Below are 57,671 nucleotides of genomic sequence, written 5' to 3'. Positions count from 1 at the left end.
GAGCATTAAATCTAAAAGAATTAAATCTATTTCACTCTGCTTAAATAGTAGTTTGCCTTCAGTACCTGAATAGGCACTTAGAGTCTGAAATTCATTCAACTCCAACGATTCTTTTAATAGTGAATGAATGGCCATATCGTCTTCAATGATTAATATCGTTGTCAATGTTATCTACCTACTTTAAATCTGTTCGATTAAACAGAAGGATTCCTATAGTTGATGATAACACGATTGTGATTAAACTCACTAATATCATCTCTGGATATTTTGCGATATCTGTTGTTTTTGCGAAATCAGAATAGAACAGGAATGATTCCGTAAACCAGTATGTAACTTGTTTAAAATGCTCGGTTTCCAGAAAAATACCAGCTCCAAAGCCAGTCCCAATTGTATAGAGAAAACTCCAAACAAGTGAAATGCTACTGTTTTTAGTTAAAAAGCTAATCATTACATAGATCGATACATTTGCCAAAATTAATAGATAAAGGGTGATGAAGGTTTTTATGACATACAAAGAGTAATTATCGATTTCAGCAAATTCGCCAAATCCCAGAACGCTCGTAAAGCTTATTACACCAATTGCGGTCATAGCCAACACACCAATTAGTGTAAGTAGTGAAGCAATTACTAATTTTGATAGATAATAATGAGTGCGGCTACGACCCAATGATAATGCATTTCGAATCGTCCCATTTTGAAATTCTTCACCAATAAAAAATCCAATAAATGTACACATCACGAGTAGCACAGTTAATCCATTCTTCTCCATCATCAGAATACCTGTGGCACCATTAATAACTGTATCCTTTGCTTGGATTAGCTCAGTTCCATAATTCACAACCATTTTACTGTTCACTGCTTGGATAATAGGTAGCAGGGATAATATTGCAAGTACAAGTATCAGTTTTTTACTTCGAGCTAATTTAATTCTCTCAGCTGTTAAAAGATTAAGCATGGCTGTTTCCTCCTGTTAATTGTAAGAAATAATCTTCAAGTTTTTGTCGAGTTGTCCCAATTCGTGAAACGTTCACATCAGCTAACACTAAAGAACGGTTGAGTGTAGCGACATCATCTAAGCGTTCATAGATGTTAATGTTAGTTCCATTAATGACTTCATAATCACGAATTCCTAATTCATCTAGTACAACAATTGCTTTTTGTACCTCAGCAGTTTCTAGTTCAATGTATTGACGAGTTTCATTTGCCAGCTGCTCTTTTGATAGCTCTTTAATGAGTTTTCCATCATGTAAAATCCCATAATGTGTTGCGATTTGTGAAAGCTCATCAAGTAAATGACTTGAGAGTAAGACAGTGATTCCTCGTTCTGTTACCAAACGATGAATGATTTCACGCATCTCAACAATTCCTGAAGGGTCAAGCCCGTTTGTTGGCTCATCTAAAATTAAGAACTCAGGATGGGAAATTAGGGTAGAGGCAATCGCTAAGCGTTGGCGCATTCCTAGAGAGAAGTTTTTTGCTTTCTTTTTCCCAGTATGCTCGAGGCTCATTAAACGAAGTAAATCATCTATCTCTCGTTCGCTCATACCGCCGTTTGCTGCTTGTACTCTAAGATTGTCGCGAGCAGTTAGTTCAGGATAAAGTGCAGGAGTTTCAATGGATTGTCCCATTTTTCTTCTTGCTTGCTGCAGACCCTTCGCACCAATTTCTCCAAATAGCTCGATATTACCCTCATCGGTTGTGATCAACCCCATAATAGTACGCATAAAGGTAGATTTACCGGCACCGTTTTCCCCGATAAGTCCGTATATCATCCCTCTTTTAATTTCTATTGTTACTTTATCAAGTGCTTTATGCTTGCCATAGATTTTTGTAATATTAGTTGCTTTTAGAATTGTTTCTGACAATATAATCATCCTTTCGATGTTGTTGTATTTAGAATAAGCCGTAGATATAAATAAATTGACTAGGAAAGTATAAAGAAAGTGTAAAGAAATAAAAACGATTCGAATATTGAAGTTAAGTGCGAGGTTCATGTTAATTAAAGATAAATGATTTCATGAAATAAAATATCCTATCAATACATACTTTCCAGCATATTTCCCTCATTTCGGGTTAATCTAAGATTGGCTTTAACTGTGATACTTGTTGTCGATTGTCCGTCTTGGATTTTGACAACTGAGTATTAGAGTAGCCAAAAATAATGCTTATACGGAGGGGAAATTTATGGTTAAGAATTCACGTCCTGATAGTAAGAGAAAGATTAAGGAACAGCCTAAAATTCCAGATGAGCAAAGACGAAACAAAGGGTCATCTACTGCTCGTCATAAAAACTAACCTTCATAAAAGTAATGAGACAGGGTAGGAGTACCCTGTCTCAAAATTTTATCCCTTTAAATCCCTTCGTTTATAGCCGATAAAACCAATCACGGTAATAACTGTGGCAATTGCAGTTAATATAATTATTGGTGTCCAACTCATTTCTTCAATCGGAAGTTTTGGGATATGGCCAAATGGTGAAAGGTTTCCGTACACTTCAGATAATTGGAATAGGCCACCCATATATAAAACGATGAACGTATAAAGTACATATAGCCAGATGAAACCAGTAAATTTCGGTTGAAAGCCTATTAACAGAATAGCAATACTGATTATCACGAGAAGTGCTGGATAATAAACAAGACCCATTCCATAAACGGTGCTAAAGGCTAGTGGTTCATCCAGAACAGATACACTTGCTGCCCACATTCCGATAGCTGCAAATGAGAGCATTACAAAACCATTTAAAACAGAAATGACTAAAAAGCTTCCCATAAGCTTTATTCGAGAAACAGCCCTAACGAGTAAATGTTCAATTCGCCCCTTTTTCTCCTCGCCATATAATTTGTTCATGGACATGACGGCTGGGATAGCTGATATGATTGCTGAAATCATCATAATCATGGACATAAATTGTTCTGTAATAGTGTAACCTTGTGCAGATGCAAGCATTTGCTGCATTAAATCGTTACCTTCAAAAAATGAATCTAAATCACCTAATACTGAGCCGTACGAGACACCTATTAAAAACATTCCCACTGCCCAAGAAATGATACCAGTACGCTGTAATCGAAGTCCTAATCCAAATGGACTTTGCAGTAACCCAGAAGCATGTTTTCTACCAGGTTTTGCTGGCAATAATCCTGACTCTAAATCTCGCCTAGTATTTAAATAATTTGCAATGATAAAAAGAATGAGGGATGCACCTACCATTAAAACGATAGGCCACCAATTATTTGAACCATAAACTTCTGCTTTAGATATCCATCCAAGTGGGGAAATCCAGCTCAATGTTTCATTACTCACGTCTCCAATGCCACGTACTATATAAGCAATCAAAAGAATTGCAATGGAAAATCCAATCGTCCCCCGGGAGCTTTCGCAGGCTTGAGCGAAAAAGGCAGTTACTCCTGCAAAAAATAATCCAGTTGCCCCTAATACGGCTCCAAATAATAAAGAGCCCTCTAAATTCATACTTTCAATGTTTAGTGCAAATAGTCCAAATCCTATTAGAAGTGCTAAAGCAATATAAACACCTGTGTAGACAAATAAAGTTGCATTTAAATTCGAAAGTCGACCAACAGGTAAGGAACGAATCAATTCTACACGACCGTTTTCTTCATCTTCCCGTGTATGGCGGGTTACTAGTAAAATACTCATTAACCCCACAACAACGGCAGTCATGAGTAACATTTGGTGAGCGGTCATGACTCCAAGCGTATAGTTACTTAAATCGTGAGTTCCAACCATTGCAATCATAGCTGGATTTTCCATTGTTTGTGCCATAACATCCCGTTGTTCTTGTGTATTATAAAGACTTGTAAACGCAATTGGCACAACAAATGTGAAGAAACCGATACCAATCAACCATAGTGGAATACGATATCGATCTCGTCTTAGGATTAGTAGTGAAAGTAGTCCTGTCCCTTTGAAAATCATATCAATCACTAGGATCTCCCTCCTTGGATTTGATCTGATTGTCCTTTCTTTTCATAATGACGCATAAACAAATCCTCCAATGTCAGTGGGGTACTTTCCAATTTTATAATCCCAAATGGACTAACGTGTTTGATTACTGTATCAAGTTGCTCAGTGTCTACCTGGAAGGAAAGTATTCCGTTCTTCTCCTTAACATCGTGAATTCCTTTTAGCTCATACAATTGGGTAATCGGTTCTTTGGTTTCTAATATAAGATTCATACGAGTTAAATGTCGTAGCTCACTTAAAGAACCTGTTTCAATCATCTCGCCTTGGCGTATAATCCCAACACGGTCACAGAGTTGCTCCACTTCTGATAAAATATGGCTGGATAAAAGAATGCTTTTTCCTGCTTCTTTTGCTTCTAGTACACATTGTTGAAAAATCTGTTCCATTAATGGATCTAAACCAGATGTCGGCTCATCTAAAATATAGAGGTCAGCATCAGAGGAAAAGGCTGAAACAAGAGCTACCTTTTGTCGATTTCCTTTTGAATAAGTTCTGCATTTTTTATATGGATCTAAATCAAAGCGTTGAATAAGTTCTTCACGTCTGCTTTGATGATTTCCGCCTCGAAGTTTTACAAATAGGTCAATTACTTCGCCACCGGTTAAATTTGGCCATAAGTTCACATCCCCTGGAACATAGGCGATTCGTTTATGGAGTTCAACGGCATCTGACCAAGCATCCTTTCCAAAAATCTTCACTTCACCTTTAGTTGCTTTTAAAATACCAAGTAAAATCCGAATAGTCGTAGATTTACCGGCACCATTTGGGCCAATAAAACCAAAGACCTCACCTTCGTTTACCTCGAGATTAACCCCATTTAGCGCGGTGAACTTACCAAACATTTTTGTTAAATCCTTTATTTGCAGAACGCTCATTCTTGCTCCTCCTCTTTTTTATAATAGAGTGTTTTAAGGATATCTAGTAATTCATAAAACTCTTCCCAATAGGTGTCATAATTGATCATCGTTAGGTTTTGATTTTTTAAATGGGCAATTAGTTCATTCTGATAGCCATCAATTGACCATTTAATCAGCTTAAAAGCTTTTTCCGTATCGATATCCTTCCGGAATAAGTTTGTATCAATACCTTCATACAAAAGAGAGATACGACTATTCATCATCTCTTGGTAGCGTTTTTTGAAGTGTACTGGTATTTCCAAAGTACCCGTAAGAAAGAGATTCCCTAAAAAATTTAAAACGTTTGGATGATTTAGGTGAAACTCGGTTTTTGATTGGGCGATTTGTTTTAATCGTTCAATAAAATCAGGTTCTTTCTTATCAACTTGCTCTAATAATTTAGTATTTGCAAGGTTTAAACTGTAATTAATCAGATAGTAAAAGAGCTCCTCCTTATTTTGAAAGTAGTAAAAGAGCATGCCTTTGCCAATTTTTGCGGTTTTTACAATTCGATTAGTAGAGGCTTTTTCAAATCCATTTTCTGCAAACTCCTGTAGCGCAGCATTAATAATTCGATTCTGTTTTTCGTAATCGAGATTTTGAAAAGTTTGGTTCATAAAAAATCGCCTCCTTAAAATAGTATATTTTTGTATTTTTACAATTAGACCACATTGGTCGAATTTAGCGTTATATAAGGTAATCCTTATTTTAGAAGGAAGATAGACAAATTTGAGCAAAAAAAAGAGCTGCGAATAGCAGCTCGTTATTACAAATTAATTATTCTGTTTGTGCATTTCCACTATTACTACTATTGCCAGAGCCACTACTGCTACTAGTTTTTTTATTGTTATTTGAGCCAGTTCCATGTTCAACATTTTCTTTGTTTTTAGTTTCTAGCTTCTTTTTCATAAATGATCCTAAAATCAATAACAGCAATGTAATAAAAATAGCGATTGATAAGGATACATATACCCAAGCAGTTTCTAAAAGTTCCATTGCTCTATGGTGGTCATAAACAATCCAGAACCCAAAACCACTTAAAATAAGGGCGACAGGCAGAATCATTCGTCGGTAATCTTTTAGACCGAATATTTTAGATGCAACGGTCGATGCACAGAGGAAGCACATCATGATTTGAGTAAGTATCGATATTGCGAAAAAGGCAATCATGATCATTTCGTAACGATGAATAAACTGACCAATCTTAGCACTTCTAGCCATTTGCATACAAGAGACAATATATTGACCTGTAACTTCTGAGCTTAAGACCCCAACCTCTAAAATAGGCCACATGACAATGAAAGCACCACCAAATAGGAAGCCAGCAGTACTAGAACGTGTCCATTCCTGTGGATTACGAACATAAGGTAAAATAACAGCAACTGTCATTGCCACCATTGCCCAATCAGCGACATGATGTCTACTTGCCCAAATGGTGCTAGTTATACCGTCTTGGAAGGTAGGGAGTAATTCATAGACATCAAATTTAGATAGTGATCCTAACATAAGAAGAATATTTAAAGCTAAAACTGAAAACACACCGATTAGTGCCATTCTTCCAATTACTTCTATACCAAAGTAAGCGCCATAGCAACCTACTATAAAGGCAATGATAATAAAAATATAAGCAGGGGCTTCTGGTAAAAAATAATCCATTAAATGATATACATAAGTAATCATAATGACTCCATACGAGCAAAGGAAAAAGAAAAATAAGAGTAGGCTAATGAATTTACTAAACCATCCACCTAGTAAGACCTTACTTTGATCCATAATATCCCCAGATGGAAATCGCTTAATAATTACAACAATTGACCAAATAAGGAGAACACTTAGTAATGTCGCGATTATTGTAGAAATCCAAATATCATTTCCAATTTCTCGAGCCATTGTACCCTGTGTTAACCCAATCGCTTTTGCGTAAACAGCATTAATAATAATTGCCATAAACATTCCATTTGTAATTTGAACCTTCATCGATGAACCTCTTCTTCATTTCTAGGCTTAGTTGGTAGATATAAAAGAGCAGCACTAGTAAGTTTAACCTCAACCTTTGAGTTCAAAGTAGCTTGTGTAAACTCATCCTCCCAATTCGCAACTATTTTTTTCCATTCACCAGGATAACGATTTTTAAAGGTTTCCCCTAGCTCTAAAAAATCAGATTTATATTCTTTTTGAGCTAATTCTACAATTTTTTCAATTTTCCCTTTAAGGTTCTCCTCAATCTGTTTCTCAATCTGTTTAACTTGTTTTTCATCAGAGATAGAAAAAGGGCAACCTGCTTCTACTAGTTGCACGACTGCTTTTAGCTTTGTATCAAAGCCGACCTGATTGTTGTTGTAGGTAGGTGTAACTTGAAAATTTGCAGTTTTCAATTCAACAGACATGGATTGTTCTGGGTTATCTGGACAAGGAGTTACTACGGCTGCTGACTTTGCATTTTCGAGAAAAAATAACAGTCCTATTGTATCTTCAGGTTTAACTGTTCCCACGAGCTTATCATTTTTGAAAACACCAGCTCCGGCCAATTCAATTTGCTTTATGGTTGGCTCTGAAGTAGGTTCTTTGTTTGATATTCCATGTGTATTAAGTGATAGCCTCGCCAGTACAGGCTGCGAGCTCTCATTTAAGTAAGTTTTTTGTAAATCGATTATTTCTGATTGTGGCGCAGCTGCAGTTAAGCTGTTGAATAAAAACAAATCATTGATAGCCTGGCCTGGGATTACCTCTATACCAGTCATGGTAGAAACGACTTCACTTGCAGGATCTGGTGTAACTGCAACTAAGGTTTGCATTCTTAGCTGATGGTTTCTAGTGAAAAAATCTATAATATCTGAAATACCCTCTTTCGCTAAATCTTCATTTATCACTACTGCAAAATTATGTGCCCAGTAAATTCTTCTTGAAGAGTGTCTGCCAAGATGGCGCATTGCTTCAAAAATGGAATCGCCCGATGCAGTTATTGACCAAATCGGTTCACCAGTTTGTCCAGAGGGAGCGCCGGTAGAACCCCTGGCATCTGCTGGACGTACGATTTGTGCGGTTACTTTTATAGAACCTTCCTCTTCACCTTTATCTAGCCCAACTGCCATAACGATTCCTAAATCATTTATTTCTGTTTTTCCTAAACAACCAGATAATAAGGTAACGAGAACAGAAAGAATAAGAATAAATTTAACTTTTTTTCTCATTTTCCAGAGCTCCCCTTATCTTCATTTTTACTCTTGGAAGTCTGAGTTGATTTAGGGCTTTGTTCAGGTGGCTTTGGCATTAAGTTATCACTCTCACGTTTTTCAGTACCTTCAGCTAATTTAGGCTGCTTGTCCATTTTCCACCAAGGAGCTCTAAAGACAATATCCTTTTGGTCGGTTGGTTGAAAAGGCGTAGCTGGAGCAAGGTAGGGCTCTCCAAAGGAACGAATTGAAAGGGCGTGCACCGCTAAAATTGTAAATACAGCTGAAAAACCCAATAATCCTAATGTGCCAGAAGCGATTAATAAAGGAAATCGGATTAGTCGAATAGAGAAGGAGGCTGAGTAGTTTGGAATTGCAAATGACGCAATCCCAGTTAGGGCTACGAGAATCACCATAAATGGTGAAACGATCCCTGCTTGAACAGCTGCTTGTCCGATTACTAAAGAACCTACGATACTTACTGCCTGTCCAACAGGCTTTGGCATTCGTAGTCCCGCTTCTCGCATCAACTCAAAGGCAATTTCCATTACTAATGCCTCCAGTAAAACGGGAAATGGAATTACTTCTCTCCCAGAAGCAATTGAAAGTGCTAATTCTGTTGGTATCATCTCTTGGTGAAAGCTTACAAGCATTACATAAATAGATGGCAAAGTAAGACTAATCATAAAGGCAATATAACGAATAGCACGGAAGAAAGAGCCTGCCAAAAATCCAGAATAATAATCATCGCTTGCTTGGAAAAATTCCCAGAAATAAGAAGGGGCTAATAAAACAAAGGGTGTATTATCAACAAAAATGGCAACTCTACCTTCTAAAATGCCTGACGCAACCTTATCCGGACGTTCTGTACTTTGCATTGTTGTAAAAGGTGACATCGGACTATCTTTTATAAGTTCTTCGATATAGCCACTTTCAAGCACTGCGTCGATTTTGATTTTCTGTAGACGCTCTTTGACTTCTTCAACAAGTCCTTCCTTTACAGTGCCTTCTAAGTAAACGATATTAATATCGGTTTTACTCTTTTTACCAATCTGCATGCCTTCAACACAAAGGAGTGGATCCCGAATTCTTCTACGAACAAGTGCCGTATTAGTTCGAATGTTTTCTGTAAATCCATCACGTGGACCTCGAACTACCTGCTCAGTTTGCGGTTCATCGACACTTCTAGCATCCCATCCTCTAGTAGGGAGAAGAAATCCTCGATTATAACCCTCTATTAGCAATACGGTATCCCCAACTAATATCCCATTAATTGCCTTTTCGTAATTATAAATAATTTCGACAGAGGAATTCATCAGTACGTTCTTTTTAATTTCTTCAATCGTTAATTCACTTGAATTTGGATTTTCCTGATTAGAGTCAGAGTTCTTATGTCCCTCGTAGATCGTTAATGCTTTAACCGTAGATTCGACTGCTTGTGTATTAACAAGTCCATCTGCATAAAAAACTACAGCTGGAATATTTTTATCTTCATGAAAGGAAAAGTCCCGTTTAATTACATCTATATCTTTCTTGAAAATTTTCTCTATTACTTTTTTATTTTCATCTACATTCGTAGTTAATGGCTTGTTAAGCTCTTCTTGTAAGGATGACATCATAAAGCCCCCTTTGCTGTCCAAAAATTCTGCATAATTCTTGTATTTCCATTAAATAACTTGATTATTCAAAGTTATCGTCAATTTATTTATAGGCTAAATCGAAGTTTTAGATAGAAGTTTATAGGCAAAAATGATAACCAACGCCTATAAATAGGGAGGATTACGCAAAGTGGATCTTTATAATTCTTGGATATATGTAAACATGCTAAACGCAAAATGGTTTATTTGGACTATCGTCATTTTTGTATTTACCTTCAATATTTTGGCACCTATGCTAGTTTGGACTGTTATCAACGGAAAAGGAGTTCCGTTTGTTCATCAGAAGGAAAAGGGAGATAAGAAAGGGAAACAGGGGAATAAGAAACAAAAGAAGAGCAAGAAGACTGAGAATAAGAAAAACAGCGGAAGCAATGATAATGAAGAGAAGACAGAAGATAAGGAAAGTAAGGGAAACAAGGAAGAGACACAACAGGATAGTGGGCAGGATAAAGAAAAGAATTCTTCTCAAGATGAGAACTAAGCCATGGAAAAGTGCTTATAACGATATATCTTACATGAATGTGCCAGTGTAATAAGCTAACATTGGCACAATTTTTATTTTCGATTTTCCCGATGTATTAATCCATCTCCAAGCAGATTGGTTGCTATTAGAAATTCCATATTTTATTATTTAACAAGACTTATTATATTAAAAGGTATAAAAAGAGTGGTTTATAAATAACTCAGTTTATTTCATAAAACAATAAAAATTAGGTGGAATGATTTTACTCATACTATCTAGAGTGAAAATAGTTGTTAAATATAAAAACTACAAAAGGTTGGTTTATCATATGGAAAAATATCGAATTGATAAGAGCAAAGGTCTTGAATTTGGAATTTTTACGCTAGGTGATCATATTCCAAATCCAAACACTGGTGAGCGGATTTCAGCTAAGCAACGGCTGAACGAAATTGTTGAATTAGCAAAGCTTTCAGATCAGGCAGGAATAGATTTCTTTGGTGTTGGGGAAAGTCACCAAGAATATTTTGCTACACAGGCACATTCTGTTATATTGTCTGCCATTGCACAGGCAACAGAAAATATTAAAATCGGAAGTACATCAACAATTATCAGTACATCAGATCCAGTGCGGGTATATGAGGATTTTGCAACAGTCGATCTGATTTCTGATGGACGTGCTGAAATTATTTGTGGTCGTGCATCACGTGTTGGTCTCTATGAATTATTAGGATATAACCTGCGTGATTATGAAGCATTATTTGAAGAAAGATTTGATTTATTGTTGAAAATAAATGAAGAAGAAGTAGTGAATTGGAGCGGAGAATACCGAGAGCCATTAAAAAATGCAAAAATTCTTCCAAGACCCAAAAATGAATCCCTACCAATTTGGCGAGCTGTTGGAGGTACACCTGCAAGTGCTATGAAGGCGGGGTATGCTGGAGTGCCTATGATGCTTGCTACATTAGGTGGTCCAGTAAGTGCTTTTAAAAACACGATTGATGCCTACAGAGAAGTTGCTGAGCGTAGCGGCTTTGATCCTGCCACTTTACCTGTTGGCACAACGAGCTTCTTCTTTGCAGCAGAAAGTACACAAGAAGCGATGAGAGAGATGTACCCATATATTAATGAAGGCATGAAGCTGACAAACGGACAAGGCTTCCCTAAGCAAGCATTTGCACATGGTGCTGATCCGCGCAGTGTTATCAATGTGGGTAGTCCACAGGAAATCATCGAGAAAATTCTGTATCAGCATGAAATGTATGGACATCAACGATATCTCGCACAAATGGATTTTGGTGGAGTTCCGTTTGATAAACTAATGAAGAACGTTGAAATTATCGGTAATGAAATATTACCAGCTATTCGAAAATATACTGCTAACAAATAGGAGGTAATCAGCATGAAAATCGTAGGCATATCCGGCTCAATTGTCGGTTCTAAAACAAAAACTACCATGAATTATGTAGCAGAGGAAATTACAAAGAAATATCCAGATGCTGATTTTACGCTTCTAGACCTTGCCGATTATCAAATTCAATTTAGTGATGGACGAAATTATTTGGAGTATGCAGGCGATACGGGCTATGTAACGAAAACAATCATGGAAGCAGATGCTATTGTAATTGGTACGCCAATTTTCCAAGCATCAATACCAGCTACATTGAAAAATATTTTTGATTTGCTGCCTGTTAATGCCTTTCGAGATAAGGTGATTAGTATGTTTGTAACAGCAGGCTCTGCAAAGCATTATTTAGTTATTGAACAACAATTAAAGCCAATCATATCTTACATGAAGGGGCAAATTGTACAAAGCTATGTATTTATAGAGGAAAAGGATTTTCATCAAAAGAAAATTGTAAATGATGATGTTTTCTTTAGAATAGAACGTCTAGTAGAAGATACGATAGTATTAACAGAGACCTACACAAAAATTAGAGAAGCAAAAGAAGATAAGTACGATTTTTAAACTGTGAGTAGTGAATCTTTCTATAAACGGAGGGATATGGGATGGATATTTTTGAAGCGATTAAAACTAGAAGAAGTATTGGTTTAGTTTCAGAGGAACCAGTTTCAAAGGAATTAATAGAGAAAATTATAGAAGCTGGCACTTGGGCTCCTAGCCATTATCGTACAGAGCCATGGAAGTTTTTCGTATTAACAGGTGATAGCCGAATTCGACTAGGTAAAACTCTTGCTACAATCGAAGCTAGGCAAATGGAAGACCCAACAAGCGAATCCAGCCAAAAGAAATTATCTAAAATTGAGGAAAAACCTTTTCGGGCACCACTTATTATTACAGTAGCAGTGGAGCCAAGCGATAATCCTCGAGCACTAATTCAGGAAGAGCATGGAGCAGTATATGCAGCAATTCAAAATATGCTGTTAGCAGCACATGCTTTAGGCTTGGCGGGCTATTGGAGAACTGGGAAACCGGCATATACTCCCGAAATGAAGAAACTATTTAACCTATCTGAAAACGGAGAAATCTTAGGCTTCCTATATTTCGGCCACCCAAAAAGACCAGTTCCACCAGGAAAACGAAAGCAATTCGATGAAGCCACTACATGGCTAACAAGTGAAAGTGATTTTGATAATTTATAGAATAATAGATTTCGGAAGCACAAATGCTAGTGACCATGCATTTGTGCTTTTTTGATGAGTTTTGAAGAGGGAAATTCGCCTGGGATGCAGTTCATATGAGGAATGAACTGCATGGGAGCAGGAAATCGTCGTGTGATGCAGTTCAAAAGGGAGATGAAGTGCATCGGAAGAAGAAATTCACCACAAGATGCGTTCATAAAATTGTTAAACTGCATCCAAGTACATAAATCTGCCAGAATAAATTCCCCGTGAAGAAACAGACTTGAAACGCACACGCCCTACAGCCCCCACACCAACATTCACAAAAAAATGACCTTCCAACCAAAGCTGATGAAGGTCATTCCAATTTTATTCAAACTTCAATTTAAATTTACAGTGATGATCTCCCTCAGTTTTACAGCTCACTCGGCGGACATGCTCGGTTTCTAGGACGTTCTTGAACATTTCCGTTTCACAGCGACATGCCGTCTTAAATTCTTGGGCAACCGAATAGATGGGACAATTATATTCAATAAGTTCAAAAGTACTATCATCGAGCTTACTTGCACTCGCCATATAGCCTTTTTCGTTTTGTATTTTGACAATCTCTTCAATTTTTTCAGAGGCTGTTTTTTCGTTCATGCGATTTTTATATTCTTGGGTAAGACGGTTTTCTCTTTTCTCAAATAGAAGCTGTATAGATTCTTCACCATGAATTTCTTGAATATCTCTTAAAAATTCAACAGTTATTCCTTCATAGTTTTTCGGGAAAATATGCTCCCCTTTTTCCGTCAACGAATATACCTGAAGTGGTCGACCCATAGGTTGTTTAATTTCTGTCGATGTAATGAGCCCGTCATTTTCTAATATGGCAAGATGCTTCCTAACTGCCATATGCGTGATAGCTAACCGTTCAGTTAGTGCTACAACCGATAAGGAAGCTTCTTTTTTAAGTAGCTCTAAAATACGGTCTCTCGTGTTAGTTTTTGTTTTAATCATACAACCCACCTCAATGTAAGGTAAAACTTTGGTATAAATAATTCTATTATTACCCTAAAAGGAAATTATACTATAAAGTATATTATGTGAAAAGAAACGAGATTTCCTTTAAATAAAGTAATAAATAGATAGATTTAAAATAAACTATAATATGCTGATATTTAATAGATTTAGGAGGGGATTAAATGAAGGTGGTTACAGAAGGGGCATTGTTATGGGAGCCGTCAAAAGAACAAATCGAAAACTCGAGTATTACTCAATTTAAAAATTGGGTTAATGAAGAGAGGGACCTTTCCATTCAAAATCCAGCTGAACTATGGAAGTGGTCTGTTGATGAGCTTGAACAATTTTGGGAAAGTGTTTGGAAATACTGTAAAGTGAAATCCCACACTCCATATGAACAAGTATTAGAAAAAAGAACAATGCCAGGTGCAAAGTGGTTTTCTGGGGCAACGGTAAACTATGCTGAGCATGTATTCCGAAATAGTAGAGCAGATCGACCAGCGTTAATTTTTAAATCGGAAACGGTTTCAAATCGAGAGGTAAGCTGGCAAGAGCTTCAGGAAAAAACAGCGATGGTAAGACAATATTTGATCAGCTTAGGTGTGAAAAAAGGGGACCGTGTTGTTGCCTATATGCCTAATATCCCAGAGACGGTTATTGCCTTTTTAGCCTGTGCAAGTATGGGAGTTATTTGGTCAGTTTGTTCCCCTGATTTTGGAACAGGTAGTGTAATTGATCGCTTCAAACAGATTGAGCCTACTGTCTTATTTGCAGTAGATGGATACTCCTATAATGGCGTAATTCATCACAAGCTAGATAGCGTAGGTGAGCTGCAAGCCGAATTACCGACGTTAACTAAGACAATTTTATTCCCTTATATTCAAAGTGAGAATACGATTGCAAATGATAAAACTATCTACTGGGATGATATGCTACAAGAAAAGGTGGAGCTCGAATTTGATGCTGTGCCATTTGATCACCCATTATGGATTTTATTTTCTTCTGGAACAACAGGATTGCCAAAGCCGATTGTGCAAGGGCAGGGCGGCATTATTATCGAGCATTTAAAAACCTTGGCCATTGAACAGGGGATTGACCAGGATGATGTATTCTTTTGGTTTACCACAACCGGATGGATGATGTGGAATCTCTTGATGGCGGGCCTGCTTACTGGTGGAACAGTTGTCCTTTACGATGGCAGTCCAGCTTACCCAAATATAAACGTTTTATGGGACTTTGCTGATGAAGCCGGGATTACTTTCTTTGGTACAAGCGCGGCCTTCTTAAATATCTGCATGAAAACAGGTGTGAGACCAAATGAAAACAATAGCTTTTCAAAGCTTAAAGCTGTTTATTCCACAGGATCGCCACTTTCAGTAGAAGGCTTTTCTTGGGGCTATGAAAATGTGAAGAAGGATTTGTGGTTTGTTTCAGCTAGTGGGGGAACTGATATATGTGCTGCTTTTGTTGGTGGTTGTCCAGTGTTACCAGTATACGCTGGAGAAATTCAAGCTCGAGCTTTGGGGGCAAACGTACAATCCTTTACTGATGAAGGACAGGCTGTATTAAACGAGGTTGGGGAACTAGTAATTACAGATCCGATGCCATCGATGCCTCTGTATTTTTGGAATGACCAAGATAACGAACGTTACTTAGAAAGCTATTTTGAAATGTTCCCAGGGGTTTGGCGACATGGGGATTGGATTAAGATCGATGAAAAAGGGAGCAGTATCATTTTTGGTCGCTCCGATTCAACTATCAACCGTCAAGGTGTTCGATTAGGGACGAGTGAAATCTATCGTGTGGTCGAGGCGTTGGATGAAGTAATAGAAGGATTAGTAGTTGATTTGGAATACCTTGAAAGAAGTTCCTATTTAGCTTTATTTATCGTCTTAAAGCCAAACACTATTCTGAGTGATAGCCTAAAAGAAATGATAAAGTCTGAAATAAAACAGAAAGTCTCCCCAAGATTTGTACCAAATGAAATATTCGAGATAAAAGAAATACCTAAAACCTTCAGTGGTAAAAAACTAGAAGTTCCAATTCGTAAAATTCTATTAGGGCAGCCAGTTGAAAAAGTAGTAAATCGAGGATCTGTTACAAATCCAGACTCGCTTAATTACTTTATCGAGCTGTCCAAAGAGATCAATAAATAGGTTATCAGCCAAAATAAAGAACCTAGTCACTTTAATAGTGTGCTAGGTTCTTTTCATTTGTAATATTTTGCTAGATTAAAAGAGTTATTTAGCTACTATTAACAAAAGTTTTTGAAAATTTACAAAATATTAAAATACCTATGTAATTTTTTTCACAATAAGTTATTAATATAGAGAAGGTAATTGAGTAGTAAAATATTCCAATAAAAAGGGGCTAAATTATGTCGAAGAAACGAAATAATAAATACTTTATAGCTACTCTAGCAGGTACTATAGTTGCGAGTTCAGTAGTTTCTACACCAAATCTTACAGAAGCTGCCGGAAAAACTTTTCCGGATGTAAAAGTAGATGATTATTTTGCTGATGCAGTAGCTGATCTAGTTGATCGTGGGTTAGTAAAGGGATTTCCTGATGGAAATTTTAAACCATATAATAGTTTGACACGTGGACAAGCTGCAGTTATTTTAGCTGGGGCACTTAAACTAGAAACGAAGAATGTAAAAAATCCAAACTTTAAAGATGTTTCAACAGCTCATCCATATTATGGTGCAATCGCAGCGTTAGCAAATGCAGGATATATAAACGGTTTTGAAGACGGCACTTATGGTTCGGGCAAGCCTATCACCAGGAATCATATGGCGATAATCCTTACCAAAGCCTTTGAATTAAAAGCATCCTCAGAAGCAGTTACTCCATTTACTGATATTTATCCAGACTACAAGCAATACATCACAGCATTATTTGAAAACGGAATTACAGTTGGTAATACAAAAACGACATTTGGCGGTTCTACTAATGTAACGCGTGGTCAATTTGCACAATTCTTATTGCGTGCTGAGAATGCATCTAAAGCCGTTTCGTTTACAATTGAAGATCTATCAAATTCTAGCCTTCAAACTACTGAAGGGAAGTTAACTTTTGATGCAGCATTAAAATCAATTTTCAGTACAAAAAATGCCGATGCATTAAAAGGGGCTGAAATGACTGCAACAGTTCAAAATGGCAAAATTACTGGCATTACAGCATTAACATTAAATGCTGAAGGAAAAGCTGGTGCATCTGTTGTATTTGATGGTGGAAATGCAACAATAGCAGGTGATGTGACAGTTAATGGAGATTATATTGCAGTAAATAACCTTAAAGTAAAAGGCGATTTAATTTTAACAAATAAAGTATCAAAAGACTTTTCATCTAATGTTTTAGTTACAGATGGCCAGTTAATTATTAGTGATGCAGCATCTAGCCCTGTAGCGGCATTATTCTCCTTTGTTGCCAACACGAATGAAGGACCAAAAGTTAACTTAACAAATTCATCAGTTAAAGGTGTTCAAGTTGAACGAAATAATGTTCAGCTGACATCTGATAAAAAAATACCAGAAGTAAAGGTTTCAGCAAAAGTTTCAGTGGTAGAAGTAAATGCAGATGTAGAAAAAGTAACTATTAATGTGACAGTAAAGCTTGAAATAAATGGTACTGGCTCAATTGACCAAGTCCAGGTTGAAAAAGCAGTAGAACTGGCATTGAAACTAGCAGGTAAGGTAAAGGAATTTGTCATTGCTAACAAGGATACAAAGGTCGAGGTTGGCGTAAATGTACAAATTGATAGATTAGTAGTTCCGAAAAACTCTAAAGTTGAGGATGTTGTATCAAACTATTCCTCTATTAAAGATAAGATTAAGGACATAAAAGACGAGACAGGTGCAACGGTTACTCCTCAGCCTCCAAGCTCAGGTGGTTCAACAGGTGGCAATAATTCAGCTCAAATAAAGCAAGCATTAATTAATACTGCAAATCAAAAAATTGCAGCAATCCCAGCAGTAGATGCTATCACTGGAGAGAATAAAGCTACTGTCAAAGCAGCTATTGAAGCTGCTCAGCTCGCAATCTCAGCTGCCAAGAATGCAGGAGCACGAGATACTGATTTTGTTGGATTAGTAAAAGTTCAGGCTGCACTTGATAAAATCCAAGAAATTGACTCAAAATACGAGCTTTCAATAATGCACACGAATGATACACATGGTCGTACGGATGTGGCGCCAAAACGTGCAACTGCAGTTAAGCAAGTAAGAGCAGAAAAACCAAACTCACTGCTTATCGATGCTGGAGACGTATTTAGCGGAACACTTTACTTTAACGAATTTAAAGGTGAAGCAGACTTAAAGCTAATGAATTATATCGGCTATGATGTAATGACTTTTGGTAACCATGAATTCGACCTGGGTTCAAGTCCAGAAGGGCATCAGGCATTGGCTGATTTCGTTAAAAGAGCGGAGTTCTCATTTGTATCGTCAAATGTTGATTTCACACCGGATGAGAAATTTACTGGCTTATTTAGTGATTTAATCTCAAGTGAACCGGAAAACGGTAAAATCTATAACGGAATTGTGAAAGAAATTAACGGTGAAAAAGTTGGGATATTTGGTCTAACAACTGAGGAGACGAAAGGGATTTCCTCGCCAGGCAGTATTGCCTTTAAAAATTATATCGCGGAAGCAGAAAAAGCTGTTAAAGCCTTCGAAGATATGGATGTAGATAAAATTATCGCTGTAACTCATATTGGTTACGATGATAATGCATCCATTGATAATGATTTAATTTTAGCACAATCAGTACCTGGTATTGATGTAATTGTTGGGGGACATAGCCATACTCAACTTGATGATGCTGTAGTAATTGATAAAAATTTAGCTGGGGAAGAAAAGGATCCAACAGTTATTGTACAAGCATTTCAATATAGTGATTTCCTAGGGACTTTGGATGTAACATTCGATGAGAACGGAATTGTAAAAGAGTATGAAAATGAGCTGTTAGAGGTTTCTAAATTTGAAGAAGATGCAGAAGCTGTAGAAATTTTAAAGCCTTATAAAGAAAAAGTTCAAGAACTAAATGAGACTGAAATTGGCGTTACGCTTACAGAACCACTGACAAATCCTCGCGCCGAAGCCTCAAATCCTGAGGGACTAAGTGTACGTAAAAATGAAACAATATTAGGTAATTTAATCACTGATGGGATGCTTTCTAAAGCGAAAGAATACGATGAAAATGTTGTAATGGCATTTACAAATGGTGGTGGAATTCGTTCAAGCATTAATGCAGGTCCAATTACAATTGGTGAAGTAATTTCAGTACTACCATTTGGTAATACTCTTGCATTAATGGATGTGACGGGAGCAGAACTAAAAGCTGCCTTTGAGTTAAGCATAAGCCAATATCCAAACGAACTTGGTGGATTCTTACATGTAGCTGGTGCAAAAATTGAATTTGATTCGTCCAAACCAGCAAGAACTACGAAGGATGGCGTTGTAACTGAAGAAGGCAAACGTATCATCTCAATTTCTTATAAGACTGCAGATGGCTCATATACAGAAATTAAAGATGGTGAAACATACACAGTTGCAACAAATGCCTTTACTGCCAAAGGTGGCGATAATTATGACATGCTTGGTGAGGCATACAAAGAAGGTCGTGTAACGGACTTAGGCTTATCTGACTGGGAGAACTTCAGAGACCACTTAAAATCTCTAGAAACAATTCCAACAGAAATTGAAGGAAGAATTGTTGATGTAAAAGAAACTGAACCAGTTCCAGAGCAAGAATCAGATTTAATTATTTCTCAATATATTGAGGGCGGAAGTTACAATAAAGCATTAGAGTTATATAACAATTCAAATGAGACACTTGATTTAACACAATACTCTTTAGAACTATATTCTGATGGGAAAGCAGATAATCCGAAATCACTCACTTTAACGGGTACTCTAGAAGCTGGTAAAACACTAATTTTATATCATAATCAAGCTAGTGATGAAATTAAGACTTTAGCAGGTGTAGGTGGTATAGGAAATTCAACAGTTATTAATCATAATGGTAACGATCCATTTGTTCTTAAGAAAAATGGAGAAATTATAGATTCTATAGGTCAAATTGGTTCATCGGCAGACTTTGCAAAAGATGTTACCCTCGTACGTAAAGAATCTATAATATCTGGAGATAAAAATCCTAATGATGCATTTTCATTTGAAACAGAATGGATAAACTTAGGTAAAGATGTTTTTGATAACTTAGGTGCACATCCGTATATTCCTGAACAATTAGAAACAATTTCAATGGCGGATGCTCGTGCATTAGGAACTGGTGAAGTGCAAATTCAAGGTGTTGTTACAGGGAAGTTGAAAAATACAATTCATATCCAAGATGAAACGGGAGCAATCGCATTATATGGCTTGGCTGAAAATGTTAATGTTGGTGATGAAATTGTTGTTAAGGGTAAATTGACTGAATATAACGGTTTGTTACAATTACAAAGTCCAGCATTAGTTGAGAGTGTTGGAAGTAAAGAAGTTGCACCAATAGAGTACACTGGTGCTGATTTAAAAGAGGAAAATGAATCAAAGTTAGCCATTGTTAAAAATGTGAAAATAATAAAAGATAATGGCTCAGGTAATTTTGCTGCAGAAGACGAAGCGGGTACTTCGTTTATCGTACGTGATGAAAATACTGTGCTTGGTCTTGAAGCAGGGAAAACCTATAATCTAATCACTGGTATTATCCAAGAATACAATGGAGCGTTCCAAATTATTCCACGTGGTGTAGAAGATGTAGTTGAGGATGCTTCAAAAGTAAGAAGTGTTGTGGCTTCTACAACATCTACTTCTATCCCAACTGGCACTGAAGTTAAGTTAACTACTTTAACTGAAGGGGCGAAAATATACTACACTACTGATGGCTCAGAACCAACTGTAGATAAAGGGACTGAATATACTGCACCAATTGTAATTGAAGAAAAAACGACTTTGAAAGCAATAGCGGTGAAGGATGGCTTCTCTAATAGTGATACTTTTACTATCACATATGATGTATATGATGGTAATCTCTCTATCAGCGATATCCAGGGTCTCGGTCATACTTCACCGATGAATGGTATGGCAGTTGAAGGTATTGAAGGAATCATTACTTCAATGTATGAACTAAATGGGCAACAATACTTCCATATGCAAACACCGGATTCAGAGGTAGATAACGACCCTAATACTTCAGAAGGTATTGTTGTTTTTGCTGGAAGTGCAGCTACCAGCTATCCGTTTAAGGTTGGTAATTTAGTCAGCATCACAGGTGTAGTAGATGAGTATCGCATTGATGGTTATGCTGATGCTTATACAGATTTAACTGTTACTGAATTAAATGCAACAAAGGGTTCAATTAAAATTATAGAAGAAAATGCAGAATTACCAAAACCAATCATTATTACTTCTGATGACATTCCTGCAGAAATTGATACTAATGGTTTTGATACCTATACTCCAGCAACAGATGCAATTGATTATTGGGAAAGCTTAGAGGGGATGCGTGTACAGATTGGCGCGGATACAGCATCGAAACTACGTGTGGTTTCTCCAGAAGAGTATGGTGAAATTATTACTGTATTTGATGAAGTAAAAGCCACAACATTAAACGGTGGTTTATTACTTGGTGAGAATGACGCGAATGCTGAACGTATCCAATTTAAACTGTTTAATGGTGAAAAAGAAGTTAGCAATGGTGGCAATATTAATACGGGAGATTCTGTAGATGCCCCTGTAATTGGTTTTGTAAACTATGGATATTCAAACTTTAAGGTTTACGTAGATCAATCTTCATTTAAAACGACAGCAGGTAATATTCAAAAAGAAACGACTTCTATAGTAGAAGCTGATGGTAAATTAACAATTGCATCTTATAATTTAGAAAACTTTTCTGCGAATTCAAATGCAACTAAAGTTAGGAATATTGCTGAAGCATTTGTAAATGGATTAAATTCACCGGATATTATTGGAGTAACAGAAATGCAAGATAATGATGGGGCAACTGCATCAGGATCTTCTGCTGCAGACGAAAGCTATCAAAAACTAATTGATGCCATTATAGCAGCTGGCGGTCCAACTTATAAATATGTGAATATTGATCCTGAATACAATCAAGATGGTGGGGCTCCAGGAGGAAATATCCGAGTTGGATTCTTATACAATCCAGAGAGAGTTTCATTACCAGCTAATGCGGTTTCTGGTACGGCTAATCAGTCAACAGCTTATGAAGATGGACAATTAACATTAAATCCAGGACGAATTGATCCTACTAGTTCTGCATTTAATAGTAGCCGCAAGCCACTTGCAGCAGAGTTCACTTTTAATGGTGAACAGGTCATTGTAATTGTAAACCACTGGAATTCAAAGGGTGGAGATTCACCGTTATTTGGTACGCAACAACCGGCGGTATTAGGAAGTGAAGCCCAGCGTAAAGATATTGCACAAGTTGTGCGTGGCTTCGTAGAAACAATTCAAACAGCGAATCCAAATGCTAATATTGTTGCTGTTGGTGATTTCAATGACTTCCAATGGACACCTGCACTGCAAATCTTTGAAGGCGAAAATGAATCAATGTTTAATATGATTAATACTTTGAATGAAAATGATCGTTATTCTTATACGTACCAAGGTAATTCACAGGCACTTGACCACATTTTTGTATCAGATAATTTAAGAGCGAAGTCAATTCTTGATATTTTACACGTCAATGCTGACTTTACTGAAGAAGCTGGCCGTGCAAGTGACCATGATCCACTAATGGTACAAATCGACTTTACTAAATAAATAACATTTTCAGCTGAAAAGAAGAATTCCATTGGGATTCTTCTTTTTATGTATTATGAGTGGGCAACTAATATTATTATGGATTGTCTTGTAGACGTTATTTTATATAAATGGTACTTTTCCTACATACTATCTCCATTTCTCGAACACTTTCCAATTCCATGTTAAAATAATCTAAAACCACTCTAGAAAGGGGCAGTCTACATGGATATCCAATTAAATTTAAAAACCATTAAAGATATGTGTGGTGCCTTCTCCTTTAAAAGAGGGGACTCTTTTTATCGTGCGGGAAAAGTTAAAATAAGCAACCATTCCTCGGAGGTTTGCGAGGCTACAGTCAAAGGAACAGAGGACTTTCATGTCAAGGTTGAAAAAGCCAGAAATGGTGGATTTCAAGCCTCTTGTAGTTGTCCAACCCTACCGAATTTTAGGCACAGCTGTCAGCATATTGCAGCAGTACTAATCTCTCTTTATGAAATGAAGAAACAAGGGATTGCTCCTAGTAATTTACATATAGACCGCTCAAAAGAACATGAGCTAACAGATGATTTCATGACACTTTTTACTCAGGAAAAGAGTCGGAAAAGTGGACATCAGCGTCATTTTGAGAAGCGAGAAATGATAGAAGCGCGTTTTAATATAAAGCCATTATTAATTCATAAAGAAGAGTATTTATTTGGAATTGAACTAGATATTGCTTCAGTAAAGGTCCAAGATATCCGACAGTTTTTAAGGGATGTTCGTAATGGGAAGAATAGTTATATCTCACCATCAGTGAAATATAATCCAGACTTACAATGCTTTGCAACTGAAGTAGATGCACTGATTCATCAGTTAATTCATGTTGCCCATGATGAAAGCGTCTATTTAGAGACAAAATCAGATGTGAGCGGGTTCACAGTGAGTCAAGAAATTTTACTGATCCCTCCATCTGCATGGACCAAGCTAAAGCCAATACTATTAAACGTACCATTTGTAACATTGGAGCAGGAGGACTTTTCTTATACCAGCCTAAAATTTCAGGATGATCCTCCTCCGATAAGCTTTTATTTGGTGGAGGATCAGCAAAATTTTCAGCTCCATATGAAGGGGTTTAATAAATTAATAATTATTGATGCTTATAATGTCGTCCTCAGTGAGGGCAAAATCTATCAATTAGACGGACAGGACTGTGATCGATTAGTTCAGCTAAAGAAGATGGTGGTAGCCCCATCAGCCAACGTCATACCGATAAATAAAGATCAAATTGATTTTTTTATGAAAAAAGTGGTGCCAGGCTTGAAAAAAGTCGGAAATGTACAGCTATCTAGAGGCGTAACAGAACGTTTTATGAAAACTCCTCTTGTTGTTAAGGTTTACCTGGACCGTTTAAAAAATAGACTACTTGCAGGTCTAGAATTCCATTATGAAAACATGATCATTCAGCCATTAGAAAGCCGTGAAACCCCTATTGGTCCACTGATAGTTCGCGATCTTGCTAAAGAAGATGAAATCTTAGAGCTAATGGTGGACAGTGGATTTACGATTACTGAAGGCGGCTATTATATGCAAAATGAGGAGTTGGAGTATGAATTTCTTTATCACACTGTTCCAAAGCTTCAAAAGCTTGCACAAGTTTATGCAACTACTGCTGTACGGGTTCGTATTGTTCGAGAAAATGCCTTTCCGAAAATAAGAGTGAAGGTTCCAAAAGATAGAACGGATTGGTTAGAGTTTAAGTTCGAGATGGACGGTATAGCAGATAAGCACATTAAGGAAATGCTTAAAGCCCTAAAAATCAAACAGAAATATTACCGTCTACCGAGTGGCTCATTGCTGTCGCTAGAATCCAAGGAAATGGAAGAGGTGCGCCGTTTTTTATCGGCAGTTCCAGCTCAGGAGGATGGTTTTGAGTCTAGTTTAGATATGCCGATTATAGAGGGACTGAAATTTTTTGATTTAATAGATCAAAGTGAAGTTTTCTCGCCTGAACAATCCTTCCGACAATTCGTTGATCAATTATTGCAGCCAGAAAGCTTGGATTTTGATGTCCCAGAAAGTTTAAATGCGATACTAAGGGATTATCAAAAGCAAGGATTTAAATGGATGAAGGCACTTGCAAGCTACGGTTTTGGAGGGATTCTAGCAGATGATATGGGGCTTGGAAAGACGGTGCAAAGCATTACGTTCATTGTCTCTGAGCTTGCTAATATCCGCGAACAAAAGCTTCCGGTACTTATCGTTTGTCCTTCGTCTTTAACCTATAACTGGCTCCATGAAATCGGTACATTTGCGCCAGAGCTTGAGGCCATAATTATAGATGGAAAAAAGACGGAGAGAGAAAAGCTATTGCAGGAAGTGGATGTGGTGGATGTCATCATTACATCCTATCCATTGCTGCGAAAAGATAGTAATTGGTATGAAAAGCAAGCGTTCCATACTGTGTTTTTTGATGAGGCTCAAAGCTTTAAAAATCCATATACTCAAACAGCTCGAACAGTGAAAAAAATAAAGGCCAAAAATAGATTTGGTTTAACAGGAACGCCAATTGAAAATTCACTTGAAGAGCTATGGTCACTCTATCATGTTGTATTCCCACAGCTTTTCCAGGGGCTTGAGGAATACAGTCATCTAGCAAGAAAATCGATTGCTCGCAGGGTACGACCATTCCTGCTTCGACGTGTTAAATCGGATGTATTACCAGAGCTACCAGAAAAGTATGAACAGCTTGATATCTCCGAGCTGCTTCCTGAGCAGAAAAAACTCTATACGGCTCTTTTAGCTAAGCTAAGAAATGATGCATTAAAGCATCTCGATAAAGAGACCTTCCAGAAGAATCGAATTCGAATCTTAGCTGGACTTACAAGACTGCGCCAAATTTGCTGTCATCCAGCTTTGTTTGTTGAAGGCTATAAGGGAGGATCTGCCAAGTTTGAACAGCTCCTACAAATTCTTGAGGAGTCTAGAGCATCTGGTAGAAGGGTTTTGATTTTTTCCCAATTTACTAAAATGCTAGAGCTTATTGGGAGAGAGCTCACGATTCGTGGGGAAACGTATTTCTATCTGGATGGACAAACCCCCTCTGAAGAACGAGTGGATTTATGTAATCGATTTAATGATGGGGAAGAAAATCTCTTTTTAATTTCCTTAAAAGCTGGTGGTACTGGTTTGAACCTCACTGGTGCAGATACCGTAATTTTGTATGATCTATGGTGGAATCCAGCTGTAGAAGATCAAGCAGCAGATCGTGCTTATCGAATGGGGCAGAAAAATGATGTTCAGGTTATTAAGATGGTAGCAAAAGGGACCATTGAAGAGAAGATGAATGTGCTCCAAGGAAAAAAGAGAGATCTTATTTCTGAGGTTGTTGAGACAGATGCGAAAGTCTCACCAACTCTAACAGAAGAGGATATAAGAGACATATTGATGATTTAAAAAGGTTCTACTATTTCAGAAATGAGATAGTAGAACCTTTTTTTATTGATAGTTTACACTTTATCCTGCCATATTGTTGTTTGGTTTCTTCCATTAGCTTTTGATTGGTACAAAGCTTTGTCAGCAAATAAAAACAAATCATCTAACGAATTGGTATGGGATGGAAACTCTGAAATTCCAATAGAGATAGTAATTGGTTTTCCCACTGGACTTATTGTATTAGAAGTTTAGTACGAAGCTCTTCCACAAGGTAATATGCCTCAGAGGTACTAGTATCTGGAAGAATTAGTAAAAACTCCTCTCCACCATAACGGAAAAATCTATCCTTCATTATATATATGGATTGTATGATTTTAACAAAAAACTTTAAAACCTCATCTCCTAATTGATGTCCATACGTATCGTTGATCTCTTTAAAATGATCAAGATCTATTAGAACTAAAGAAAACAATTGTCCATTATTTGCTAAATTCGTAATCACTTTATTTAGTTTCTTTCGATTAGGCAAACCGGTCAGAGTATCCGCCATAGACTGTTCTAATAGTAGACTATTATTGTTTTCAACCGCATGTATAGCGATAATTAGACTCTTAGTTAAAAGATCTGCTTCCCGATTCCAATGTGATTCGAAAGTGGGAGGCCGGATTTGCTTATCGTTACCAAATTGATTCACAACGTCTGCTAATTCAATAAATGGTTTAGCCAACTTTCTAGCAAAACCAAGCGAGATTATTAGTAATAGAGAAAAGGGAAAAAGAATTATTATAAGTAAATTTTGAATATGTTTTTTTAAAAGTGCATCGACATATGAAGCCGGTGTTTGTTGTATTACACCCCAATCAATCTCTGGTATATAACTATATGCAGCAAACATGGGTATGCCTTCTGAATTTTTCACGAACTGCATACCGCTTTGTCCCTGTAAAAGCTTCAAAATAATAGGGTTTTCTATTACACTTTCCCCAATACGTTTTATATCGGGATGAAATAGTAGCTTTCCTTCTGGTCCAACTACATAGTAAAAAGAACCGCTATTATCGATTATTGTATCATTGCCTAAAATTTCATTAAGAACATTTTGTTCTTGTAAATAAACAGAACCTCCAATTATGCCTCTGTAATTACCTTCATTATCATAAAATGGTTCACTCATTAAAACAATCATTCGACCAGTAGGTGCTTTAAATGGTGATGTTAGCATCGGTTTTCTTGCATTTACTACATCTTTTGTAACTTCTGATGAATAATCGCCTTTTACACCCTTTATCATAGGTGTAACATTACGAACAAGACCAGTTTCGTCTATCCATAATAAGGAATTGAAGTATTGGCTGGTATTCCTCACCAGCTCTAGATTCTTTTGGATTTCATCATCTGTCATCGATGGATCTAAAAATTCGCTAGTTTCTTGTAAACTCATTCGCATTAGTTTGAATAAGGAGTTTACCGAACTACTTAATTTTTCTGCCTTTGAGAAATTAAGGGATAAATATGAATCAGATAATGATTTCTTCTCAGATTGATAAGATGCGAATAATAATATAAAAGTAGTAAAAAGTACTGATAAACTAATTAGAGTCATTAATAATGTTGTAAGTTTAATTTTTTGTTTCGATTGAATTATTTTCATAAAATACCAATCCTATAGAAATTTATTAATCTTGGAAAACATACTAAGTTTATCATATAAAATTTAATTGTATTCGATTATATTAAAAAGATACTGCCCTTTATTTTCCTCTATTGGATTATTAAACTATCGTGTTGATTATCTATATAATATTGGGAAATATTTAATCTAGTATTTTTATATTAAATAACTTATATTTAGATTAAATGATGCGAACGGTGATTAAGTTCCTCATTTGTAAAAGGCAAATCTATTGAAAGATAGATACGCAAAGTCACAGATCTACGGGAAACTATGATGGCTGGACTACCAAATGAAGAATACGAATCATATAGGGTGATTCTAATTTCTTCCAAAAAATGGAGGGACTTTAATGTCTAATTTTAAATTGAAAAATATTTTCACTACAGGTGTTGTAGCGGCTACTTTAGTAATAGGATCTACACAGGCTTTTGCCGATGAGGAAGCTGTCGAGGAAGTACAAGAGGTTGTCCAACAGGAAGCAACAGAAGAGGTAACACCTGTTTCAACTGAAGAAGTAAATGAAGAAGTAGAAACAGATGCAACAGCTAATGAAGGGGAAACTTCTGAAACAGAAACGACAGGTGAAGAACCGGTAGAAGAAGAGACAGTTGTAGAGGAACCGTCTTTACTGCCAGGGGATTTCCTTTATTTCTTAAAAGAGTTTACTGAAAGCATTAAGCTAGCAATAACTTTTGATGAAGAAAAGGAAGCAGATATATTATTAGCTTTAACAGAGGAGCGTATTGCTGAAGCAAAGGCTTTATTTGAGGCTGGAGAAGAGGATTTAGCAAAGGAAGCTTTAGAAAAAGCCTTGGAACAACAGGAATCAGCGCTTGATTTATTAGAGGATGCAGAGACATCGGTTGAAGATTCTTCTTTAGAAGAGGGAGTAACTGAAGAGACACTTCAAGAAGAAACAACAGAGGAAACTGCTGGTAATGAAGAAGTCACAACAGAAGAAGACTCAGATCGTGTAGCTTTGATAGCAAAGTTTTCAGCGAATATTGTAGCACTACAAGCAGTACTTGAAAAAGTAAGCAACCCAAAAGCAAAAGAAGCCATTGCTAAAAATATCGAAAAAGCCCAAGAAAAGCTAGAAAAGAAGGTAACGAAAAAGCTAACTCAACAAGAGAAAAAGCAGCAAAAGGCACAAGTGGAGACAGCAGAAAACCCAACAAATACTGAAGCTGTAAATACTACAGAAGATGCTTCTAGCGAAAATCCTGAAGCAGAAGAATCAGTTAAAGCTAAAACATCAAAAGCACCAGCAGCTGTTGAGGCTAAATCTGTTGAGAAGGAAGAGAAATCTTCTTTATCAACTGTGAAAACAACAGAAGTAAAACAAGCTCAAACTCCAGTAGCTAAACCGGTTGAAAAAATGAATAAGAGTGAAGAGAAAAAGACAGAAACAGTCGAAAAGCAACAAGTGAAGTTAGAAGGAAAGCAAGCACAGGCGGAGCAAAAGCAAGCTGAAGCACAGGAACACCGTGTGGAAAAGCAACAGCAGCAGACTGAAAAACAAGCAGTAAAACAAGAGCAAAAAAATGAGGCTAATAAAGCGCAAAACGGTCAAAATAAATCGCAAGAAAAAGAAAACAAAGGCAAAGGGAACGACAAATAAGTTTCTTTGAACTTAATAGATTTCTACAGAAAGCTGAACCACTTCTCCAGATTTTTTGGAAGAAGTGGTTTTTATTTATAAGTTATAGGGAAATAGCATAAAAGTGAAAGCTAGTAATCTAATTGTAATGTACATTTAATTACGATTTCTAAAAGCATTTTTGTATAATAAAAGGATATGAATAAATTGGAAAAATAGAGATAGATAAAAGATATATTTGTATTACTAAGAGAGATTAAATGCTTTGAACCAAAAAAAACTGGAATAGGGGAAATAAAAGTGACAATTCTTCTAGTCGATGATAATAAAGTGAATTTATTTGTTATTGAAAAGATTCTAAATAATGTGGGCTATAATGACTGTGTTTCATTAACCTCTGCTCATGAGCTTTTTGACTATCTACAATTTGATGCACCTGCTTCATCTACTAAGCATGTAGATTTAATATTGCTCGATATTATGATGCCTGAAATCGATGGAATTGAAGCATGTAAAATGCTTAAAGCAAATGAGCGCTATAAGGATATTCCGATTATTTTTGTCACAGCATTAGACGATAAAAATAAATTAGCACAAGCCCTGGATTTAGGTGGTATCGATTATATAACTAAGCCTATTGATAAGGTTGAGCTACTTGCGCGTATTCGAGTGGCTTTGCGCTTGAAGGCAGAGTTAGACTGGCATACTCAGCATGAAAAGAAAATCCAATATGAACTAGACCTTGCAACAAATGTACAGAGGAGTCTACTAAGCCCACCTCTGAAAGAGAGTAAATTACAGGTGGAGGTATCCTATCTACCATCATTTAATTTAGCAGGTGACATGTACTATTGGTACAAGATTAATGATCATCGCTACGCTGTTATTCTTTTAGATATGATGGGGCATGGGATTTCAGCATCACTGCTATGCATGTTTATATCCTCTGTATTAAGAGAAGCTATCAAACAGATAGTTGACCCAGCAGAGGTAGTAAAAGAGCTTAATCGTTATATGGCACAATTACATAATGAAAAGGAATCCATTCCATATTACTTTACGGCAATCTATTTAGTTATAGATACTGAAGCTAAGTCTATTGAGTATGTTAACGCTGGACATCCTCATGGGTATGTCAATATTGATGACAATCGAATTATCCCACTAGATCAAGGAAGCTGCGCCATTGGTTTTTTTGATGATATAAAAGTGGAAAAACAAATCCTTCATTATGAAAAAGAGGCTCAGATTGTCTTATTTACTGATGGCTTACTAGAGGCGATAAATCCTGATGAGTTTGAAGCTGAGGATCGAGTTAAAAAGCTTACACAGCAAAAGTGGAGCGGATCTCAAATGCTATTAGACGAACTTTTGCCAAAGGAAAAACAAACTAACCAACCAGATGATATGTGTCTTGTTCTATTAAATATTCAATCTTAATAAAAAACGGATACCCCTTTAAAATGGAGTATCCGTTTTTTTAATATACTATTTTATTTTTTGGTAAATGCGTTCGGTGCCATTTACTTCTTTGTAATTAGACATGATATCTATAAAACGTAGGGTTTCCTTGTCGCCCAAACCAAGGAATCCATCAGCCATCAAGCTTTCATAAAATAAACTGTGAACTTGATTTTGCAGTAGCTGTGTAAAGTAGATAAGCACATTACGGCAAATGATAATATGAAATTCATTAAATGATTGATCGGTTACTAAATTATGCTGGGCAAAGCTGATATTCTTTAATAATGAATTATGAAAGTAAGCATTTTGTCTATCTGTTTTATAGTACTTGGAAAAAGATTCTTTCCCTCCTGCAAGCTGATAATTTTTTGTATAGGCCTGCATTTTGTGGATAGGAAAGACCCCGTTTTTTGCTTTTTCTAAGACATCCTCATTCATATCAGTTGCGTAAATCGTCGTTTTCTCCATTAACCCTTCTTCTTCCATTAAAATGGCCATGGAAAATACCTCTTCACCAGATGCACAGCCTGCATGCCATATACGAATTTCTGGATAGTCACGCAGCTTCGGAATCACTTCATTTCTAAAGGCTTTAAAGAAGGATGGATTCCGAAACATTTCCGTAACGTTTATCGAAAAATCATTTAAAATTTGTTCCAAATAGCTTGGGTCGTGGATAATTTTATTTGTTAGCTCAGTAACCGTAGAAAGGTTACTAACCCTCATTCGATTATGGATTCTGCGTGTAATGGAAGAACGATTGTATAATCGAAAATCATATCCGGATAACCTAAAGAGTGCTTTAAGCAATAAATCGACTTCAAGGTCTGTAAATTCAGTGTTTAGATTACTATGTGATTCAAAATCAGATAGATTACTCATCGTTCTTCATGCTCCCTTGTGAAACTAACCATACACGTAAAACTGAGAATAATTGTTCTAAGTTAATTGGCTTACTGATATAATCCGATGCGCCGGCCTCGATACATTTATCGCGGTCAGTCTTCATGGCTTTCGCAGTAATCGCTATAATTGGAAGCTCCGTTAGCTGTAAGTCCTGGCGAATACGGGTCATTGTTTCATAGCCGTCCATTATTGGCATCATAATATCCATTAATACTAAGTCGATATCATTATTGGATTTCATAATCTCCAAGCATTCTACGCCGTGTTTAGCTACTAAAATATTAATACCATTGTGTTCAAGAGCCGTTTTAAGCGCGTAAATATTACGGTTATCGTCATCCACAATTAGGACGTTTTTCCCTTCAAAAATATCAGTTTCCGTAACGAGTGAAGGGAAGTGTGGGATTGCTGCAGGCTCAAGGACTTCCTCTGGTTTTATGAGTTCACCCTCAATGGCGATATCTTCAATTACTTCTGCAGCAGCAACCTCGTCATGTGTCATTTTAGAGAGGTCTTTGTTAATCTCTTCTAAACACTCATTACTTAAACCATCTTGTAAGCTTGGTAGAACTAAAGTGAAGGTACTTCCTTTGCCTTCCTCACTTTGCAGGTCAATCCAGCCACCAAGAAGTTTTGAAAATTCCTTACTGATGGATAAGCCAAGCCCTGTACCACCATATTTACGAACAGTTGCACCATCTGCCTGCTGGAAGGATTCGAAAATAAGCTGATGCTTTTCTTTCGAGATCCCAATTCCAGTATCGACGATGGCTATTTCAAGCCATTCAGGACTTAATTGTTTCATATCGGTTGAAATCTGTTGTTCATTTAGCTTATTTATCGCTAATGTAACAGATCCTTGCTCTGTAAATTTAAATGCATTAGATAGTAGATTTTTCAATATTTGATTGAATCGTTTTTCATCTGTATGGAAAATATCATCCACATCTTCTGATTTGATAATATTAAACTCAAGATCTTTTTGTTTCGCAACAGGGGAGAAGGTTTGCTCCAATAAGTGTGGAAGCTCATCCATATTGACTTCTCCAAATAATATATCTAATTTACCAGCTTCAACCTTTGATAAATCTAAAATATCATTTATCAACGACAATAAATCTTGACCAGATGAGTTAATGACTTTAGCAAATTCTGCCTGTTCTTCTGTTAAGTTGTTATTTCCATTTTCACCAAGCATCTCAGAAAGAATAAGAATACTGTTCAGCGGTGTGCGTAATTCATGGGACATATTCGCAAGGAATTCTGATTTATAATTAGAGCTTAAAATAAGCTGTCCTGCAGTAGCTTCAAGCTCCTTCTTAGCTATTTCAAGTTCCTTCGATTTTGCTTCTGCATCTTTTGTTCTTTCTTCAAGCTGTTCGTTAATAATAGTTAACTCTTCTGTTTGCATTTGCAATTCTTCAGATTGAGATTGTAATTCTTCTGACTGTGTTTGCAATTCTTCTGATTGAGCTTGAAGTTCTTCTGTCATTGCTCTAGATTCGTTTAATAGACGAACAATTTCCATTCGATCAATAATACTATTAACAGTTAAGCCAAATGATTCTAGGATATTTTCAACCAGTTCAATTTCTAATGATTCAAAATCCTCTAAAGAAGCAAGTTCAATGACTGCAATGGTTTTATCCTCGAATTTAACTGGAACAATTAAGATGCTTTTCGGAGGTATTTCACCGATGCCCGTATTGATAAGGCGGTAATCCTTTGGCAGGCTATTCGAATGGAATACTTGCTGACGTACTGCAACCTGACCTATTAATCCCTCACCGAGCTTAAAGGATTCTCTTCCGATATCTTCACCTGTACCAGAAAATGATGCTGTTTTTATATATTCTGTGGAGTCCAGGTTTTTATTTGCTACATAAAAAGCTCCATAAAGTGCTCCGGTGATGTTCGTTATTTCTGATAAAAAGATTTCCGATAGTTTATTTATTGAAGAAACCCCTTGGTACTTGGTCAATAGAGCTGCGAGGTTCGTTTGTAACCATTCTCGATTTTCCATGTTATCAAGTAATTCGTTTGTAGCAATGGCTAGGTCTTTAATTTCATCATTTGTGGTTACTTGTATACGTTCTCCATAATCGCCCTTAGAATCAGTAATCCTATGTATTGAATCTTTTACATTTTGTACTGTCTTGATGATAGAGTTTGAAACAGTTGTCGCAATAGTAATCGCTGCTAGCGTAACAATGATAAGAAAGACAGTTAGTGCAATGCTAATTCTCGAATTTCGAGAATCTAATTCAGATGTAAGTGCAGTAATAGACTCGTTTTCAGCAATTCTAAATTCTTCAAATTGCTGTTCCATTAACTCGAGATCAGAGCTTCCTTCATCTTCAGTAAAATGCTGAGTAAGCTCTTCTGTTTGTCCATTACGCTTCATATCGATAACTGGATCTCCGGCAGTACTAATCCAGTGATTAATAGTCGCCTTGATAAGTGAAAGCTTTTCTAGCTGCTCAGGACTATTGTTTAATAAGGAATATAATGTTGTATAATCCTTCTCCCAATTTTCTCCTGCTTCATAATAGCTTTCGAGATAGCTATCATCACCTGTGATAATATATCCACGTTTTCCAGCCTGCATTTCTAATATATTTCTTTCAATGTTATTAGAAAGCTTTAATACCTGGGAGTCATACTGTATAACCTGGTTGCGTTCATTCTGTAATGAGCGCATCTGGGTATTCAAAAATAACGCAGACACTATTAAGGCAAGAACGATAATTACATATCCAAAGGTAATTTTCGAACGTATGCCTAAGTTTAATTTACTTTTCATTCCGTTTCCTACCTTTTCCAATGATTTCTTTAAGTTTATTATAAATACTGCATAAATTAAATAGATTACGTTTAAAAACTAGTATTTTATTATACATTTAGAACCAAAATACTAGCATCCCTGACTATTACCCGTATTTTTTAACTATAAACCTTTATTTTAAAACTTTTTTAATTTTTTTAAGGGCAAAATATATGGGAGCTCTAATTTACATATGATTGGCGAGTTTGGAGAGATAGTATTATAGTTTAACTAAATGAATAATAACTTGGGTAGGAGAAGGATTAATGAAAATTAGACCACAAAGATTATCAGTAGGTGATACAGTCGGAGTTGTAGCATTAAGTGGACCACTTGCGATGGAGTATTTACCTGAAAAAATAGCCTTACTAGAAGGACTCGGGTTGAGAGTTAAAATAGGTGAGTCTGTTGGACTTACAGGCAAATATTTAGCAGGTAAGGATGAGGAACGTTTAAATGACCTACATAAAATGATTCAAGACCCTGAAGTAAAGGGTATCTTCTGCTTAAAAGGGGGATATGGGGCAGCTCGGATTGCCGACCGAATTGACTACCAATCATTAACTGAAAATCCAAAAATCTTTTGGGGCTTTTCAGATGTTACCTATCTCCATACAGCTTTTCAGGAGTACTCCAATATCGTAACCTTTCATGGTCCAATGCTTTCATCTGGAGGCGCTAATGAATTTTCAGAGCTTTCGAAGAGAATGTTCCAGCAGTTATTTTCACCGTTTGAAATTCAATACGATGAAAATCTAACGCCATTACAAACACTAGTTCAAGGAAATGCGCGTGGGGAGTTAACTGGAGGAAATCTAAATCGTTTGGTGAGTACGTTAGGCACGAAATTTGAAATTGATACAAAAGGGAAAATCGTATTACTCGAGGATATCGGTGAGTCGATTGAAAATATTGATAGCATGCTAAATCAGCTTCGTCTTGCACGTAAACTAGAGGAAGCAGCTGGATTTGTTATTGGAAACTTTACTGCAATCCCTGACGGAATATTAGAGGATGTGTGGTCGCTTCTGGAGGAATATCTAAAACCACTTGCAAAACCTACAGTAGCAGGCTTTATGATAGGGCACTGTGAACCAAATATCGGAATCCCGCTAGGTGTTGAGGTAATTTTAGATGCTGATTTAAAAATGCTGAGAATTCTCCCTGGAGTTGAATAATTAATGTAGAAAAAGAAAAACCACGATTAAACGCTAAATTAGCCGTAATCGTGGTTTTCTAACGTAAGTACCGTCAATATAAGATTACACTGAGTTTTTGAGCCTTCACTATAGTTGGTTATTAGTTAACGGTCACAAAGTAACAGGTAACAGGTAATCGGTATGCAGACTATTTGAAAGTTGTTGACAGTACATACGCCTCGGGTTGGAGTCTCACCGCACCGAGTTAGATATAAGCAGAATCATCAAATTCAATTTCAACCTGATAGTTCTTAGCGTTGATGAGATTCGATAATCGGTGTGCTTCTTTTTCTATTTCTATTGAACGTTTTCGGTATTCTTCAGGGTCATACAATGCCACATTATAGAAAATAACTGATTCACTTGCAGTATAGAATTGTTCTTTTTCCGAGTGGCTAAGCTGCTTATATAGACCGGCTTCAGCTCGTAATTGGGAAGCAAGTTCAATCGCCTCTACAATAGGAAGCTCTTCGCCCTTAAAAGAAACCAGATTATCTACATTAGCTCGATATATAAGCTTATCTAGTAAACGAGAATCCTTGCGAACCTGTGCGAGCTCGGCTTCTACTTCTAGGATTGGTCGACCAGACGATTTTGGTTGTTGTCCCTTTTCGACAACGGCATGTGAAACCTGATGTATTTCATGTATCAGCTCTTGGATTTTTTTCGTTAAAATACTTTTTAGCTTAACGCCTTCTGCTAACGGTATCTTTTTCATAGCAATCACCCCTCTATTGATATATGTAGATTATTGTTATCTAGTAAGTAGCTCTTGAAGTCACCGCCATTTACTTGTGTGAACATTTTTCCAGCAGTGGCCAATAGTTGCTGGCACTCTGATTCATCTATGGATGGTCTTAGATAGAAAATTTGAATGGCTTCAGTAGTTTCTTCTGTAACCGCTGTTCTTTTTGAATCAACAAAAGGGCTACCAAAGGCTCCTACTTGATCTTTACTATATAGGATTTTATTTAATGAATTATAGCGACCGTTTAATCCCTCATATCCTGTTTCTTCATGACCTAAAGATATTTCAATATCGCCAACTAGCTTTTCCATATCATAGATACCAATCGGAATTTCATATAGAAGGGAGAAAAAGTTATTAAGATCAACTGCAGAGTGGAATGGCGTTAAATAGTTCTGTTTTGAAATTCGGCGCATTAAGCTCTCGGCAGAGTGTCGATAACGGTTCGGATCAGCTCCAAATGACTTCCAGACAGCACGCCATTCAGCAATTCCTTCTCGTTGTGTAACTGGATTTTCTTGCAGCTCCAAATACAGGTTTTCCTGGTAAAGCTGTGTGCGGCCTTTTATCATTTGAGGAGATTCTGACACGACAATTTTGGTATAATGGATAATGCCGATTTTAAATTGGTCGTTTGTTTGAAAAAGTGCTTTGTCTAATGAGATGTTCAAGCAAATCACCTACAATTTTTTAATTTCACCGTAATTAGCGGATATTATATATTTTACCAAATAAAGGAGATGAATGCGAAAATGAAAATCGACCAATTGCAAAAAGATTTAATAGATTACGCAAAGTCTATTGGTGTAGACAAAATCGGTTTTACGCATGCCTCTCCCTTTCATGAAATGAAAAATCGATTGAAGCGTCAGCAGCAGTTGGGCTATCAATCGGGTTTTGAAGAATCCGATATCGAAAAAAGAACAGAGCCCAAGCTTTTGTTAGAAAGTGCAGAAAGCATTATTGCCATTGCTCTTGCGTATCCCTCTAAAATGCAGGATGCTCCTACAGGTAAAAAGGGAGCACGTCGTGGTATTTTTGCAAGGGCTTCATGGGGAGTGGATTACCATGTTGCTGTAAGGGAGCGTTTGAACCTAATTGAAGAGTGGCTGAAAGAGCGTATTCCTAATGTTCAAACGAAATCGATGGTTGATACGGGGGAGCTTGTGGATCGAGCAGTTGCTGAACGTGCTGGCATTGGCTGGAGCGGCAAGAATTGCTCTATTATCACCCCGGAGTTCGGATCGTACGTATACTTAGGAGAAATGATTACCAATATTCCTTTTAAACCTGATATACCAATTGAGGATGAATGTGGCGATTGCCGACTTTGCCTAGATGTCTGTCCTACAGGTGCTTTGGTCGAAGGTGGTCAGCTAAATTCACAGCGTTGCGTAGCCTTCCTAACGCAAACGAAGGATTTTTTACCTGACGAGTTTCGGAAAGAGCTAGGAAATCGGATATATGGCTGCGATACATGCCAAACAGTTTGCCCGAAAAATAAAGGGAAAAGCAACTGGATTCATGAGGAATTCAAGCCGGACCCAGAGTTAGTAAAGCCCTTATTACAACCAATACTTCAAATGTCAAATAAAGAATTCAAATCTCGCTTTGGCTACATGTCAGGCTCCTGGAGAGGAAAGAAGCCAATTCAGCGTAACGCAATTATTGCCCTAGCACACTTTAAAGAAGAATCAGCGGTGCCGGATTTAATCGCCATTATGAATAAAGATGAGCGCCCAGTCATGCGAGGCACAGCCGCATGGGCAATCGGGAAAATTGGTGGTGCTGATGCAGAAGAAGCACTAAAGAAGGCGCTTGTTGTAGAGCAGGATGAGGAAGTTCTTAGTGAGATTGAGAAGGGGCTAAAGTTATTGGCTACTTGAGGGGAGTAATAATGCTTTCGCTGGAAATGGAAAGAAGCAACGTGGGTGCCGGATTACTTGTGTAATCAGAAACGGTTTTATGTGATCATAACCGGAGCTAAGTGATCACAACCAGTCAAGTGCTTATAAACGATTTTAAGTGATCAGAATAGGTTCCATGTGATCAAAAAGAAGTTTAAGTGACCACAAACCAAGCTTATCCGCGCACAAATTCGTTTAAATGATCATAAAAGTGCAGTAGAAATTTAGTTATAAAGGGAAGTGTCATGATTTGCCATTGCATATCGTCTTATATCAACCAGAAATCCCAGCCAATACGGGAAATATTGCCCGTACTTGTGCAGGAACAAATACATCCTTACATTTAATCCGCCCACTTGGCTTTTCAACGGATGACAAAATGCTGAAACGTGCCGGATTAGATTATTGGCATTCAGTCAATATTGTTTATCACAATAGTTTAGAAGACTTTATGGAGTATTCGAAAAGTGGTGAGGTATTCCTAATTGAAACTTACAGTGATGAACCATATTCGAACCACGACTTTAGCGATAAAGAAAAAGATATTTATTTCATGTTTGGGAAAGAGACAACAGGTCTGCCGAAGGATTTTGCCTATGAACGTCGCGATAAATGCTTGAGAATCCCGCAAAGTGATCATGTGCGCTCGTTAAATTTATCAAACACAGCAGCCATCATCATTTACGAAGCATTACGTCAGCAAAGTTTCCCAGGATTAAAATAGAGAAAAGCTCCATTAGTGTAATTCGGTTACACAATGGAGCTTTATTTTATATTCCGTTTGTATTCATCAGGACAATACGCCATCCATCGGGGTCTTCTATGGTAACCCCTTTTTCTTCCCAATATCCATTTTCAGGAGCGACCTCTGGATACCCCATATTCATTAGCCGCTTTGCAATTGCATCAATTGAATTTTGATTCGGCATATAAAATACAAGTAGATTATCTTTGCTCGGTGCAGGACAAGGGCTACCATCATCATGCTGTGTAAATTCCAGATGGTAACTTGAATCAGGCATACCTATTAATAAACCCCTATATCCTCGATGCCCAGTAAAGGAACCGATTTTCTCTAATCCAACTCCATCACAATAAAACTTTTCCAGCTCTTCAATTTGGTCTGTGGGCCTTGCAACACGTACCTGTACTACTGGCAATTCTGTTGGCCAATGAGTGCTCATAAAAACTCCCCCTTTTTTTCTATTTTAATTGGTACAAGGAAGAGAATATATTCGCCATTTGGCTGAATTGGAATAGCCTGTCACTGCATGAATAGGGGAAAGCGTTTGTTTAGGGGAAGAGAGTGTGCATGGCTCAGTGTCCGAAAGCCGAAGAAACGCTGGTTTAAGGGACAGAGAGTGCGGCTCGTTGTTCGAAAGCAGAAGATTCTCTTGTTTAGGGGAAGAGAGAGTGCAGATCATTGCTCGAAAACCGAAGAAACGCTGGTTTAGGGGAAGGGAGGAAGCAGATCATTGCCCGAAAGCCGAGGAAACACTGGTTTAGGGGAACAGAGAGAGCAGCTCATTGCTCGAAATCCGAAGAAACGCTGGTTTAGGGGAACAGAGAGAGCAGCTCATTGCTCGAAAGCCGAGGAAACGCTGGTTTAAGGGAACAGAGGAAGCAGCTCATTGCTCGAAATCCGAAGAAACGCTGGTTTAGGGGAACAGAGAGTGCGGCTCATTGCCCGAAAGCCGAGGAAACGCTGGTTTAAGGGAACAGAGGAAGCAGCTCATTGCCCGAAAGCCGAGGAAACGCTGGTTTAGGGGAACATAGAGAGTAGCTCAGTTCCCGAAAGCCAAGGAAACGCTGGTTTAAGGGAAACAGAGAGAGCAGCTCATTACCCGAAAGCCAAAGATTCCCGTGTTTAGGGGAAGAGAGAGCAACACACATTTCCCAAAAACAACAAAGCGCCACTACAAATAAAAAAAGGTAACCCAATCTAAAGACTTAACAATGAAAGTCTTTAATGAGTCACCTTTATGAATCAAGTTTCATCCAAAGTAAAAACAATACGTATCCCAGATGGATCAAGGGTTGAGAAGGCTTGAGCCCCGCCAAACTTTGACGCTCCTTCAAACGCTTCAACTCTAGCACCCAATGACTTCAAGTTTTCCTTGATTTTATCTGCTTCAGCTTCGTTACTGAGCACAATTGTGAATGATTTAAGTCCGACACTGTTTTCGGGAGCTGGAGAGCCGTTTAAGCTTTCCCATGTATTTAAACCGATGTGATGATGATATTTGCCAGTAGATAGGAATAATGCTTGGTTTCCGTAACGGGTTACAATATCGTAGCCTAAAGCCTGTGTGTAAAATTTTTCGCTATCGGTTAAGTTGGCTGCTGATAAATGGATGTGACCCATAACTGTACCTGCTGGCAGGCCATTCCATTTACCGTCTGCGTCACTTAGAACGGATTGAACATTAACCTGTTCAGTTGTCATGTAAACCATACCATCCTCATGCCATAACCAATCCTGCTCAGGTCTATCAGAATATACTTCAATACCATTGCCATCTGGATCGTTTAAGTAAAAGGCTTCACTTACATGATGATCACCAGCGCCAACACGCTCATTTTTCTGAATGATTTGCTGAATGAAGTTACCAAGATCCTTACGAGTAGGGAGTAATAGAGCAAAGTGATAAAGTCCTGTCACGCCACGGCGCAATGGAAGGGCAGCTGGTACTTCCTCTAAGGATAGTATGCTTGTCGTGCCGTCAAAGGTTAAAACAGCAGACATCTTTGTTTGCTCTAAAACATTAAATCCTATGATGTTTTTATAATAATCAAGTGAACGTTCTAGGTTTGATACCTTTAACTGAATATGAGAAACATACATATTAGGCTTTTTATGAAAATGAGTGGGCATAAATCATGTCTCCTTTAAATTACTTTATGTGACTTAGTGCTTGTAAATTTATCATGCCAATAGCTTATCCGAAATGAAAAACGATATAAAAAGAAGCCTGGATAACTCGAGTTACCCAGGCTTCTTAGATTGAGATTACTTGTTTGATGTGTAATCGCCTTCATAACCAGCTGTAAAGATAGCGATTAAGAATGCTACTGTGACACCAAGAATTAATACTAAACCCATGGAAGTATCCTCCTTGTGTATATAAAATCTCTCTATTTAGTATAGCTCAAATAAAAAAACTTTACTACTTTAATTTCTCATAATGAATAAGGTTCAATTCAATTTAATTGGGAACAATATAGAAAGGAGGCTGATAATTGTGGGACAAGAAAACGATAAATCAATTTTAAGTGGAACAATGGCAAATAATATGGAAGACTTAATTTTTCTTGGAAAACAGATGGAACGGATGCGTGATGGAGCACAATTAGAGGAAGATGAACGTTTCCCAGACCCTATACAATTTGATGAGCTCGACAACGATAATGATGAAAAAGAGAGTCTTACGCGAAAAAATTAAAAGTATTTAGGGGTGTCCCCAATAGGAGATACCCCTTTTTGTTAAGCGTTCACTTGATAATCTTTTAACTCATCTCTTAGCTTAGCTTTTAAGAATTTACCAACAGATGTTTTTGGAATTTCGCTCAAGAAAACAATATCATCTGGTAGCCACCATTTTGCGAATTGTCCATCGAGATAATTGATTAATTCTTCTTTAGTCACTTCTTTTCCTTCCTTCAAAACAACGCAGGCTAATGGGCGTTCTAGCCATTTTTCGTGAGGAATGGCAATAACAGCTGCTTCGAAAATTGCTTCATGTGTCATTAAAGCATTTTCTAATTCAACTGATGAAATCCATTCACCACCACTTTTGATAAGATCCTTCGTACGATCTGTAATTTTAATGTATCCTTCTGGAGTTACAACGGCAATATCACCAGTGTAAAGCCATCCGTCCTTAAATGCGTCAGCGGAACGTTCGTCTTTATAGTATTCATTTGCTATCCAAGGGCCGCGTATACGAAGCTCGCCCATTGTTTGCCCATCCCACGGCACTACACCACTCTCATTCACTATCTCAGTATCAAGTAAAGGTACCGTTAACCCCTGAGAAGCTCGAATATCTAATTTTTCCTCTGCCGTCCAGTCGTCCATAGCAGATGTGTAATTTGATAGTGAAACAATCGGAGAAGTTTCAGTCATTCCGTAGCCTACGATATATGGAACTTTAAATTGCTCTTCAAACGTTTTGATTAATCCTTTTGGTGAAGCAGAGCCTCCACAAACTACAGCTCGTAACGATGAAATATCTCGAGGATTTTTCTGTTGTTCGTGTGCTGTACCTAACCAAATCGTTGGGACACCTGCAGTTAAGGTCACCTTTTCTTGCTCGACTAAGTCAAGAATCAAGGCTGGTGTGAAGGCTGGACCTGGCAATACCTGAGTTGAACCATAAGCAACACCTGCAAATGGTAATCCCCAAGCATTCGCATGGAACATTGGAACAATTGGTAATAGCACATCCTGTTCACGAACGCCCATACTGTCAGCAAGCCCAAGTGCTAGAGTGTGGAGAACGATTCCTCTGTGAGAATAAACTACCCCCTTTGGCATCCCCGTAGTGGCACTTGTATAACACATTCCTGCAGGAGTATTTTCATCTAAATCCTTAGGGAAATCAAATGTATCTTCACTTTCAGCAAGTAATTTTTCATAGGAATGAATATTAGGGAAGCTTGATGGTGGAATATCCATATTATCCTGCATTACGACAATATGCTTCACCGTTTTAAGATAAGGAATTGCTTTTTCAAATAAAGGGAGTAGATCACCATCGATTAATAAAATTTCATCCTCAGCATGATTAATCACATAAATAATGTGCTCAGGTGATAAACGGATATTAATCATATGCAAAATGGCGCCAGCACAAGGTACTGCAAAATAAGCTTCCAGATGGCGATGGTGATTCCATGCGAAAGAGCCGACCTTTGTTCCTTTTTTCATACCTAGCTTTGTTAAAGCGCTTGCAAGTTTTCGTGTGCGCTTCACATATTCCTTATAAGTAATGCGATGAGTGGTATCTGTACTAGTTCTTGAAATGATTAATTTCTCGGGATAATATTTTTCCACCCGTTCTAAAAAGCTTGTTAACAATAACGGTGTATCCATCATAAATATCAGCCTCCCTAAATTTACATAACAAACGGACGTAAGAATAAGAAAATAGTCCTTTATTATTTATATTTAAATAAATTAATAGTTAGAACGAGAAAATATACAAAAATACTAGAAAAATATAACGTTTATGAGAGTCGAGAATAGATAGTTTCTAGAAATGAATAATAATAGTGGCAAATATTAATGCGATTGTTTTAGTATGTTTGTAATTCATCATATAATGGTGATAGAAAAGATAGGAGTGAGTTAAAGTGACAGTAGTGATTCCATCAAAAACATTGGCTAATGGAGTAAATATGCCATATTTAGGCTTAGGCGTTTACAAAATGACGGACAAAGAAGAAGCAATTCAAGCAATGAGTAAAGCCCTTGTAATGGGATATCGTGCAATTGATACAGCTGCGCTTTATTACAATGAGGAAGAGGTTGGGGAAGCGATTAGCTCTTCTGGCATCCCGCGCGAGGATATTTTTGTTACAACGAAAGTATGGAATACCGATCAGGGCTATGATCAAACATTACGTGCCTTTGAAACATCACTGAAAAAACTAGGTCTTGAATATATAGATTTGTATTTAACGCATTGGCCAGTAGAAGGTAAATTTGTGGAGACTTATCGTGCAATTGAACGCCTGTACGAGGAAAAGTTAATTCGCGTGCCAGGTGTATCGAATCACCATATACATCATCTTCAAATGCTATTTGCAGAAGCTAATACAAAGCCAATGGTAAATCAAGTAGAATTACACCCGTATTTATCTCAGGAGCATTTAAGAGCTTTTTGTACTGAAAATAATATAGCGGTTACTGCTTGGTCGCCATTAGGTCGCGGTGGTATTCTTCAGGATGAAACTATTATGAAAATTGCGCGAGATGTAGGGAAGTCCACAGCACAGGTAATCCTGCGTTGGCATTATCAGCAGGATATCATTTCCATTCCAAAATCAGTAACACCGAGCCGTATCGAAGAAAATGCACAGGTTTTTGATTTTGAATTGTCTACTGAGCAAATGGCAGAGTTAGATAAATTGAACAGAAATCAACGTTTCGGCCAAAACCCAGACAGCTTTAAGTTTGATTTTTAATTCTAGAAAAATGGGCAGCCTGTTATTGAGCAGTGGTTGCTCTTTTGGAATGAGAAGAATGGAAGAACCGACTAAATAATATAGGAAAAGCGTGGAGCTGCATTTTGGAAAGCTGGAGGTAGCCATGCTAATTTCTATATTTAGATAAACGAACAAATCCTTAAGCGGAAAATTTTCGGTTAATGCATATAGTGAAGGCTTAATTAGCAGATATAAGCGAAGAAATTTCGGTTAACGGTCTTAAATTAGACAAAATACAAGGATTTGAGCAATATAGAAGGAAAATTTTCTTTTATTTAATGAAAAAAATTGCATATTTTTTGATTTAAGCGGAAATTTTTCCTTTATTTCAACACACTTTAACCCAACCAGTATAGGAGATCCTGAAACATAAATTCAACGATAAAAAATAGAGTGTAAAATCACAGTGATTTTACACTCTATTTCTTAATTTATTGATCCTTCACAACTATCCGCTTATTCAAGAACGGATGGTCAAATTCTAATTGGATGGCGTGTAATTCATAATCGCCAGAGGCCGTTTGTCGCGCGTCATACATCGTGTCCCCAACAATTGGATGGCCGATATGTGCCAAGTGAACACGAATCTGATGAGTACGCCCCGTTTCAAGCACTAAATTAACTAGACATGTACCCTTAAAGCGTTTTACCACTTCAAAATGGGTAATTGCTTGCTGACCAGTTGGTGAAACGACACGACGAGTTGCATGGTGACGGTCTTTTCCGATTGCTTCATTAATCGTCCCACTATCCTGACGAATGTTTCCTTGTACTTCCGCCTCGTAGGTTCTCACAATCGATTTTTCTTCAATCATACGGTCGAAAATAGATTTTGCAATTTGATGCTTGGCTACTAATAATAAACCTTTCGTTCCAAGGTCAAGTCGGTGAACATGCTCAGCATAATGGCCACCATTTTCTTGGATATGGGCAATTACGTGATTCATGCATGTATCTACATCCCACTCGTCATTTGGATGGGTTGCCATTCCTTTTGGCTTGGACACAATGAGGCAGTGCTCATCCTCGTATTGAATTGTCAGCTCACACTCATCTGTTGGTCTGTAATTTGAAGAGGGAACTTCAAATTTAAATTCCAGAATAGTTCCTGTTTTCAGAGGATCCTTCCATAATACAGGAGTTCCGTCGGATAACGTCACCGCTTTTGCCATACGTAGCTCATGCACAATTTTTTTCCCAAGGCGCCATTTCTCACGCAGTAATTCTTCTACAGTTAAACCATCTTGTACGATTTCATATTGGAACATATTTTTACCTCCAAAATAAGAATAATCGTGTCCAAAAATGAACACGATTATTCATCACTTCTCTTAAATTTTATCTTGCATTATGATTTAGTTTGCTCTAAAAAATCATAAATTACATCTGGATTTTTAGAATAGTCGCCAATAATACGATTTACTTCCTTACCATCTTTGAAGTAAATTAAAGTTGGTGTCGACTCAATGTTGTATTGGTTCCAGCCTTGATCATATTCTAAAAGATTATATTGATCAATGTGTACGTCAACTTCATCGGCGATTGGCATAAGAGCAGGAGTCATTGCCTGACAGTGAATACACGTTGGGCTGAACATATAAGCAACTACAGGTTCACCTGAGTCAATTTTTTCTTCTAGCTCTTCAGGTAAAATGATATTTTGATAATTTTCATTATCAAGTAAATCAATTGTTGCTTGATCTAAGCTATCGGTATCATAAGGATTGTCCTTTAACTTATCTTGATTTGCTAAGTTTGTTAGAATAATGATAGCTGCAAAAAGTACTACGACAACTGCGCCTAGAATTCCCAATTTTTTCATTGTTTTTCTCCCTTCATAACTTTTATCATATAGAAGCTAGTAATAGCGATTAAGATAAACGCAACGCCAGCTAAGAATGGTATGGTAATAAAGCCGAACATATTAATGTATTGTCCTGTACATGGAACTCGTCCACATGCGGGAGCTGATTCTGATAAGAAGTCGAGCTTTTGAATACCATAATGATAAAGAGAGATGGCACCACCAATGCATGAGAAGACTGCAGTTGTGACCGCAATCCGTGCATTTTTTTGTATGTAAGCTACGGTTGTCATAAGCAAAATTGGATACATAAGAATTCGTTGATACCAGCATAACTCACAAGGCTCGTAGCTGCGTATTTCAGAAAAATATAAGGAGCCGAGTGTTGCTACTAATGACGTTAGCCATATAAATAGCAAACTATTTTCTAGTTTTTTATTCATTTAGCATCTCCTGAAAATCATGTTCTATTGAAGATAAGTAAGTTTAAAGCCTTATTATCCACATAAGTACAACTAAGCCAAATCCTAAAAAGCAATTAGCCAAGTTTACTAACAGTTTTGATTATAATTTGTTCGCAAATAGAAGTAAATTATTTTGAATTAAAAATAAATACACATAGGAGTGAATTTGACAATAATATGAATCTGCTTTCATGGTTATTAAAAAATACTAGAGTAGCGTAGCATATATTTCAGGTCCATCTCTAGGTGTTTACGCATTAATTCGGAGGCTGATTCACCATTTTTTGAGGCGATTGCTTGATAGATTTCTTCATGCTCCTCATATAATAAGGGTCTTTTGTTTTTTATAAGTAAACGGCGATATAAATAGAAAACCGTATTCAATTTTTGAATTTCCTCTAGCATCACAGGATTATTACATTCTGCAAGTATTAGATCGTGGAATTTCTTGTTTGCGCTTACAATTTCATCGATACTACCATTTTTGGATTCCTTCAAGATTTGCTTTAATTGGCTTAATTTTTCTTTTGTCATGTTTTCGGCCGCTTTTTTGGCCGCGTGACTTTCGATTAATGTGATTAACTCTGATGAGTAGATTAAGTCTTCCTTTGTGGGTTTATAAACACGTTTGTTTTTGATTAAACCTTCTTGTTCGAGATGTCGAATTGCTTCTCTTATAGGTGTTCTACTAACCCCGATTTTTTCAGCTAACCGTTCCTCCACAAGCTTTATACCACCTATTAACTCACCGCTTAATATCAAATTTCGAATTGACTCATAGGCTAAACGATAGGCATTTGTGGTACTTGGATTTACTACCTGCATTCTAACTCCCCCTTGTTACACATAATACGTCTCTATTATACACCGAAAGTCACACAATATTAGTAAAATTCATAAATTTTAATAATGAAATTAGAGTGAGATTTATCAATTATTCTAAGGGGAAAATAGCAGCTTTTTCTCTATGTTGGACAAGTTATTTATCCAACCCAAAAAAATTCATCCAAAAGTATGAGGGCCATACAAATGCGGTAGGGTGTTATTCAATGATATGATTAGTTAATAAAAAACCTATGAAGGCTTGTTCGAAAAATAGATTACAAATGCGCACAGGGTGATATTGTGAGGTGTACAAAGCTTGTCTGTAAATGATCATTCCAATATAACGATTCTAAAAGAAATTGCAGAGTTACTAAATGAAGAAACTGATTTGATTCCGATGTTAAAGGGTGCTTTAAGCAAGTTTTTAAGAGGAACAAATTTTGAAACCGGCTGGATTTTCTTTATCAATGAAAAAGGGAAGAATGAGTTAATTGCTCATGAAAATTTACCCGAGGCACTAGAGTTTAATAATTGTCATCATTTACAAAAGGGTGGCTGCTGGTGTGTTTCTCGATATCGAAAAAATGAACTGAAAAAGGCTTCCAATATCATTGAGTGTCAACGAATCGAAGCGGCTATCGAATCAAAAACAGGGGATAATGCCGACATTACGCATCATGCGACAGTACCACTGCAATCAGGTGATGAGCGGTTTGGTATTTTAAATGTTGCTTCTCCTAAAACAAATAAGTTTTCAGAAGAGGAATTAGAGCTACTAGAATCTGTAGCCTTTCAAATGGGTTCAGCCATTAAACGTATCAATTTAACGAAGCAGGAGCAGGAAATTGCTTTAGTCCGAGAAAGAAATCGGTTGGCACGAGATCTACATGACTCTGTAAATCAATTACTGTTCTCCGTAACGCTAACAGCACGAGCAGGAATTGAAATGAGTGAAGCCACAGAAATCAAGGATACATTCAAAGAAATTCAACAGCTAACACAGTCAGCCTTAACTGAAATGAGGGCACTTATTTGGCAATTGCGTCCAAAGGGCTTAGAAAGTGGGCTACTAGAGGCGATCAAAGCTTACGCAGAAATGTTAAATATAAATTTGACAGTCAATGTCTCAGGGGTCATCCAATTTCCATCACGGGTGGAAGAAACATTATTTCGTATTACACAGGAAGCCTTAAATAATATACGTAAGCATGCAGGGGTACAAGAGGCAATCATTTATATTACCGTAACGCCAACGGATATATTGCTCGTCATTAAGGATGAGGGAAGAGGATTTGTGATTGATCCAGAAAAGAGTCTTCCTTCTATCGGTTTACAATCCATACAGGACCGTTCAGCAGCACTTGGAGGCTCCGCCGATTGGGTGAGCCAAATTGGGAAGGGAACGGAGCTATTAATCCGTTTACCATATTAGGGGGGATATAATGATTCGAGTTTTAATAGCAGATGACCATCATGTTGTACGACGTGGTTTACTATTTTTCTTAAAGACACAAAAGGATATTGAAGTAATTGGCGAAGCAAAAAATGGGGTAGAGGCTGTTGAGCTTGTTGAATCTCTGCAACCTGATATCGTATTAATGGATCTTGTCATGCCTGAAATGGATGGTATACAGGCAACAAAAAAGATCAAAGCCAAATGGCCACAGGTTCATATCCTAATGCTAACAAGCTTTTCCGATAAAGATCATGTTTTGCCTGCGATTCAAGCAGGAGCTGCTGGCTATCAATTAAAGGATATTGAACCAGATGAATTAGTGAACTCTATCCGGCAAATTATCCTGGGTGAGAATATTATTCATCCAGCTGCAACGACGCAATTGGAAGAAACTCTTCGTGAGGAAGAAAATTTACCTCATGTTAAAAATACGTTGACTCCAAGGGAACGAGACGTTTTAGCCGAGCTAACAAAAGGGAAAAGTAATCGCGAAATTGCCTCGTCTTTATTTGTTACAGAAAAAACAGTAAAGACGCATATTTCCAACATTTTTACAAAGCTAGATGTTCAAGACCGTACGCAAGCAGCGCTTTACGCCGTCAAGCATGGACTGACAGAGGGTAGCGAAATTCAATAGGTGACGTTATTTAAATGGCTTGATCTCTCTTTTAGGAGGAGATTGAGCTTTTTTTTGTTTTTTATAAAGTGGCTAGATTATCATTGAAAGTGGCTAGATTCCCCAAACCCTCAACCTCAACCTGATCCCCAACAAAAAAACAGCCTACAATACTGTAAGCTGCACACTTTAATATTAACTTAGAAATGATAATCCTCATCGGTGGCTGTTGGCAGCTCATGTGGCTCGATATGGACAAATACCATACAATAGGGATTAAACTTTTTCACTGTTGACTCAATTTTTTCAGTAATTTCATGGCTTTGCCGGACATCTAAATGGGGGTTTACAGTTACAGTAACATCTATAAAGCTGACATTTCCATGAGACCTACCTTTAACGTCGACTAGATCTATCACACCAGCAACATTATTTATTAATACTGATAATGTTTCGGCTTCCTCTATGTTGAAGCTGTCTGATAATGTTTGAACAGCCTCCCAGAAGATTTCAATAGCTGTTTTTATGATAATGATGGCCACGACTACTGCTGTTATTGTATCGATAATCGAAAATCCAATGATTGCCCCGAATATCCCGATGGCTGTACCGATACTTACCAGTGCATCGGATCGATTATCGTAGGCTGCTGCTTTTACTGCGGAGCTATTGATTCTTTTTGAAAGGGCCAAATTGTAACGATAAACACCATACATGACTATTGCACTCCCTAATGCTACATAGGCAGTTAAAGAGGAGGGTGTTTCCCGAATAGGGTTCCATAAATTCATGAGTGAACTAAGGAGAACCTGTAAACCTACCATCATCATGATAAAAGATGCAATTAAGGAAGCGATTGTTTCTGCACGTAGATGTCCATATGGGTGATTGGAATCCGGTGGTCGTTGAGAAATTCGTAAACCAATTAGGACGGCAATCGAAGCAATAATGTCTGTTGTATTATTTAGTCCGTCTGCTTTTAATGCGTCTGAGTGTCCAAAATATCCGATTGTTAGTTTTATGGAGCTCAGGATTAAATAGGTACCAATAGATAGCCAAGCACCTTTTTCCCCAGCTCGTAAATTTGTATATAGCTCCACAATGTTTCCTCCTGGCAAAACTTTAGAACAAGACAAAACAGAGCCGTCTCTTTTGAAATGAGACGGCTCCGTTTTTTGCAACCCAAGCTTTAGTTAGTTACAAAAATCAGTTCTCAATGCTTTCATAAAAAGTAATGTCCCAAAAGTTGAATGATTAAACTTTTGAGACATACTCATTATTTTGGCATTAATTATTCTTCTGATTCTTCTACTTGATCAGATTCTTCTGACTCAGGTAGTTTTGTTATTTCAATGTAAAGAATATGATGGCCGTCTGATTCTTTAATTTTGAATTCATAGCCTTCGAAATCGAAGCTATCGCCTTCGACAGCATCGAATCGTTTCGTTAAGAACCAACCACCAATGGTATCAACATCTTCATCATCAATCGTAATACCTAACATATCATTTACTTCGTCAACTAACAATTTAGCATCTAAGATGTAATGGTTATCACTAATTTCTTGTATTTCTGGTATTTCATCCTCGTCAAATTCATCTTGAATATCACCAACAATTTCTTCGATAATGTCTTCAATTGTAACTAGACCAGATGTTCCACCATATTCATCCATTAGGATCGCCATATGAATTCGTTCACTTTGTATTTTCAGTAATAAATCACTAATTGGAACTGTCTCAAACACACGGATGACTGGCTGCATATAATCAACTACAGGCTTGTTACCGTTTGCAGGATTTTTTATATAGGCAGTAAGTAAATGCTTAAGATTTACTAAGCCGATGACGTGGTCCTTGTCTCCATCAGTGATAGGGTAACGAGTATATTGTTCTACCCCCATTACTTCAAATACTTCTTTTACTGTTAAGTCTTTTTCAAGACTAACAATTTCAGTTCGAGGTACCATAATTTCCTTCGCTGTACGGTCAGAGAATTCGAAAATACTATTTACATATTCGTATTCAGAATGATTAATCTCTCCGCCTTTATAACTATCTGTTAGGATAATACGAAGTTCTTCTTCAGAATGAGCTACATCAGATTCAGATGCCAATTTAAGGCCAAATAGACCTGTTAATGCACGTGCAGAGCCATTTAGAGTACGGATAAATGGATACATTACCTTGTAAAATACCATTATTGGTCCTGCTAGGTTCAAGGTAAGCTCTTCTGATTTTACAATGGCAAACGTTTTTGGTGTTAACTCTCCTACGACAACGTGTAAATACGTAACAAACATAAACGCAATAATGAATGAAAGCAGTGAAGATAGCGTTGCGTCTAAATTCATCAGTTCAAATAAAGGATGTAAAATCAGCTCAAATGTAGGTTCACCTAACCAACCTAAACCTAGGGCTGTAATGGTAATACCTAACTGGCAGGCAGATAGATACTCATCTAAATTTGATACAACCTTTTTAGCTTTCATTGCTTTTTTGTTGCCCTCTGCAACTAATTGATCGATACGAGTAGTTCTTACTTTTACGATTGCAAACTCAGTTGCAACAAAAAATGCCGTAGCAGCAATTAACAAGAAAAATGCTGCCAACTTAATGGTTAACTCTACTATGTCTACGTCCAAATACTATCTTTGTTCCTCGCCCGAATGAGGGGTGCGAACAAAGAGTACACCTCCTATAATAAAAAATGATTGAATAATACAATGATAAAATATTTATGAGGAAAATACAAATAGTGACTACAAATTTGTCTTAAAGAATATTTTAATATTTTATGACATTTTTGCTTTACTAAAATCATAGAATAGACACGTTGATTGTAAAGCTATGTTAAAATATTTCTATTTTCTAAAAATTGTTGACTTTCAAAAAATGGATATGCTACGATTTATATGTAAATTATAAATATTAGAAAAGGAGGTTAGGATTATGAAAATTAAAAACATTTTGCCGCCAGCAATTAAATACGATAATCCAAGCCTACCTCAAGCTTTCTTATATTTATAAAGGACGCGCATAAAAGTAATGAGGGGATACAGGTATTGGATACTTGTATCCTTTTTCTATGAGCACCTATCTCACAGGAGGATAGGTGTATTTTTTTTGTGCGCGGCTAGAAAATTATGGAAAAGGAGAGAGTATTATGAAAAGTCGTTTCACTAGAAAGTTGTTAAAAAGAGAGTGTACAGATAGTGGATAGTGAAGTTGAATAGTAAATTAGGAGAAGGTGCTTAAATGTTTGAAGTAATGTTTAAATTAAAGTGGTTTTTTAAAGCTTATTGGAAAAGGTATTTGATCGCAGTTGTTTTATTAACAGTTGCTAATGTTATAGAAGTAGTACCGCCATGGATTATAGGGGTAGCGATTGATGATATTGCCCTTGGTACAATGACATCTGATTCTTTAAGTAATTATTTGCTATGGCTTGGGCTGATAATTGTATTCGGTTATATGATTAATTTTACATGGCAATATCAGTTGTTTGGTGGCGCATTATCGTTAGAAAGAATTTTAAGAAAGAAACTAATGTATCAATTTTTAAGGATGACACCGACCTTTTATGAGAAGAATCGTACGGGAGATTTAATGGCTCGTGCCACCAATGATTTAAATGCTGTTTCATTAACAGCAGGGTTCGGAATTATGACGTTATTCGATTCTACGATTTATATGGGTGCCATTATTTTAGCGATGGGATTCTTAATATCATGGAAGCTGACTATTTTCTCTATGCTTCCGATTCCGATTATGGCCGTACTTATGCAGTATTTTGGAAAAATCGTACATGAACGTTATATGAAGGCACAGGATTCTTTTGGTGATTTAAATGATAATGTACTGGAATCCGTTGCAGGTGTTCGAGTAATTCGTGCTTATGTACAAGAAAAGAAGGATGAAAAACGCTTTGCTGATATGAGTGAGGAAGTTTATCAGAAAAATATCCATGTTGCCAAAATCAATGCATTATTTGGTCCAATTACAAAAGTAGGTACCGGGGTTAGTTATGTTGTAGCTCTTGGGTATGGATCTTTCTTAGTATCAAATGGTGAAATGACAGTTGGGCAGCTAGTTACATTTAATGTTTATTTAGGCTTAGCGGTTTGGCCAATGATAGCAATTGGTGAATTGATAAATGTCATGCAGCAAGGGAATGCGTCGCTTGACCGTGTTCAAGCGACTTTAGATTATGAGCAGGATGTAAAAAATCCAAAAGAGCCTGGTAATGTTCAATATCCAACATCTCTTGGGTTTGATGATTTTACATTCCAATATCCTTTGTCTCAAATGAAAAACCTGCAGAATATTTCCTTGCATGTAAAACGAGGCCAAACACTTGGAATCGTAGGGAAGACCGGTGCTGGTAAAACAACCTTTGTAAAGCAATTACTAAAGGAATACCCACTAGCTGAAGGTCAATTTACTGTTGGAGATGTCGATATTGCAAAGCTAACAAAAGAACAGCTGCTTGAATGGATTGGCTATGTTCCTCAAGATCATGTGCTATTCTCAAGGACCATTCGAGAAAACATCTTATTCGGAAAAGAAGATGCGACAAGTGAAGAAATTGATGAGGCAGTTCGGCTTGCGTATTTTGAAAATGATTTAAAGAATCTACCATTGGGGCTGGAAACTTTAGTTGGAGAAAAGGGGATTTCTCTTTCTGGAGGGCAGAAGCAACGTGTGTCGATTGCTCGTGCCATGATTAAGAATCCAGAAATCCTTATTTTAGATGATTCATTATCTGCGGTAGATGCTAAAACTGAAGCGAAAATTATAGAGAATATCGGTCATGTGAGAAAAGGAAAAACTACTATTATTACGACCCATCGTTTGTCTGCTGTCCAGCATGCAGATCAAATTATCGTATTAGATGAGGGACAAATAATGGAAGAAGGAACCCATGAGGAGCTCCTTCAAAAACAAGGCTGGTACAAGGAACAGTATGATCGCCAACAGCTAGAGGAGGTGCCTAGCGAATGAGTACTAGTAAACGTTTATTCAACTATGCAATGTATTTCAAAAAGCCAATCTTTATAGGATTAGCATTATTAACACTTGCAGTTTTGACGGATTTAGCTGGACCGTTCATTGCGAAGCATATTATTGATAATTATATGACGCCAGGGTCAATTGACTTGCAGCCGATAGTAAATCTACTAATTGTGTTTTTCGTGTTATCAATTGCAACGGCAATACTACGTTATTTTATGTTTATCTATTTACAAATCGGAGCGAACCGCATTATTCAAAAGCTTCGTAAAGATGTCTTTGGTCATATCCAAACAATGTCCATCGATTACTTTGATAATTTACCTGCTGGGAAAATTGTTGCTCGTGTAACAAATGACACCGAAGCAATTCATAATTTATATGTTCAGGTGCTATCTCAATTTGTGACGAGCTTCATCTCGATTCTGGGAGTTTATGTAGCGCTCTTTATCTTGAATGTTAAGATGGCACTTGTCGCCTTAATCGTTGTGCCAGTGATTTATATCTGGATGGTAGCTTATCGAAAATATGCTTCTCAGTATAATCATGTTGTGCGTACGAAAATTGCAGATATTAACGCAATGATCAACGAATCGATTCAAGGAATGACAATTATTCAAGCGTTCAAGCGTGAGAAGCAAATGAAAGATGAGTTTGCTGAGATGAATAATGAGCATTATGAATATCAAAGAAAGCTATTATTCTTAGATTCTGCAACATCATTCAACCTAGTGCATGTTTTAAGATTATTGTTCTTTGTCGTGTTTATTTACTATTTTGGTACACAGTCAATGACAACAACAGAAGTAATTACAGCAGGGACTCTTTACGCCTTCGTGGATTATATAACGCGATTATTTGGTCCGATTGTAAATATCGTCAATCAATTTTCACAATTGGAACGTTCTTTAGTAGCGGGTTCTCGTGTGTTTGAGCTACTTGATCGCAAAGGAGAGCCTGTGAGTGAGGAATCCATTCCGCGCTATGAAGGAAATGTAGAGTTCGAAAATGTATCCTTTGCCTATAAGGACGATGAATATGTATTGAAGAATATCAACTTCTCAGCCAAAAAAGGTGAAACGATTGCCCTTGTTGGTCATACCGGTTCAGGGAAAAGCTCGATAATGAACCTATTGTTCCGCTTTTATGATCCTCAAAAGGGAAAAATCATCATTGATGGCAAAAATATTTTATCGATTTCGCGACAATCCTTCCGAGAGCATATGGGAATCGTTCTACAGGATCCGTATTTATTTACAGGGACGATTGAAACAAATGTGAGTTTAAAAGACCCGCGTATTTCAAGAGAAACTGTTGAAAAAGCTCTTGAAGCAGTTGGGGGAGACCGTGTACTAAAGAATCTTGAAAAGGGATTAGATGAGCCTGTAATTGAGAAGGGAAGTACACTTTCCTCTGGTCAGCGTCAGTTAATATCATTTGCACGGGCATTGGCTTTTGACCCAGCAATTTTAATATTGGATGAAGCAACTTCCAATATTGATACTGAGACTGAGGAAATTATCCAGCATGCAATGGAAGTGTTAAAAAAAGGAAGAACGACCTTTATTATCGCTCACCGTTTATCTACTATTAAGAATGCCGATCAAATTCTTGTATTAGACAAAGGGAAAATTGTTGAGCGCGGTACACATGAAGAATTAGTTGCTTTAGGTGGAAGGTACGAAACAATGTATCGTCTGCAAGCGGGAGCATTGAGTTAAATAAATCTTAGAAAAAGGGAGTTGGTCCAGATTACTTGGGCCAGCTTTTTTCTGTCATGAAGATGTTAGAAATTTTTAAATATATCGAAATTACTATTGCCTATCTATAACGCAACCCGTATATTTAGGGTGACGAAATAAAGTGCGGGAAGTGGTGATTGTGCCATGTATAAAAGACTCAGAGATTGGCTCTCTAATATTATGTCCTTTAATAGGAACATAAAATTATTTATGCTTGGCAATATACTCATTCAAATTGGGATGGGTGTATTTGGTGTAATGTACAATCTTTACATACGTGAGTTAGGTTATTCAGAGGCAGTTAATGGTAGTGTCATTTCAATCACTTCATTAGCTACTGCTTTGATGTTAGTGCCTGCAGGGATTATAAGTGATCGTATCGGGCGGAAATCCATTTTACTAGTCGGTACATTTGTTTCTGCCATTATGCTCTTTGGGAGGAGTATTGTTTCGGTTGAACAGCCGATTTTGATATTTGCCTTTTTGACAGGGATTGTATGGGCATTTGTTCAGGTTTCTGGTGTTCCATTTTTAGCGGAGAATTCAAAACCAACTGAAAGAATGAATTTGTTCAGCATCCATTTTGCAATCGTCACGGTTGCAAATGTAATCGGGAACTTACTTGGCGGGCTTGTATCTGATGGATTTCAGCATATTTTCAATATCGGAGCAGTTGAGAGTATCAGAAGCTCCTTGCTTTTAGGAGCGGTAATTTTCGCCTTCGGTTTGCTGCCTCTATTATCCCTTAGTACTACTAAGTCAGAAAACGAATCACAGGGTAGATTACTAAAGTCTCCTAAAGAGATGGAGGACTCGGAGGATAGTAGCTTTAAAAAGAACTTTGGCATGATTGTCTTATTCGGAATTGCCAACTTACTAATCGGTACCGGGTCAGGGCTAGTTATCCCATATTTGAACCTATATTTTGCGAATCGCTTTGATGCGTCAAATTCCTATGTCGGGTTAATTATTGCTTTAGGATCAGCCATGACAGCAGTTGCAATGCTGATTGGTCCCTTGCTTGTAAAAAGGGTAGGAAAGGTTCGTGCATTAGTTATTTTTCAATTACTATCGATTCCGTTCCTGTTTTTAACGGCTTTTACAAATTCGTTGCTTATTGCTTCAATTGGGTTTTTAATGCGACAGGCGCTGATGAATGCAGGGAACCCAATTCAAAGTGCCATCGCAATGGATGTGGTTCACAACAAATATAAGGGCCTTGCCAATTCAGTTAGTCAAATGGTGTTCAATATTGGATGGGCAACGATGGGGCTTCCAGCTGCATGGC

44 protein-coding genes and 1 riboswitch (2 of these 45 only partly in view) are annotated in these 57,671 nt (G+C 37.2%); of the genes, 19 read left to right on the top strand and 25 right to left on the bottom strand.

Annotated features, from left to right (window positions below):
• From LG296_RS16065 to LG296_RS16025, 9 genes are all read right to left on the bottom strand, one after another.
• Positions 1 to 165: the 5' end (the start) of a response regulator transcription factor gene (locus LG296_RS16065; protein ID WP_107937547.1), read on the bottom strand. 507 nt of this gene lie to the left of the window's left edge; the window shows 165 of its 672 coding nt (coding positions 1-165); its start codon is at positions 163 to 165; the stop codon falls past the left edge of the window.
• A 10-nt stretch (positions 166 to 175) separates the two neighbouring features.
• On the bottom strand, positions 176 to 955 hold the full coding sequence (locus LG296_RS16060) for an ABC transporter permease (protein ID WP_107937549.1): 780 nt from the start codon (positions 953 to 955) through the stop codon (positions 176 to 178).
• Positions 948 to 1,874: an ABC transporter ATP-binding protein gene (locus LG296_RS16055; protein ID WP_107937551.1), complete on the bottom strand. Its 927-nt coding sequence runs from the start codon at positions 1,872 to 1,874 to the stop codon at positions 948 to 950. The genes LG296_RS16060 and LG296_RS16055 overlap by 8 nt, the downstream gene beginning before the upstream one ends.
• Positions 1,875 to 2,343: 469 nt before the next feature.
• The gene (locus LG296_RS16050; protein WP_107937579.1) at positions 2,344 to 3,936 is read right to left on the bottom strand and encodes an ABC transporter permease; all 1,593 of its coding nucleotides are present in this window, start codon (positions 3,934 to 3,936) and stop codon (positions 2,344 to 2,346) included.
• An 8-nt stretch (positions 3,937 to 3,944) separates the two neighbouring features.
• A complete protein-coding gene (locus LG296_RS16045; protein ID WP_107937553.1) occupies positions 3,945 to 4,859 on the bottom strand; it encodes an ABC transporter ATP-binding protein in 915 nt (304 codons plus the stop codon).
• On the bottom strand, positions 4,856 to 5,497 hold the full coding sequence (locus tag LG296_RS16040) for a TetR/AcrR family transcriptional regulator (protein WP_107937555.1): 642 nt from the start codon (positions 5,495 to 5,497) through the stop codon (positions 4,856 to 4,858). Before LG296_RS16040 ends, LG296_RS16045 begins: the two co-directional genes overlap by 4 nt.
• A gap of 160 nt (positions 5,498 to 5,657) precedes the next feature.
• Positions 5,658 to 6,857 carry a GerAB/ArcD/ProY family transporter gene (locus LG296_RS16035; protein WP_251400936.1) on the bottom strand — a complete coding sequence of 400 codons (1,200 nt, stop codon included), beginning with the start codon at positions 6,855 to 6,857 and terminating at the stop codon, positions 5,658 to 5,660.
• Entirely contained in the window at positions 6,854 to 8,071 is a 1,218-nt protein-coding gene (locus LG296_RS16030) for a Ger(x)C family spore germination protein (RefSeq protein WP_107937559.1), read from the bottom strand. The genes LG296_RS16035 and LG296_RS16030 overlap by 4 nt, the downstream gene beginning before the upstream one ends.
• Positions 8,068 to 9,669: a spore germination protein gene (locus LG296_RS16025; protein WP_107937561.1), complete on the bottom strand. Its 1,602-nt coding sequence runs from the start codon at positions 9,667 to 9,669 to the stop codon at positions 8,068 to 8,070. The genes LG296_RS16030 and LG296_RS16025 overlap by 4 nt, the downstream gene beginning before the upstream one ends.
• A 172-nt stretch (positions 9,670 to 9,841) precedes the next feature.
• Between LG296_RS16025 and LG296_RS16020 the strand changes: the two genes are divergently transcribed.
• The 4 genes from LG296_RS16020 (at position 9,842) to LG296_RS16005 (ending at position 12,775) form a co-directional block, all read left to right on the top strand.
• On the top strand, positions 9,842 to 10,192 hold the full coding sequence (locus LG296_RS16020; protein WP_107937563.1) for a hypothetical protein: 351 nt from the start codon (positions 9,842 to 9,844) through the stop codon (positions 10,190 to 10,192).
• 310 nt (positions 10,193 to 10,502) lie between these two features.
• A complete protein-coding gene (locus LG296_RS16015) occupies positions 10,503 to 11,561 on the top strand; it encodes an LLM class flavin-dependent oxidoreductase (protein ID WP_107937565.1) in 1,059 nt (352 codons plus the stop codon).
• Positions 11,562 to 11,573: 12 nt separating this feature from the next.
• Positions 11,574 to 12,140: an NADPH-dependent FMN reductase gene (locus tag LG296_RS16010; protein ID WP_107937567.1), complete on the top strand. Its 567-nt coding sequence runs from the start codon at positions 11,574 to 11,576 to the stop codon at positions 12,138 to 12,140.
• 41 nt (positions 12,141 to 12,181) lie between these two features.
• Complete coding sequence (locus LG296_RS16005) at positions 12,182 to 12,775, top strand: nitroreductase (protein WP_107937569.1); 594 nt, start codon at positions 12,182 to 12,184, stop codon at positions 12,773 to 12,775.
• Positions 12,776 to 13,123: 348 nt separating this feature from the next.
• Here LG296_RS16005 and LG296_RS16000 read toward each other — a convergent pair whose 3' ends face one another.
• A complete protein-coding gene (locus LG296_RS16000) occupies positions 13,124 to 13,753 on the bottom strand; it encodes a metalloregulator ArsR/SmtB family transcription factor (RefSeq protein WP_107937573.1) in 630 nt (209 codons plus the stop codon).
• 185 nt (positions 13,754 to 13,938) lie between these two features.
• Here LG296_RS16000 and LG296_RS15995 point away from each other — a divergent pair, with 185 nt between their 5' ends.
• The 3 genes from LG296_RS15995 (at position 13,939) to LG296_RS15985 (ending at position 25,952) form a co-directional block, all read left to right on the top strand.
• The gene (locus LG296_RS15995) at positions 13,939 to 15,912 is read left to right on the top strand and encodes an acetoacetate--CoA ligase (RefSeq protein ID WP_107937575.1); all 1,974 of its coding nucleotides are present in this window, start codon (positions 13,939 to 13,941) and stop codon (positions 15,910 to 15,912) included.
• A 221-nt stretch (positions 15,913 to 16,133) separates the two neighbouring features.
• Positions 16,134 to 22,538: a 5'-nucleotidase C-terminal domain-containing protein gene (locus LG296_RS15990; protein ID WP_235867675.1), complete on the top strand. Its 6,405-nt coding sequence runs from the start codon at positions 16,134 to 16,136 to the stop codon at positions 22,536 to 22,538.
• Positions 22,539 to 22,742: 204 nt separating this feature from the next.
• The gene (locus tag LG296_RS15985; protein WP_107936556.1) at positions 22,743 to 25,952 is read left to right on the top strand and encodes a DEAD/DEAH box helicase; all 3,210 of its coding nucleotides are present in this window, start codon (positions 22,743 to 22,745) and stop codon (positions 25,950 to 25,952) included.
• Between the two features lie 53 nt (positions 25,953 to 26,005).
• On the opposite strand, the gene LG296_RS15980 is transcribed toward LG296_RS15985, so the two are convergent.
• Positions 26,006 to 26,158 (bottom strand): diguanylate cyclase domain-containing protein, encoded by a 153-nt coding sequence (locus tag LG296_RS15980; protein ID WP_181418084.1) that lies wholly within the window; start codon positions 26,156 to 26,158, stop codon positions 26,006 to 26,008.
• 5 nt (positions 26,159 to 26,163) lie between these two features.
• Entirely contained in the window at positions 26,164 to 27,582 is a 1,419-nt protein-coding gene (locus LG296_RS15975; RefSeq protein WP_107936560.1) for a sensor domain-containing diguanylate cyclase, read from the bottom strand.
• A 233-nt stretch (positions 27,583 to 27,815) separates the two neighbouring features.
• Positions 27,816 to 27,896: riboswitch (cyclic di-GMP riboswitch) on the top strand.
• Between the two features lie 59 nt (positions 27,897 to 27,955).
• Between LG296_RS15975 and LG296_RS15970 the strand changes: the two genes are divergently transcribed.
• Positions 27,956 to 29,227, top strand: a complete 1,272-nt coding sequence (locus tag LG296_RS15970; RefSeq protein WP_107936562.1) for a DUF5667 domain-containing protein — start codon at positions 27,956 to 27,958, stop codon at positions 29,225 to 29,227.
• 279 nt (positions 29,228 to 29,506) lie between these two features.
• On the top strand, positions 29,507 to 30,646 hold the full coding sequence (locus tag LG296_RS15965) for a SpoIIE family protein phosphatase (protein ID WP_107936564.1): 1,140 nt from the start codon (positions 29,507 to 29,509) through the stop codon (positions 30,644 to 30,646).
• Positions 30,647 to 30,694: 48 nt separating this feature from the next.
• Here LG296_RS15965 and LG296_RS15960 read toward each other — a convergent pair whose 3' ends face one another.
• Together LG296_RS15960 and LG296_RS15955 are read right to left on the bottom strand one after the other, a co-directional pair.
• A complete protein-coding gene (locus LG296_RS15960; RefSeq protein WP_107936566.1) occupies positions 30,695 to 31,552 on the bottom strand; it encodes a protein-glutamate O-methyltransferase CheR in 858 nt (285 codons plus the stop codon).
• Positions 31,545 to 34,379, bottom strand: a complete 2,835-nt coding sequence (locus tag LG296_RS15955) for a response regulator (protein ID WP_107936568.1) — start codon at positions 34,377 to 34,379, stop codon at positions 31,545 to 31,547. The genes LG296_RS15960 and LG296_RS15955 overlap by 8 nt, the downstream gene beginning before the upstream one ends.
• A 287-nt stretch (positions 34,380 to 34,666) precedes the next feature.
• On the opposite strand from LG296_RS15955, the gene LG296_RS15950 reads away from it, so the two are divergent.
• Positions 34,667 to 35,578 carry an LD-carboxypeptidase gene (locus LG296_RS15950; protein WP_107936570.1) on the top strand — a complete coding sequence of 304 codons (912 nt, stop codon included), beginning with the start codon at positions 34,667 to 34,669 and terminating at the stop codon, positions 35,576 to 35,578.
• A 226-nt stretch (positions 35,579 to 35,804) separates the two neighbouring features.
• Here the strand turns inward: LG296_RS15950 and LG296_RS15945 are convergent, their stop codons facing one another.
• On the bottom strand, positions 35,805 to 36,317 hold the full coding sequence (locus LG296_RS15945; RefSeq protein WP_107936572.1) for a hypothetical protein: 513 nt from the start codon (positions 36,315 to 36,317) through the stop codon (positions 35,805 to 35,807).
• 5 nt (positions 36,318 to 36,322) lie between these two features.
• On the bottom strand, positions 36,323 to 37,018 hold the full coding sequence (locus tag LG296_RS15940) for a B3/4 domain-containing protein (protein ID WP_107936574.1): 696 nt from the start codon (positions 37,016 to 37,018) through the stop codon (positions 36,323 to 36,325).
• A gap of 81 nt (positions 37,019 to 37,099) precedes the next feature.
• On the opposite strand from LG296_RS15940, the gene queG reads away from it, so the two are divergent.
• Positions 37,100 to 38,233 carry a tRNA epoxyqueuosine(34) reductase QueG gene (gene queG / locus LG296_RS15935; protein ID WP_107936576.1) on the top strand — a complete coding sequence of 378 codons (1,134 nt, stop codon included), beginning with the start codon at positions 37,100 to 37,102 and terminating at the stop codon, positions 38,231 to 38,233.
• A 271-nt stretch (positions 38,234 to 38,504) separates the two neighbouring features.
• A complete protein-coding gene (trmL, locus tag LG296_RS15930) occupies positions 38,505 to 38,978 on the top strand; it encodes a tRNA (uridine(34)/cytosine(34)/5-carboxymethylaminomethyluridine(34)-2'-O)-methyltransferase TrmL (RefSeq protein ID WP_107936578.1) in 474 nt (157 codons plus the stop codon).
• Between the two features lie 46 nt (positions 38,979 to 39,024).
• Here the strand turns inward: trmL and LG296_RS15925 are convergent, their stop codons facing one another.
• Both LG296_RS15925 and LG296_RS15920 read right to left on the bottom strand, forming a co-directional pair.
• Positions 39,025 to 39,438 (bottom strand): VOC family protein, encoded by a 414-nt coding sequence (locus LG296_RS15925; RefSeq protein ID WP_107936580.1) that lies wholly within the window; start codon positions 39,436 to 39,438, stop codon positions 39,025 to 39,027.
• A gap of 803 nt (positions 39,439 to 40,241) precedes the next feature.
• Positions 40,242 to 41,129 carry a VOC family protein gene (locus LG296_RS15920; RefSeq protein WP_107936581.1) on the bottom strand — a complete coding sequence of 296 codons (888 nt, stop codon included), beginning with the start codon at positions 41,127 to 41,129 and terminating at the stop codon, positions 40,242 to 40,244.
• 367 nt (positions 41,130 to 41,496) lie between these two features.
• Here LG296_RS15920 and LG296_RS15915 point away from each other — a divergent pair, with 367 nt between their 5' ends.
• Complete coding sequence (locus LG296_RS15915; RefSeq protein ID WP_235867674.1) at positions 41,497 to 41,697, top strand: hypothetical protein; 201 nt, start codon at positions 41,497 to 41,499, stop codon at positions 41,695 to 41,697.
• A 41-nt stretch (positions 41,698 to 41,738) separates the two neighbouring features.
• On the opposite strand, the gene LG296_RS15910 is transcribed toward LG296_RS15915, so the two are convergent.
• Positions 41,739 to 43,352 (bottom strand): long-chain fatty acid--CoA ligase, encoded by a 1,614-nt coding sequence (locus tag LG296_RS15910; RefSeq protein ID WP_251400943.1) that lies wholly within the window; start codon positions 43,350 to 43,352, stop codon positions 41,739 to 41,741.
• Positions 43,353 to 43,654: 302 nt separating this feature from the next.
• Here LG296_RS15910 and LG296_RS15905 point away from each other — a divergent pair, with 302 nt between their 5' ends.
• Entirely contained in the window at positions 43,655 to 44,443 is a 789-nt protein-coding gene (locus LG296_RS15905; protein ID WP_107936625.1) for an aldo/keto reductase, read from the top strand.
• Between the two features lie 452 nt (positions 44,444 to 44,895).
• Here LG296_RS15905 and LG296_RS15900 read toward each other — a convergent pair whose 3' ends face one another.
• The 4 genes from LG296_RS15900 to LG296_RS15885 all read right to left on the bottom strand — a co-directional run bounded on the left by LG296_RS15900 (position 44,896) and on the right by LG296_RS15885 (position 47,557).
• On the bottom strand, positions 44,896 to 45,732 hold the full coding sequence (locus tag LG296_RS15900; protein WP_107936585.1) for an RluA family pseudouridine synthase: 837 nt from the start codon (positions 45,730 to 45,732) through the stop codon (positions 44,896 to 44,898).
• 80 nt (positions 45,733 to 45,812) lie between these two features.
• Positions 45,813 to 46,286: a thioredoxin family protein gene (locus LG296_RS15895; RefSeq protein ID WP_107936586.1), complete on the bottom strand. Its 474-nt coding sequence runs from the start codon at positions 46,284 to 46,286 to the stop codon at positions 45,813 to 45,815.
• Positions 46,283 to 46,711, bottom strand: coding sequence for a disulfide oxidoreductase (locus LG296_RS15890; protein ID WP_107936588.1), 429 nt, complete (start codon positions 46,709 to 46,711; stop codon positions 46,283 to 46,285). Before LG296_RS15890 ends, LG296_RS15895 begins: the two co-directional genes overlap by 4 nt.
• Before the next feature lie 219 nt (positions 46,712 to 46,930).
• On the bottom strand, positions 46,931 to 47,557 hold the full coding sequence (locus LG296_RS15885; protein WP_107936590.1) for a GntR family transcriptional regulator: 627 nt from the start codon (positions 47,555 to 47,557) through the stop codon (positions 46,931 to 46,933).
• 316 nt (positions 47,558 to 47,873) lie between these two features.
• Between LG296_RS15885 and LG296_RS15880 the strand changes: the two genes are divergently transcribed.
• Together LG296_RS15880 and LG296_RS15875 are read left to right on the top strand one after the other, a co-directional pair.
• Entirely contained in the window at positions 47,874 to 48,989 is a 1,116-nt protein-coding gene (locus LG296_RS15880) for a GAF domain-containing sensor histidine kinase (protein ID WP_107936592.1), read from the top strand.
• A gap of 10 nt (positions 48,990 to 48,999) precedes the next feature.
• Positions 49,000 to 49,650 (top strand): response regulator transcription factor, encoded by a 651-nt coding sequence (locus tag LG296_RS15875; RefSeq protein WP_107936594.1) that lies wholly within the window; start codon positions 49,000 to 49,002, stop codon positions 49,648 to 49,650.
• Positions 49,651 to 49,829: 179 nt separating this feature from the next.
• Here LG296_RS15875 and LG296_RS15870 read toward each other — a convergent pair whose 3' ends face one another.
• Together LG296_RS15870 and LG296_RS15865 are read right to left on the bottom strand one after the other, a co-directional pair.
• A complete protein-coding gene (locus LG296_RS15870; RefSeq protein WP_107936595.1) occupies positions 49,830 to 50,729 on the bottom strand; it encodes a cation diffusion facilitator family transporter in 900 nt (299 codons plus the stop codon).
• 191 nt (positions 50,730 to 50,920) lie between these two features.
• Positions 50,921 to 52,240 carry a hemolysin family protein gene (locus LG296_RS15865; RefSeq protein WP_181418085.1) on the bottom strand — a complete coding sequence of 440 codons (1,320 nt, stop codon included), beginning with the start codon at positions 52,238 to 52,240 and terminating at the stop codon, positions 50,921 to 50,923.
• 646 nt (positions 52,241 to 52,886) lie between these two features.
• Between LG296_RS15865 and LG296_RS15860 the strand changes: the two genes are divergently transcribed.
• The 3 genes from LG296_RS15860 to LG296_RS15850 form a co-directional block, all read left to right on the top strand.
• Complete coding sequence (locus LG296_RS15860) at positions 52,887 to 54,632, top strand: ABC transporter ATP-binding protein (RefSeq protein WP_107936599.1); 1,746 nt, start codon at positions 52,887 to 52,889, stop codon at positions 54,630 to 54,632.
• Entirely contained in the window at positions 54,629 to 56,362 is a 1,734-nt protein-coding gene (locus LG296_RS15855; RefSeq protein ID WP_107936601.1) for an ABC transporter ATP-binding protein, read from the top strand. The genes LG296_RS15860 and LG296_RS15855 overlap by 4 nt, the downstream gene beginning before the upstream one ends.
• 165 nt (positions 56,363 to 56,527) lie before the next feature.
• Positions 56,528 to 57,671 carry the 5' portion of an MFS transporter gene (locus tag LG296_RS15850; RefSeq protein ID WP_107936603.1) on the top strand. 131 nt of this gene lie beyond the right edge of the window, so 1,144 of the gene's 1,275 nt are visible here — the first part of the coding sequence; the start codon lies at positions 56,528 to 56,530; its stop codon lies off the right edge, out of view.

This window comes from Ureibacillus chungkukjangi (assembly GCF_044795995.1).
GTDB lineage: Bacteria > Bacillota > Bacilli > Bacillales_A > Planococcaceae > Ureibacillus > Ureibacillus chungkukjangi.
This window is presented reverse-complemented; position numbering and strand designations above follow the sequence as displayed.

What these genes read in the sequence shown, in the direction of transcription:
- LG296_RS16060 (WP_107937549.1), bottom strand. Translation starts at nt 955, where the DNA reads ATGCTTAATCTTTTAACAGCTGAGAGAATTAAATTAGCTCGAAGTAAA.
- LG296_RS15950 (WP_107936570.1), top strand. Translation starts at nt 34,667, where the DNA reads ATGAAAATTAGACCACAAAGATTATCAGTAGGTGATACAGTCGGAGTT.
- LG296_RS16005 (WP_107937569.1), top strand. Translation starts at nt 12,182, where the DNA reads ATGGATATTTTTGAAGCGATTAAAACTAGAAGAAGTATTGGTTTAGTT.
- LG296_RS15985 (WP_107936556.1), top strand. Translation starts at nt 22,743, where the DNA reads ATGGATATCCAATTAAATTTAAAAACCATTAAAGATATGTGTGGTGCC.
- LG296_RS15885 (WP_107936590.1), bottom strand. Translation starts at nt 47,557, where the DNA reads ATGCAGGTAGTAAATCCAAGTACCACAAATGCCTATCGTTTAGCCTAT.
- LG296_RS16035 (WP_251400936.1), bottom strand. Translation starts at nt 6,857, where the DNA reads ATGAAGGTTCAAATTACAAATGGAATGTTTATGGCAATTATTATTAAT.
- LG296_RS16050 (WP_107937579.1), bottom strand. Translation starts at nt 3,936, where the DNA reads ATGATTTTCAAAGGGACAGGACTACTTTCACTACTAATCCTAAGACGA.
- LG296_RS15890 (WP_107936588.1), bottom strand. Translation starts at nt 46,711, where the DNA reads ATGAATAAAAAACTAGAAAATAGTTTGCTATTTATATGGCTAACGTCA.
- LG296_RS15990 (WP_235867675.1), top strand. Translation starts at nt 16,134, where the DNA reads ATGTCGAAGAAACGAAATAATAAATACTTTATAGCTACTCTAGCAGGT.
- LG296_RS15960 (WP_107936566.1), bottom strand. Translation starts at nt 31,552, where the DNA reads ATGAGTAATCTATCTGATTTTGAATCACATAGTAATCTAAACACTGAA.
- queG (WP_107936576.1), top strand. Translation starts at nt 37,100, where the DNA reads ATGAAAATCGACCAATTGCAAAAAGATTTAATAGATTACGCAAAGTCT.
- LG296_RS15875 (WP_107936594.1), top strand. Translation starts at nt 49,000, where the DNA reads ATGATTCGAGTTTTAATAGCAGATGACCATCATGTTGTACGACGTGGT.
- LG296_RS15905 (WP_107936625.1), top strand. Translation starts at nt 43,655, where the DNA reads ATGCCATATTTAGGCTTAGGCGTTTACAAAATGACGGACAAAGAAGAA.
- LG296_RS15970 (WP_107936562.1), top strand. Translation starts at nt 27,956, where the DNA reads ATGTCTAATTTTAAATTGAAAAATATTTTCACTACAGGTGTTGTAGCG.
- LG296_RS15920 (WP_107936581.1), bottom strand. Translation starts at nt 41,129, where the DNA reads ATGCCCACTCATTTTCATAAAAAGCCTAATATGTATGTTTCTCATATT.
- LG296_RS16040 (WP_107937555.1), bottom strand. Translation starts at nt 5,497, where the DNA reads ATGAACCAAACTTTTCAAAATCTCGATTACGAAAAACAGAATCGAATT.
- LG296_RS16010 (WP_107937567.1), top strand. Translation starts at nt 11,574, where the DNA reads ATGAAAATCGTAGGCATATCCGGCTCAATTGTCGGTTCTAAAACAAAA.
- LG296_RS15910 (WP_251400943.1), bottom strand. Translation starts at nt 43,352, where the DNA reads ATGATGGATACACCGTTATTGTTAACAAGCTTTTTAGAACGGGTGGAA.
- LG296_RS16045 (WP_107937553.1), bottom strand. Translation starts at nt 4,859, where the DNA reads ATGAGCGTTCTGCAAATAAAGGATTTAACAAAAATGTTTGGTAAGTTC.
- LG296_RS15975 (WP_107936560.1), bottom strand. Translation starts at nt 27,582, where the DNA reads ATGAAAATAATTCAATCGAAACAAAAAATTAAACTTACAACATTATTA.
- LG296_RS15855 (WP_107936601.1), top strand. Translation starts at nt 54,629, where the DNA reads ATGAGTACTAGTAAACGTTTATTCAACTATGCAATGTATTTCAAAAAG.
- LG296_RS15860 (WP_107936599.1), top strand. Translation starts at nt 52,887, where the DNA reads ATGTTTGAAGTAATGTTTAAATTAAAGTGGTTTTTTAAAGCTTATTGG.
- LG296_RS15955 (WP_107936568.1), bottom strand. Translation starts at nt 34,379, where the DNA reads ATGAAAAGTAAATTAAACTTAGGCATACGTTCGAAAATTACCTTTGGA.
- LG296_RS16025 (WP_107937561.1), bottom strand. Translation starts at nt 9,669, where the DNA reads ATGTCATCCTTACAAGAAGAGCTTAACAAGCCATTAACTACGAATGTA.
- LG296_RS16055 (WP_107937551.1), bottom strand. Translation starts at nt 1,874, where the DNA reads ATGATTATATTGTCAGAAACAATTCTAAAAGCAACTAATATTACAAAA.
- LG296_RS15995 (WP_107937575.1), top strand. Translation starts at nt 13,939, where the DNA reads ATGAAGGTGGTTACAGAAGGGGCATTGTTATGGGAGCCGTCAAAAGAA.
- LG296_RS15900 (WP_107936585.1), bottom strand. Translation starts at nt 45,732, where the DNA reads ATGTTCCAATATGAAATCGTACAAGATGGTTTAACTGTAGAAGAATTA.
- LG296_RS15925 (WP_107936580.1), bottom strand. Translation starts at nt 39,438, where the DNA reads ATGAGCACTCATTGGCCAACAGAATTGCCAGTAGTACAGGTACGTGTT.
- LG296_RS16015 (WP_107937565.1), top strand. Translation starts at nt 10,503, where the DNA reads ATGGAAAAATATCGAATTGATAAGAGCAAAGGTCTTGAATTTGGAATT.
- LG296_RS16000 (WP_107937573.1), bottom strand. Translation starts at nt 13,753, where the DNA reads ATGATTAAAACAAAAACTAACACGAGAGACCGTATTTTAGAGCTACTT.
- LG296_RS15945 (WP_107936572.1), bottom strand. Translation starts at nt 36,317, where the DNA reads ATGAAAAAGATACCGTTAGCAGAAGGCGTTAAGCTAAAAAGTATTTTA.
- LG296_RS16030 (WP_107937559.1), bottom strand. Translation starts at nt 8,071, where the DNA reads ATGAGAAAAAAAGTTAAATTTATTCTTATTCTTTCTGTTCTCGTTACC.
- LG296_RS15895 (WP_107936586.1), bottom strand. Translation starts at nt 46,286, where the DNA reads ATGAAAAAATTGGGAATTCTAGGCGCAGTTGTCGTAGTACTTTTTGCA.